Source organism: Pseudomonas sp. NPDC086278 (assembly GCF_050280905.1).
Classification (GTDB): Bacteria; Pseudomonadota; Gammaproteobacteria; order Pseudomonadales; family Pseudomonadaceae; genus Aquipseudomonas.
Window position 1 is genome coordinate 1 of the sequence record NZ_JBNNWE010000009.1, and the last position, 57,671, is coordinate 57,671.

At 60.6% G+C, this 57,671-nt stretch carries 45 protein-coding genes and 1 pseudogene (1 of these 46 running past the window's edge); 22 read left to right on the plus strand and 24 right to left on the minus strand.

The features are described 5' to 3' along the window. From ACQKP4_RS04570 to ACQKP4_RS04585, 4 genes and pseudogenes are all read left to right on the plus strand, one after another. Positions 1 to 100: pseudogene (locus ACQKP4_RS04570) on the plus strand (IS110 family transposase); the annotation flags it as partial. Between the two features lie 356 nt (positions 101 to 456). Next, positions 457 to 3,732 carry a DUF2126 domain-containing protein gene (locus ACQKP4_RS04575; protein ID WP_427630833.1) on the plus strand — a complete coding sequence of 1,092 codons (3,276 nt, stop codon included), beginning with the start codon at positions 457 to 459 and terminating at the stop codon, positions 3,730 to 3,732. An 88-nt stretch (positions 3,733 to 3,820) separates the two neighbouring features. Continuing rightward, the gene (locus ACQKP4_RS04580) at positions 3,821 to 6,307 is read left to right on the plus strand and encodes a circularly permuted type 2 ATP-grasp protein (RefSeq protein ID WP_427630835.1); all 2,487 of its coding nucleotides are present in this window, start codon (positions 3,821 to 3,823) and stop codon (positions 6,305 to 6,307) included. Then, complete coding sequence (locus ACQKP4_RS04585; RefSeq protein WP_427630837.1) at positions 6,307 to 7,197, plus strand: transglutaminase family protein; 891 nt, start codon at positions 6,307 to 6,309, stop codon at positions 7,195 to 7,197. The genes ACQKP4_RS04580 and ACQKP4_RS04585 overlap by 1 nt, the downstream gene beginning before the upstream one ends. A 222-nt stretch (positions 7,198 to 7,419) precedes the next feature. Here ACQKP4_RS04585 and ACQKP4_RS04590 read toward each other — a convergent pair whose 3' ends face one another. Beyond that, positions 7,420 to 7,611: a hypothetical protein gene (locus ACQKP4_RS04590; protein ID WP_017336270.1), complete on the minus strand. Its 192-nt coding sequence runs from the start codon at positions 7,609 to 7,611 to the stop codon at positions 7,420 to 7,422. Between the two features lie 68 nt (positions 7,612 to 7,679). Beyond that, positions 7,680 to 8,267 carry a TIGR00730 family Rossman fold protein gene (locus tag ACQKP4_RS04595; protein WP_427630839.1) on the minus strand — a complete coding sequence of 196 codons (588 nt, stop codon included), beginning with the start codon at positions 8,265 to 8,267 and terminating at the stop codon, positions 7,680 to 7,682. A 343-nt stretch (positions 8,268 to 8,610) separates the two neighbouring features. Here ACQKP4_RS04595 and azu point away from each other — a divergent pair, with 343 nt between their 5' ends. Beyond that, positions 8,611 to 9,057: an azurin gene (gene azu / locus ACQKP4_RS04600; RefSeq protein WP_427630841.1), complete on the plus strand. Its 447-nt coding sequence runs from the start codon at positions 8,611 to 8,613 to the stop codon at positions 9,055 to 9,057. A 177-nt stretch (positions 9,058 to 9,234) separates the two neighbouring features. Here azu and nadE read toward each other — a convergent pair whose 3' ends face one another. The 3 genes from nadE to ACQKP4_RS04615 all read right to left on the minus strand — a co-directional run bounded on the left by nadE (position 9,235) and on the right by ACQKP4_RS04615 (position 12,441). Continuing rightward, positions 9,235 to 10,062 carry an ammonia-dependent NAD(+) synthetase gene (gene nadE, locus ACQKP4_RS04605; RefSeq protein ID WP_427630842.1) on the minus strand — a complete coding sequence of 276 codons (828 nt, stop codon included), beginning with the start codon at positions 10,060 to 10,062 and terminating at the stop codon, positions 9,235 to 9,237. Positions 10,063 to 10,066: 4 nt separating this feature from the next. Continuing rightward, positions 10,067 to 11,302, minus strand: a complete 1,236-nt coding sequence (gene pncB, locus ACQKP4_RS04610) for a nicotinate phosphoribosyltransferase (RefSeq protein WP_427630844.1) — start codon at positions 11,300 to 11,302, stop codon at positions 10,067 to 10,069. A gap of 227 nt (positions 11,303 to 11,529) precedes the next feature. After that, positions 11,530 to 12,441, minus strand: a complete 912-nt coding sequence (locus ACQKP4_RS04615) for a LysR family transcriptional regulator (RefSeq protein ID WP_427630846.1) — start codon at positions 12,439 to 12,441, stop codon at positions 11,530 to 11,532. Positions 12,442 to 12,617: 176 nt separating this feature from the next. Here ACQKP4_RS04615 and amaB point away from each other — a divergent pair, with 176 nt between their 5' ends. The 8 genes from amaB (at position 12,618) to ACQKP4_RS04655 (ending at position 22,576) form a co-directional block, all read left to right on the plus strand. Beyond that, on the plus strand, positions 12,618 to 14,108 hold the full coding sequence (gene amaB, locus ACQKP4_RS04620; RefSeq protein WP_427630848.1) for an L-piperidine-6-carboxylate dehydrogenase: 1,491 nt from the start codon (positions 12,618 to 12,620) through the stop codon (positions 14,106 to 14,108). Positions 14,109 to 14,231: 123 nt separating this feature from the next. Further along, positions 14,232 to 15,515 (plus strand): L-pipecolate oxidase, encoded by a 1,284-nt coding sequence (gene amaA / locus ACQKP4_RS04625; protein WP_427630850.1) that lies wholly within the window; start codon positions 14,232 to 14,234, stop codon positions 15,513 to 15,515. A 363-nt stretch (positions 15,516 to 15,878) separates the two neighbouring features. Then, entirely contained in the window at positions 15,879 to 17,012 is a 1,134-nt protein-coding gene (locus ACQKP4_RS04630) for an ABC transporter substrate-binding protein (RefSeq protein ID WP_427630852.1), read from the plus strand. A gap of 168 nt (positions 17,013 to 17,180) precedes the next feature. Beyond that, positions 17,181 to 18,095 carry an ABC transporter permease subunit gene (locus tag ACQKP4_RS04635; protein WP_427630853.1) on the plus strand — a complete coding sequence of 305 codons (915 nt, stop codon included), beginning with the start codon at positions 17,181 to 17,183 and terminating at the stop codon, positions 18,093 to 18,095. 3 nt (positions 18,096 to 18,098) lie between these two features. Next, entirely contained in the window at positions 18,099 to 19,382 is a 1,284-nt protein-coding gene (gene livM / locus ACQKP4_RS04640; RefSeq protein WP_427630855.1) for a high-affinity branched-chain amino acid ABC transporter permease LivM, read from the plus strand. After that, the gene (locus tag ACQKP4_RS04645; RefSeq protein ID WP_427630857.1) at positions 19,379 to 20,254 is read left to right on the plus strand and encodes an ATP-binding cassette domain-containing protein; all 876 of its coding nucleotides are present in this window, start codon (positions 19,379 to 19,381) and stop codon (positions 20,252 to 20,254) included. Before livM ends, ACQKP4_RS04645 begins: the two co-directional genes overlap by 4 nt. Further along, the gene (locus ACQKP4_RS04650; RefSeq protein WP_427630859.1) at positions 20,251 to 20,967 is read left to right on the plus strand and encodes an ABC transporter ATP-binding protein; all 717 of its coding nucleotides are present in this window, start codon (positions 20,251 to 20,253) and stop codon (positions 20,965 to 20,967) included. The genes ACQKP4_RS04645 and ACQKP4_RS04650 overlap by 4 nt, the downstream gene beginning before the upstream one ends. A gap of 838 nt (positions 20,968 to 21,805) precedes the next feature. Then, entirely contained in the window at positions 21,806 to 22,576 is a 771-nt protein-coding gene (locus ACQKP4_RS04655; protein WP_427630861.1) for an SDR family oxidoreductase, read from the plus strand. A 90-nt stretch (positions 22,577 to 22,666) separates the two neighbouring features. On the opposite strand, the gene ACQKP4_RS04660 is transcribed toward ACQKP4_RS04655, so the two are convergent. The 7 genes from ACQKP4_RS04660 to ACQKP4_RS04690 all read right to left on the minus strand — a co-directional run bounded on the left by ACQKP4_RS04660 (position 22,667) and on the right by ACQKP4_RS04690 (position 27,870). After that, complete coding sequence (locus tag ACQKP4_RS04660) at positions 22,667 to 23,794, minus strand: AGE family epimerase/isomerase (protein ID WP_427630862.1); 1,128 nt, start codon at positions 23,792 to 23,794, stop codon at positions 22,667 to 22,669. A 154-nt stretch (positions 23,795 to 23,948) separates the two neighbouring features. Continuing rightward, entirely contained in the window at positions 23,949 to 24,521 is a 573-nt protein-coding gene (locus tag ACQKP4_RS04665) for a HupE/UreJ family protein (RefSeq protein WP_427630864.1), read from the minus strand. A 29-nt stretch (positions 24,522 to 24,550) separates the two neighbouring features. Then, positions 24,551 to 25,165: an urease accessory protein UreG gene (ureG, locus tag ACQKP4_RS04670; protein ID WP_427630866.1), complete on the minus strand. Its 615-nt coding sequence runs from the start codon at positions 25,163 to 25,165 to the stop codon at positions 24,551 to 24,553. A 24-nt stretch (positions 25,166 to 25,189) separates the two neighbouring features. Further along, entirely contained in the window at positions 25,190 to 25,864 is a 675-nt protein-coding gene (locus tag ACQKP4_RS04675) for an urease accessory protein UreF (protein WP_427630868.1), read from the minus strand. Further along, positions 25,861 to 26,361 carry an urease accessory protein UreE gene (gene ureE / locus ACQKP4_RS04680; protein ID WP_427630870.1) on the minus strand — a complete coding sequence of 167 codons (501 nt, stop codon included), beginning with the start codon at positions 26,359 to 26,361 and terminating at the stop codon, positions 25,861 to 25,863. The genes ACQKP4_RS04675 and ureE overlap by 4 nt, the downstream gene beginning before the upstream one ends. 191 nt (positions 26,362 to 26,552) lie before the next feature. Next, positions 26,553 to 27,185 carry a TetR family transcriptional regulator gene (locus ACQKP4_RS04685; RefSeq protein WP_427630872.1) on the minus strand — a complete coding sequence of 211 codons (633 nt, stop codon included), beginning with the start codon at positions 27,183 to 27,185 and terminating at the stop codon, positions 26,553 to 26,555. Positions 27,186 to 27,357: 172 nt separating this feature from the next. Then, positions 27,358 to 27,870: a hypothetical protein gene (locus ACQKP4_RS04690; RefSeq protein ID WP_427630874.1), complete on the minus strand. Its 513-nt coding sequence runs from the start codon at positions 27,868 to 27,870 to the stop codon at positions 27,358 to 27,360. 387 nt (positions 27,871 to 28,257) lie between these two features. Between ACQKP4_RS04690 and ACQKP4_RS04695 the strand changes: the two genes are divergently transcribed. After that, the gene (locus ACQKP4_RS04695) at positions 28,258 to 30,333 is read left to right on the plus strand and encodes an AsmA family protein (protein ID WP_427630876.1); all 2,076 of its coding nucleotides are present in this window, start codon (positions 28,258 to 28,260) and stop codon (positions 30,331 to 30,333) included. A gap of 118 nt (positions 30,334 to 30,451) precedes the next feature. Here the strand turns inward: ACQKP4_RS04695 and ACQKP4_RS04700 are convergent, their stop codons facing one another. After that, complete coding sequence (locus ACQKP4_RS04700; RefSeq protein WP_427630877.1) at positions 30,452 to 30,982, minus strand: ferritin-like domain-containing protein; 531 nt, start codon at positions 30,980 to 30,982, stop codon at positions 30,452 to 30,454. A gap of 301 nt (positions 30,983 to 31,283) precedes the next feature. On the opposite strand from ACQKP4_RS04700, the gene ACQKP4_RS04705 reads away from it, so the two are divergent. Next, on the plus strand, positions 31,284 to 32,174 hold the full coding sequence (locus ACQKP4_RS04705) for an alpha/beta fold hydrolase (protein WP_427630879.1): 891 nt from the start codon (positions 31,284 to 31,286) through the stop codon (positions 32,172 to 32,174). A gap of 95 nt (positions 32,175 to 32,269) precedes the next feature. On the opposite strand, the gene ACQKP4_RS04710 is transcribed toward ACQKP4_RS04705, so the two are convergent. Beyond that, on the minus strand, positions 32,270 to 33,157 hold the full coding sequence (locus tag ACQKP4_RS04710) for a DMT family transporter (RefSeq protein WP_427630881.1): 888 nt from the start codon (positions 33,155 to 33,157) through the stop codon (positions 32,270 to 32,272). A gap of 97 nt (positions 33,158 to 33,254) precedes the next feature. Here ACQKP4_RS04710 and ACQKP4_RS04715 point away from each other — a divergent pair, with 97 nt between their 5' ends. The 3 genes from ACQKP4_RS04715 (at position 33,255) to ACQKP4_RS04725 (ending at position 35,740) form a co-directional block, all read left to right on the plus strand. Beyond that, positions 33,255 to 34,052 (plus strand): AraC family transcriptional regulator, encoded by a 798-nt coding sequence (locus ACQKP4_RS04715; protein WP_427630883.1) that lies wholly within the window; start codon positions 33,255 to 33,257, stop codon positions 34,050 to 34,052. 64 nt (positions 34,053 to 34,116) lie between these two features. Beyond that, positions 34,117 to 34,422, plus strand: coding sequence for a PsiF family protein (locus tag ACQKP4_RS04720; RefSeq protein WP_427630885.1), 306 nt, complete (start codon positions 34,117 to 34,119; stop codon positions 34,420 to 34,422). A 304-nt stretch (positions 34,423 to 34,726) separates the two neighbouring features. Continuing rightward, on the plus strand, positions 34,727 to 35,740 hold the full coding sequence (locus tag ACQKP4_RS04725) for an AI-2E family transporter (RefSeq protein WP_427630887.1): 1,014 nt from the start codon (positions 34,727 to 34,729) through the stop codon (positions 35,738 to 35,740). Between the two features lie 280 nt (positions 35,741 to 36,020). On the opposite strand, the gene ACQKP4_RS04730 is transcribed toward ACQKP4_RS04725, so the two are convergent. Then, a complete protein-coding gene (locus ACQKP4_RS04730) occupies positions 36,021 to 37,295 on the minus strand; it encodes an Hsp70 family protein (RefSeq protein WP_427630889.1) in 1,275 nt (424 codons plus the stop codon). 298 nt (positions 37,296 to 37,593) lie between these two features. Between ACQKP4_RS04730 and ACQKP4_RS04735 the strand changes: the two genes are divergently transcribed. Together ACQKP4_RS04735 and ACQKP4_RS04740 are read left to right on the plus strand one after the other, a co-directional pair. Then, a complete protein-coding gene (locus ACQKP4_RS04735; protein WP_427630891.1) occupies positions 37,594 to 38,541 on the plus strand; it encodes a DnaJ C-terminal domain-containing protein in 948 nt (315 codons plus the stop codon). Between the two features lie 23 nt (positions 38,542 to 38,564). Further along, on the plus strand, positions 38,565 to 38,873 hold the full coding sequence (locus ACQKP4_RS04740) for a chaperone modulator CbpM (protein ID WP_427630893.1): 309 nt from the start codon (positions 38,565 to 38,567) through the stop codon (positions 38,871 to 38,873). Between the two features lie 30 nt (positions 38,874 to 38,903). On the opposite strand, the gene ACQKP4_RS04745 is transcribed toward ACQKP4_RS04740, so the two are convergent. Continuing rightward, positions 38,904 to 40,031 (minus strand): sensor histidine kinase, encoded by a 1,128-nt coding sequence (locus ACQKP4_RS04745; protein ID WP_427630895.1) that lies wholly within the window; start codon positions 40,029 to 40,031, stop codon positions 38,904 to 38,906. A 378-nt stretch (positions 40,032 to 40,409) separates the two neighbouring features. Between ACQKP4_RS04745 and ACQKP4_RS04750 the strand changes: the two genes are divergently transcribed. Both ACQKP4_RS04750 and ACQKP4_RS04755 read left to right on the plus strand, forming a co-directional pair. Continuing rightward, positions 40,410 to 45,536: an NEL-type E3 ubiquitin ligase domain-containing protein gene (locus ACQKP4_RS04750; RefSeq protein WP_427630897.1), complete on the plus strand. Its 5,127-nt coding sequence runs from the start codon at positions 40,410 to 40,412 to the stop codon at positions 45,534 to 45,536. A gap of 67 nt (positions 45,537 to 45,603) precedes the next feature. After that, complete coding sequence (locus ACQKP4_RS04755; RefSeq protein ID WP_427630898.1) at positions 45,604 to 51,639, plus strand: NEL-type E3 ubiquitin ligase domain-containing protein; 6,036 nt, start codon at positions 45,604 to 45,606, stop codon at positions 51,637 to 51,639. A gap of 65 nt (positions 51,640 to 51,704) precedes the next feature. Here ACQKP4_RS04755 and ureC read toward each other — a convergent pair whose 3' ends face one another. From ureC to urtD, 8 genes are all read right to left on the minus strand, one after another. Next, entirely contained in the window at positions 51,705 to 53,405 is a 1,701-nt protein-coding gene (gene ureC, locus ACQKP4_RS04760; protein WP_427630900.1) for an urease subunit alpha, read from the minus strand. Between the two features lie 142 nt (positions 53,406 to 53,547). Further along, positions 53,548 to 53,853: an urease subunit beta gene (locus ACQKP4_RS04765; RefSeq protein ID WP_427630902.1), complete on the minus strand. Its 306-nt coding sequence runs from the start codon at positions 53,851 to 53,853 to the stop codon at positions 53,548 to 53,550. Then, a complete protein-coding gene (locus tag ACQKP4_RS04770; protein WP_427630904.1) occupies positions 53,850 to 54,386 on the minus strand; it encodes a GNAT family N-acetyltransferase in 537 nt (178 codons plus the stop codon). Before ACQKP4_RS04770 ends, ACQKP4_RS04765 begins: the two co-directional genes overlap by 4 nt. A gap of 6 nt (positions 54,387 to 54,392) precedes the next feature. Continuing rightward, positions 54,393 to 54,926, minus strand: a complete 534-nt coding sequence (locus ACQKP4_RS04775) for an N-acetyltransferase family protein (RefSeq protein ID WP_427630906.1) — start codon at positions 54,924 to 54,926, stop codon at positions 54,393 to 54,395. 9 nt (positions 54,927 to 54,935) lie between these two features. Then, positions 54,936 to 55,238 carry an urease subunit gamma gene (gene ureA, locus ACQKP4_RS04780; protein WP_033055605.1) on the minus strand — a complete coding sequence of 101 codons (303 nt, stop codon included), beginning with the start codon at positions 55,236 to 55,238 and terminating at the stop codon, positions 54,936 to 54,938. A gap of 161 nt (positions 55,239 to 55,399) precedes the next feature. After that, entirely contained in the window at positions 55,400 to 56,239 is an 840-nt protein-coding gene (locus tag ACQKP4_RS04785) for an urease accessory protein UreD (protein WP_427630908.1), read from the minus strand. A gap of 43 nt (positions 56,240 to 56,282) precedes the next feature. Beyond that, positions 56,283 to 56,981 carry an urea ABC transporter ATP-binding subunit UrtE gene (gene urtE / locus ACQKP4_RS04790; RefSeq protein WP_427630910.1) on the minus strand — a complete coding sequence of 233 codons (699 nt, stop codon included), beginning with the start codon at positions 56,979 to 56,981 and terminating at the stop codon, positions 56,283 to 56,285. 61 nt (positions 56,982 to 57,042) lie between these two features. Then, positions 57,043 to 57,671, minus strand: the 3' portion of a protein-coding gene (gene urtD, locus ACQKP4_RS04795; protein WP_427630912.1) for an urea ABC transporter ATP-binding protein UrtD. It continues 241 nt past the right edge of the window; only the last 629 of its 870 coding nucleotides appear in the window; its start codon lies off the right edge, out of view; it ends in the stop codon at positions 57,043 to 57,045.

Here is a 57,671-nt window from a genome sequence, read left to right on the forward strand (position 1 = left end):
GGAGCGAGGCAAGAGCGCGAAAGTCGCGCTGATCGCCTGCATGCGGATACTGTTGATCCGGCTGAATGCCATGCTGCGCGACGGCACCGAATGGCGATGACGAATGGCAGGGTTAAGACAGTTGCTCCCACATTTGATCGCTGTTGTTCACAAATCATGCATCCACCACAGATCCCCTGTGGAAGCGTGCTCGCTCGCGAAGCGGCCCACTCCCACACAGGAATGCGCTTCCTTGTGGGAGCGGGCTTGCTCGCGAAGAGGCCCGTCCAGTCGCAGCAAATTCCGATGACCGCGACCTCGATCGCCACATTTGCGTGCAACTGCCCAAACCAATTTCCCTCGCCGCCCGGTTTTGGTGCTGTACTGCGTCAAGCAACCGAAGAAAGCGCCAGCGCCGTTGGATGGCATAAGTCTTGCGCGCTTTCGAATACGCTCAAGGCTCGCAGGAGGCACGCCGTGTCGATACATGTCGCATTGCACCACGTCACGCATTACCGCTACGACCGCGCTGTCGAGTTGGGGCCACAGATCGTTCGTCTGCGCCCGGCCGCTCACAGTCGCACGCGGATTTTGTCCTATGCGCTGAAAGTCTCGCCCGAGCAGCACTTCATCAACTGGCAGCAGGACCCGCAGGGTAACTACCTGGCGCGGTTGGTGTTCCCGGAAAAAACCGATGAGCTGCGGATCGAAGTCGATCTGCTGGCGGAGATGGCGGTTTTCAATCCGTTCGACTTTTTCCTTGAGCCCTACGCGGAAAAAATCCCGTTCACCTACGCCGCTGACGAGCGCAAGGAACTGGCGCCCTATCTTGAAACCTTGCCCCTGACCCCGAAATTCCAGGCCTATCTGCACGGCATCGACCGCACGCCGTTGCCGAGCGTGGATTTCCTGGTGGCGCTCAACCAGCGCCTGAGCGAGGACATCGGCTACCTGATCCGCATGGAGCCGGGCGTGCAGACGCCCGAACACACCCTCGAACATGCCTCCGGCTCCTGCCGCGACTCGGCGTGGCTGCTGGTGCAATTGCTGCGCAACCTCGGACTGGCGGCGCGGTTTGTCTCCGGCTACCTGATTCAGCTCACCGCCGACGTCAAAAGCCTCGACGGTCCCTCCGGCACTGACATCGACTTCACCGACTTGCACGCCTGGTGCGAGGTCTATTTGCCCGGTGCCGGGTGGATCGGCCTGGACGCGACCTCAGGGCTGTTTGCCGGTGAAGGACACATTCCGTTGGCGTGCAGCCCCGATCCGGGCTCTGCGGCACCGATCAGCGGCCTGGTGGAACCGTGCGAGTGCGAATTCACCCACGAGATGTCGGTGGAGCGGATCTGGGAGGCGCCGCGCGTCACCAAGCCCTACACCGAAGACCAGTGGCTGGCGATTCAGGCGCTGGGTCGGCAGATCGATGCCGATTTGCTGGAAGACGACGTGCGCCTGACCATGGGCGGCGAGCCGACGTTCGTCTCCATCGACGACCCGGACGGTGAAGAATGGAACACCGCCGCGCTCGGTCCGGACAAGCGCCGGCTGTCCGCCGAACTGTTCCAGCGCCTGCGCAAACACTACGCGCCCAAAGGCCTGGTGCATTTTGGCCAGGGCAAGTGGTACCCCGGTGAGCAACTGCCGCGCTGGTCGCTCAATTGCTACTGGCGCCGCGATGGCGTGCCGATCTGGCACAACAGCGCGTTGATCGCCGATGAGCAGGAAGACTACGGTGCCGATGGCGAGCTGGCCGGGCGTTTTCTGGCGAGTGTCGCCGAGCGCCTGAAAATTCCGACACGCTTTGTGTTCCCGGCCTACGAAGACAATTTCTATTACCTCTGGCGCGAAGGCACGTTGCCGCAGAACGTCAGCGCCGAAGATTCACGCCTGGACGAACCGCTGGAGCGTGCGCGCCTGCGTAAAGTCTTCAGCCAAGGGCTGGATAAAGTCATCGGCCAGGTGCTGCCACTGGCGCGCACCGCCAAGGGGGATCAGTGGCAGAGCGGTCGCTGGTATCTGCGTGAAGAGCATTGCCGACTGGTGCCGGGGGATTCGCCGCTCGGCTATCGCCTGCCGCTGGGTTCGCAGCCTTGGGTGAAGGCGGCGGAGTATCCGTTCATTCATCCCAACGATCCGAATCAGGACTTCCCGATACTGCCTGACACCATCGCGTTGAACAGTCCCGGCACGCCGGCCGAGGCGATTGAGCGCGAACCGAAAGTCGACGAATCCGCCGACTGGCTGACGCGCACCGCGTTTTGCGCCGAGGCGCGAGAAGGGCGGTTGTACCTGTTCATGCCACCGCTGGAGCGGGTCGAAGATTATCTGGAACTGGTCACCGCCATCGAGGCCACGGCTCAGGAGCTGCATTGCCCGGTGTTGCTGGAGGGCTACGAACCGCCGAGCGATCCGCGCCTGAACAACTTCCGGATCACCCCGGACCCCGGCGTGATCGAGGTCAACGTGCAACCGTCCGCGACGTGGGACGAGTTGGTCGAACGCACTGAGTTTCTCTACGAAGAGGCACGGCAAACCCGACTGACCACTGAAAAATTCATGATCGACGGCCGCCACACCGGCACCGGCGGCGGTAACCACTTCGTCCTGGGCGGCGCGACACCAGCGGATTCGCCGTTTCTGCGACGCCCCGATCTGCTGCGCAGCCTGATCAGTTATTGGCACAACCACCCGTCGCTGTCGTACCTGTTTTCCGGGTTGTTCATTGGCCCGACGTCCCAGGCGCCGCGTGTCGACGAGGCACGCAACGATGCGTTGTACGAACTGGAAATCGCTTTTGCGCAAATGCCCGAACCGGGCGAGGAGTGCGCGCCGTGGTTGGTGGATCGGCTACTGCGCAACCTGCTGATCGACGTCACCGGCAACACCCACCGCGCTGAATTCTGCATCGACAAACTCTATTCGCCGGACGGCGCGACCGGGCGTCTGGGGTTGCTGGAACTGCGTGCTTTTGAAATGCCACCGCATGCGCGCATGAGCCTGGCCCAGCAGTTGCTGCTGCGAGCACTGGTCGCACGGTTCTGGCGCGAACCTTATGCGCCGCCGAAACTGGCGCGCTGGGGCACCGAACTGCATGACCGGTTCCTGTTGCCGCATTTTATCGAGCAGGATTTCGCCGATGTTATCGTCGACCTCAACGCCGCCGGTTACCCGGTGCGCGCCGAGTGGTTCGCGGCGCACCTGGAGTTTCGTTTCCCCAAGGTGGGGGATTACGCAGTCAGCGGTATTGAGCTGGAAGTGCGTCAGGCGCTGGAGCCTTGGCATGTGCTGGGCGAAGAAGGTGCGGTGGGCGGCACGGTGCGTTACGTGGATTCGTCACTGGAACGTTTGCAGGTCAAGGTCACCGGCCTGCCGCCGCAGCGTTATTTGCTGACGTGCAATGGCGTGCCGGTGCCGTTGCAACCGACCGGCCGGGTCGGCGAGTTTGTCGCCGGCGTGCGTTTCCGCGCCTGGCAACCCGCCAACTGCTTGCAACCGACGATCCCGGTCCATGCGCCGTTGGTGTTCGACCTGCTCGACACCTGGATGCAGCGCTCGCTGGGCGGTTGTCAGTACCACGTCGCCCATCCGGGCGGGCGCAACTACGACAGCTTGCCAGTGAATGCCAATGAGGCCGAGAGCCGGCGTATGGCGCGTTTCTTCCGCATCGGACACAGCCCGGGGAAACTTCCGATACCGATACTGGACATTAACGACGAGCTGCCGATGACACTCGATTTGCGACGTTTCTAAGCCTTACACGACGCTCGGATTTTTCGTATATCCGGGCGTCATGAGCCTGCGTTAGTCTGACCGTTCTTTGCTGTCTGCCGAGCTTTCCATGCCTGACCTGCTTGACCGCTACCCGCTGACGGCGGGCACTTATCACGAACTGCTCGACGACAGCGGCGCCGTGCGCCCGCACTGGCGCCGGTTGTTCGACCAATTGCAACGCAGCACGCCAACGCAATTGGTGCAGCGTCAGGCGCTGCTGTCCCGGCAGATCCAGGAAAACGGCGTGACCTACAACGTCTACGCCGACCCCAAGGGCGCTGATCGGCCGTGGGAGCTGGACCTGCTGCCGCATGTGATTGCCGCCGATGAGTGGGCGCAGTTATCGGCCGGGATTGCCCAGCGCGCACGTTTGCTCAATGCCGTTCTGGCGGACTTGTATGGCCCGCAACGCCTGATTGCCGAAGGGCTGCTGCCGGCGGAACTGGTGTTTGGCCACAACAACTTCCTTTGGCCGTGCCAGGGCATTTCGCCGCCAGACGGTGCCTTTCTGCACCTGTACGCGGTGGACCTGGCGCGCACGCCCGACGGTCGCTGGTGGGTGACGGCGGACCGGACTCAGGCGCCATCCGGTGCCGGTTATGCGCTGGAAAACCGCACCATCGTGTCCCGCGCGTTCCCCGAGTTGTACCGCGATTTGAAAGTGCAACACATGGCCGGGTTTTTCCGCACGCTTCAAGAAACCCTGGCGCGTCAGGCGCCGTGCGATGACGAAGCGCCGCTGATCGTGTTGCTGACGCCGGGGCGATTCAACGAAAGCTATTTCGAGCATCTGTATCTGGCGCGCCAGCTCGGTTATCCGCTGGTGGAGGGCGGCGACCTGACCGTTCGCGATGCCACGGTGTACCTGAAAACCCTCAGCGGCTTGCGCCGGGTGCACGCGATCATGCGTCGGCTCGACGATGACTTCTGCGATCCGCTGGAGCTGCGTACCGACTCTGCGCTGGGGGTGCCGGGCCTGCTCGAAGCCGTGCGTCAGGGCCGGGTGCTGGTGGCCAATGCACTCGGCAGCGGCGTGCTGGAATCGCCGGGGTTGCTCGGCTTTTTGCCGAGGATCAACCAGTTTCTGTTTGGTGAAGAATTGATCCTGCCCTCCATCGCCACCTGGTGGTGCGGCGAGGCGCCGGTGCTGGCGCAGGCGTTGGAGAAATTGCCGGAATTGCTCATCAAACCGGCGTTCCCGTCGCAAAGCTTCGCACCGGTGTTCGGCCGGGACTTGAGTGAACAACAGCGGCAGGCGCTGGCCCGGCGCATGCAGGCGCGGCCTTACGCCTATGTGGCGCAAGAACTGGCGCAGCTGTCCCAGGCGCCGATCTGGCAGGCTGAAGACGGCCAACTCCAGCCGCGCGCCATCGGCATGCGTGTGTACGCGGTGGCCAGTCGCGACGGTTATCGGGTGTTGCCCGGTGCCCTGACCCGGGTCGCCGCCGAAGCTGATGCCGAAGTGGTGTCGATGCAACGTGGTGGCGCGAGCAAGGACACGTGGGTGCTCGGTGAACGCGCGCCCAGCGGCGAGCAATGGAAAACCCAGCGTACGATCGGCGTCCACGATCTGGTCCGGCGCGACCCGTACCTGCCATCGCGGGTGGTGGAGAATCTGTTCTGGTTCGGCCGTTACTGCGAGCGTTGCGACGACAGCGCACGGCTGCTGCGGATCATGCTCGCGCGTTATGTCGATGGCGATGATCCGCAAGCCCTGCAAGCAGCGGTCGACCTTGGCGAGCGGTTGATGTTGCTGCCCGATGAGGGCGAATTGCCGGAACGCCTGTTGGCGGCATTGCTCGGCGACGACTGGTCGTTCAGCCTGCGCTCCAACCTGCAACGTTTGCAGTGGGCGGCCTCGCAGGTGCGCGGCAAGCTGTCGCGAGAAAACTGGCAGGCACTGGTGGAGTTGCAGCGTGAAGCGATTGAGCTGGAGACCGAAGAGCCGGACTTCGGCGAGCTGCTGGATTTCCTCAACCGCCTGGTGATGTCCCTGGCGGCGCTGTCGGGTTTCGCTCTGGACGACATGACCCGGGACGAAGGCTGGCGCTTCTTGATGATCGGTCGGCGGATCGAGCGCCTGCAATTTCTCAGCAGCAGTCTGGCGGCGTTTCTGCGCGGTGCCGGCGCGTTTGATCAGGCCGGGCTGGAATGGCTGCTGGAACTGGGCAACAGCAGCATCACCTACCGTTCGCGCTACCTGGCGGTGGCGCAATTGATTCCGGTGCTGGATTTGCTGTTGCTTGATGAGCAGAACCCGCACGCGGTGCTGTTCCAATTGAAACTGGTGACCCGCACCCTGAAACGCCTCAACGACGACTTCGGCGCGCCGCGCGAAGCCGGACTGCCGCGCTTGGTCGAGCGGCTGGCGCAATTTGATCTGGGCTGCCTGGAGAATTCGTTGTTCGGCGACACCAGCGTGCGTGCCGCCATCGACGGTCTGGCCGATCTGCTGCAAGAGATCGCCGACGCCAGCGGACAAGTGTCGGATCGTCTGGCCCTGCGTCATTTCGCCCATGTGGATGATGTCAGCCAGCGCACGGTGTCCGTCTGATGAACGCCCGTTACCAGATTCTTCACGACACTCACTATCACTACGACAGCCCGGTTTCACTGGCCCAACAGCTTGCACACCTGTGGCCTCGGCCTTGCAGCTGGCAGCGTTGCACCGCTGCGCAATTGCAGATCAGCCCGGACCCGACCGCGCGCCGGGATGAACTGGATGTGTTCGGCAACCCGCTGACGCGGCTGGCTTTCGAGCGTCCGCACGATGAGTTGCTGGTCAACGCCAGCCTCACAATCGAGGTGCTGGCGCGGCCCGCGCTGGATTTCAATCAGTCGCCGGCCTGGGAAGACACCCGCCACGCGCTGACCTACAGCAGTCAGCCGCTGTCCGCCGAGATCCTGGAAGCTTGCCGTTACCGCTTCGAATCGCCTTACGTGCACTTGAAACGCAACTTTGTCGAATTCTCCGAAAGCTGCTTTCCGGCGGGTCGTCCGTTGCTGCTGGGCGTTCAGGCGTTGATGGAAAAGATTTTCAGCGAATTCACCTTCGATGCCGAAGCCACGCAAGTGGCGACGCCGCTGGTGGAAGTGCTGGAGCGGCGGCGCGGCGTGTGTCAGGACTTTGCGCACTTGATGCTGGCGTGTGTGCGCTCTCGTGGATTGGCGGCGCGTTATATCAGCGGCTACTTGCTGACGCAGCCACCACCGGGGCAGCCGCGCCTGATCGGCGCCGACGCCTCCCATGCCTGGGTGTCGGTGTACTGCCCGGCGCTGGGCTGGGTCGATTTCGATCCGACCAACAATGTGCAGCCGGCACTGGAGCACATCACCCTGGCCTGGGGCCGGGACTTTTCCGATGTTTCGCCATTGCGAGGGGTGATTCTGGGGGGCGGTAATCATGACCCTGAAGTCCGCGTCACCGTGATGCCATTGAACTGACAATGATCAAATTGTGGGAGCGGGCTTGCTCGCGAAAGCGGCGGCACATCCAATATCAATGTGACTGACAGACCGCTTTCGCGAGCAAGCCCGCTCCCACAAGGGAATGTGCAGTTGTTTCGGGATGGATTTTTCAGAGGGGACTGTGAGGGTCAGCAGCGTGACTGCTGACCCTGGACACAGATCCGGTGGGCCTGATCAGATCATCGGGCCCTGAGGGTCTCAGGCGTCGGGCGCCTGATCTTTCGGTGCTTCAACATCACTTTCTGCGGCCACTTCACCGTCTGTTTCCGGGTTCAGTGCGGCGGCTTCTTCTTCAGCTGTAGCTTTCTTGCGCTGAAGCTTTTCCTCTTTCTTCTGCTCCTTGGCCAAGTCTCTCTGACGTTTGGCGAAGGAATAATTGGGTTTAGCCATGGGCGATCCTCTGGGGTCGAAGGTGAGGTTGAGCGGCGCATATTCTGCCCTGTATCGGTGCCGAGCCGTTAGCTGGGTTTTTGCTCGGTCCATTTTGGTACGACCGAGGGTTGCCAGGCGTCCAGTGCATCGAGCAGGGTTTGCGGCGAGTCGCTCACTTGCAGCATGTCACGGTGCGGTTCGCGAACGAAGCCTTCGCCGACGATATGATCAAGAAAACCGGTCAATTTGCTGTAGAAACCGTTCACTTCCAGCAACCCGAGCGGTTTACCGTGGTAGCCGAGCTGGCCCCAGGTCCAGACTTCGAACAATTCTTCCAGCGTGCCCAGACCACCGGGCAGCGCGATAAACGCGTCGCTGAGCTCGGCCATTCGGGCCTTTCGCGCGTGCATGCCATCGACCACTTCCAGCCGGGTCAGGCCGTTGTGAGCGATTTCCTTGTCCTTGAGGCTTTGCGGGATGATCCCGATCACTTCACCGCCCGCCGCCAGTGCCGCATCGGCGACGATGCCCATCAGTCCGACGGCACCGCCGCCATACACCAGGGTCAGCTTGCGCATCGCCAAGGCTTGTCCGAGGGCGACTGCCGCTTCGCGATAAGCGGGGTGGGTGCCGGTGCTGGCACCGCAAAATACACAAACGGATGCTAAAGACATGCCTTACTCCACGGTCAGGATGGCCACAGAGTAAAGGCAGGCGCCGTGCGCTCCAAGGGCTAAACTTCGCGTTCGGGTGTTTCACAGCTGCCGCTGGCGCCACAGGCATAAGCGGCGAGCAAACTGCACAAAAGACTGTTCATGAACATGACGGACGCTCCAGATGAGTGAGAACGGCCTGATCATAGGGCCGGGCCAGACGTCTGGCTGGTAGATTGTTTCGATGGGTGTCATAGCGCGAAAGTTGTATACAATTTTTGACTCAGGTCATAGGAACTTGCGAAGTTTTCAGGCAGTCTTCTGTCCATTCGCACTTCTGTTAACCCTGCCTTGGAGATTCACCATGTTTGCCAAACTTGTTGCGGTATCCCTGCTGACACTGGCCAGCAGTCAATTGATGGCCGCGGAATGCAAGACTACTGTCGACTCCACTGACCAGATGTCCTTCAACACCAAGGCCATTGAAATCGACAAGAGCTGCAAGACCTTCACCGTCGAGTTGACCCACTCCGGCAGCCTGCCGAAAAACGTCATGGGCCATAACTGGGTGCTGAGTAAAGAGGCGGACATGCAGCCGATTGCCACTGCTGGCCTGGCCGCAGGCATCGACAAAAACTACCTGCCGGATGGCGACGCACGCATCATCGCCCACACCAAAATCATCGGTGCTGGCGAAAAAGATTCGGTGACCTTCGACGTGTCGAAGCTGGCGGCGGGTGAAAGCTACGGTTTCTTCTGCTCGTTCCCGGGCCACATCTCCATGATGAAAGGCACGGTTACCCTGAAGTAATCGATTCAAGCGCATGAAAAAAGCGTCCACTTGGGACGCTTTTTTTGTGCCTGACATTGACTGAGTCATCGTTCTTCAGCGGAGCGCCATCGCGCTCCCACATTGGTCCTGTGAACGGCACAAAACCCTGTGGGAGCGAGCTTGCTCGCGATGGCGTCAGTACAGGCGCCAACGGCGTCAAGGCGCGAACGGCATCTCGCGCTTGTGATGAGTCTTGTTGTACGTGTCACAGATAATCTTGAACGCTTCCTCGCGCACCGGTTCGCCGTGCAGGAAGGCATCAATCTCGGCATACGTCACGCCGTGGGACGCTTCGTCCGGTTTGCCCGGCGACAGGTCTTCGAGGTCGGCGGTGGGGATTTTTTCCACCAGCGACTCCGGCGCACCGAAGCTGCGAGCAATCGCCCGAACCTGGTTTTTCACCAGGCCGCTCAGCGGAGCCAGGTCGCAGGCGCCGTCACCAAACTTGGTGAAGAAACCCATGACCGCTTCCGCCGCGTGGTCGGTGCCGATCACCAAACCATGCGCGGCGCCGGCGATGGTGTACTGGGCGACCATGCGCATCCGCGCCTTGGTGTTGCCCAACACGAAATCCACCGAGACCGCGTGCTTGCCTTCGAACGCCGCCACTTCATTGGCCAGGGCTTTGACCGCCGGGCCGATGTTCACGGTGTGGCGTTCGTCCGGGGCAATGAAATCCACCGAAGCCTGAGCATCGTGTTCATCGAACTGCGTTTCGTACGGCAGGCGCACGGCGATGAACTTGTAGCCATTGTCGCCGGTGCGGGTCCGCAGTTCGCGCATGGCGCGCTGGGCCAGCAGGCCGGCGGTCAGGGAGTCGACGCCACCGCTGATGCCAAGCACCAGCGTCTTGAGGCCGGCGTTGACCAGGCAATCCTGAATGAAGGTGATGCGCCGGGCGACCTCGGCCGCAAGGGCGGAATGGTCGGCGAACGGCGGCTGGACCTTGAGCTGTTCAGCAATCTCACGCTGTACGGCTTGCATGAATTCACTCCTTGCTAGATGGGCTGGATGCGTCGGATGGGGCGGCAGGTACTTTGAAAACATGTCGCAAATAGGCGACGAAATTCGGATCTTTGCAGTGCGTCTTGCCAGGCTCATCGGAAATCTTTGCCACGGGCTGGCCGTTGCAGGCGGCCATTTTAAGCACGATGCTCATCGGTTCGACACCCGGGATATCGCAGGTCAGGTTAGTCCCGATACCGAAACTGACATTGATCCGACCGCGAAGCGCACGGAATATCTCCAGCGACTTGGGCAGCGTGAGGCTGTCGGAGAACACCAGCGTCTTGCTCATCGGGTCGATGCCGAGCTTGTGGTAATGGGCGATGGCTTTTTCCGCCCACAGCACCGGGTCACCGGAGTCGTGGCGCAAGCCGTCGAAGAGCTTGGCGAAGTACAGGTCGAAATCGTTGAGAAAGGCGTCGGTGGTAATGCAATCGGTAAGGGCGATGCCCAGCAGGCCGCGATACTCGCGAACCCAGCAATCGAGGGCGGCAATCTGGCTGTCGATCAGCCGCGGGCCGAGTTGCTGGTGCGCCATGATCCATTCGTGGGCCATGGTGCCCAAGGGTTTCATGTCCAGCTCCCGTGACAGGTGCACGTTGCTGGTGCCGACGAACCGCCCGGGGAAATCGTGCTTGAGCACGTTCACCACTTCTTCCTGCACCCGGTACGAAAAGCGCCGACGGGTGCCGAAATCGGCGACCTGCAATTCGGACAATTCCTCGCTGCTGGCGTTGGCGGTCAGCCAGTCGAACTTGCGGTAGAGCTGCTCGCGGGCCTGTTCCAGAACGACTTCGCGGTAGCGATAGCGGTTGCGTACTTCGCTGACGATGGACAATAGCGGCACTTCGAACAGGATCACGTGCAGCCACGGTCCGCGCAGCCGGATGTACAGCTCGCCGTTTTCGATGCCGGTGTGAACATAGCGCAGGTTGAAGCGAAACAACCCCAGAAAACGCAGGAAATCCGGCTTCATGAAGCTGATGCGCTCCATGAAATTCAACTGATCGGCGCTCAGGCTCAGCTCGGCAAGACGCTCGATCTGATAACGGATCTCCGCCAGGTAAGGGCGTAAGTCCTCGCTGTTACGGCAACGAAACTCCCATTCCACTTCTACGTTCGGGTAGTTGTGCAGCACCGCCTGCATCATCGTCAGTTTGTAGAAGTCGGTGTCGAGCAGGTTCTGCACGATGCGATCGGCAAACACACTCTCGCTCATAACGGGGTTCTCCAGGCGGTCGCAGCCCGTGGACGCGACGTTGCAGCAGTTTCAATGAATGGGCTAGTGGCGCATATCAGCGGTGGGGATTGCCAGCAATTTTTTAAACCAGGCAAATCCCTGTGGGAGCGGGCTTGCTCGCGAATGCGGTTTACCATTCACCATCAATATTGACTGACCCAGCGCTTTCGCGAGCAAGCCCGCTCCCACAGGTACTGCATGCGACCCTAGATGTGCGGCGCCTCCGGGCTATCAATCTGCTCCAGCATCCACTTCACAAAATCGCGGACCTTGGGCACTTCCGCCGAATGCTCCGGATACGCCAGGTAATAGGCGTCGGAGCTGGGCATCGCGTGCTGCCAGGGTATGACCAGTTTGCCGTCGGCCAATTCCTCTTCCACCAGAAACCGTGGCAACAGCGCGACGCCGCAGCCGACTTGCGCGGCGCGGATGCACATGTAAAAGGTTTCGAAGCGCGGGCCGTGATAACTGTGTTCGGTGTGGTAGCCCTGACTGTCGAACCAGTCATGCCAGGCCTGGGGGCGCGAGGCGTTCTGCAGCAGGACCAGCTCGGCGAGCTGCGTCGGATCGGTGAACGGTGTGTCCGGCAGGCTGCCCGGTGCGCACACAGGCACAAGCTCTTCGCCGAACAATTTCAGGCATTCGGTGCCGGGGCGCGAGCCTTGGCCAAAGTAGAACGCCAGGTCGCTGCGACCTTGCAGCAGATCGTCGGCCTCCTGCTCGCTGCACAGGTCCAGGTGAATCGACGGATGGCGCAGGCGCCAGCCTTTCAGGCGTGGCACCAGCCAGCGGGCTCCGAACGTCGGCGGCGTTGAAACCCGCAGGACTTCGGTCTCGCCGCCGTAGGAGCGCAGGTAATGGGTCGACATCTCGACCTGAGTGAGGATTTTTCTGACTTCCACCAGGTACAAATCACCGGCCGGGGTCATTTGCAGGCGTCGGCGCACGCGGCGGAACAGCAGGTGCTGCAACAACTCTTCGAGTTGCGCGACCTGTTTGCTGACAGCGCTTTGGGTCAGGTTCAGCTCTTCGGCGGCCCGGGTGAAGCTCAAATGCCGGGTCACGGCCTCGAAACACTGCAGCGCGGTGATCGAGGGCAAGTAGCGTTTATTCAGCATGGACGGGTCCTTTTTCTTGTTGCTTTTACTGCCAGCTATTCAAAGCATGAATAAACGGAATGATATCTCTCTTAAAGGTCGTTTGTTGGGTAACCTCGGGCGAGCTAAAACTACAGGTCTGATCAGCCGTGAATTTCCGGCTGCACGTTTTCTGTTTTTTGCTTGAGGAGTGACCCATGGTTGCCGCATTGCTTGATCGTCTTGGTGTGAACCCGGCCCTGTACCAGAACGGCAAAGTGCCGGTGCATTCGCCGATCGATGGCAGCCAGATCGCTGCCGTGAACTGGGAAGGCGCCGCTGAAGTCGAGCAGCACATCAGTCGTGCAGATCATGCGTTCGAACTGTGGCGCAAGGTCCCGGCCCCGCGCCGTGGCGAACTGGTGCGGCAACTGGGCGACATCCTGCGCGAATACAAGGCAGACCTCGGCGAACTGGTTTCGTGGGAAGCCGGCAAGATCACCCAGGAAGGCCTGGGTGAAGTTCAGGAAATGATCGACATCTGCGACTTCGCAGTCGGCCTGTCCCGCCAGTTGTACGGTTTGACCATCGCCTCCGAGCGTCCTGGCCACCACATGCGCGAAACCTGGCACCCGCTGGGCGTTGTCGGCGTGATCAGCGCGTTCAACTTCCCGGTCGCGGTCTGGGCCTGGAACACCACGCTGGCGCTGGTCTGCGGCAACCCGGTGATCTGGAAACCGTCCGAGAAAACCCCGCTGACCGCGCTGGCCTGCCAGGCATTGTTCGATCGCGTACTGAAAAACTTCAGCGACGCGCCTCCACACCTGAGCCAAGTGATCATCGGCGGCCGCGATGCCGGCGAAGCGCTGGTCGATGACCCGCGTGTCGCGCTGATCAGCGCCACCGGCAGCACCCGCATGGGCCGTGAAGTGGCGCCGAAAATCGCTGCACGTTTTGCCCGCAGCATTCTGGAACTGGGCGGCAACAACGCGATGATCCTCGGCCCAAGCGCCGACCTCGACATGGCCGTTCGCGCGATTCTGTTCAGCGCCGTCGGCACCGCCGGTCAGCGTTGCACCACCCTGCGTCGCCTGATCGCTCACGAGTCGGTGAAGGAAGAAATCGTCACCCGCCTCAAAGCCGCGTATTCCAAAGTGCGCATCGGCCATCCGCTGGAAGGCAACCTGATCGGTCCGCTGATCGACAAAAACAGCTTCGAAAACATGCAGGACGCGCTGGAGCAGGCCTTGAGCCAGGGCGGTCGGGTGTTCGGCGGCAAGCGTCAACTGGAAGACAAATTCCCGAATGCCTACTACGTCGCACCGGCCATCGTCGAGATGCCGGAGCAAAGCGAAGTGGTCTGCCACGAAACCTTCGCGCCGATTCTCTACGTGATCGGTTACAAGGACTTCGACGAAGCCCTGCGCCTGAACAACGCCGTGCCACAAGGCTTGTCCTCGTGCATCTTCACCACTGACGTGCGGGAAGCCGAGCAGTTCATGTCGGCGGTCGGCAGCGACTGCGGCATCGCCAACGTCAACATCGGCCCGAGCGGCGCAGAAATCGGCGGCGCGTTTGGCGGTGAGAAGGAAACCGGCGGTGGTCGTGAGTCGGGCTCCGACGCATGGCGCGGCTACATGCGCCGCCAGACCAACACCGTGAACTATTCGCTGGAGTTGCCATTGGCGCAGGGTATTACGTTCGACTGAGTCTCAGTCGAACAGTGATCCCCTTGCAGGAGTGAGCTTATGTGGTGGGGGGGCAAGCCCCTCACCACCTAAGGCCCCCACAATTAAATGGTGTGTTGGTTAGGTTTCAGATGGAGTCTGGCAATGCCGTTACGCGAAGAGTGTCTGTGGGAAAAACTGACGCCACAAAGGCCCGATAACGCGGCGCTGAAGGGCGAAGTAACGGTTGATGTCTGTGTCATCGGCGCTGGTTTCACCGGGCTGTCGGCGGCCGTGCATCTGCTGGAGCAAGGCAAGACGGTTTGTGTGCTGGAAGCCCATCGCGCCGGCCATGGCGGTTCCGGGCGCAACGTCGGGCTGGTCAACGCCGGCATGTGGATTCCCCCGGACGAAATCGAAGCCGGGTTCGGCGAAGCGGTCGGCAGTCAGCTCAACCGCATGCTCGGTGCGGCGCCGGCCCTGGTGTTCAGCCTTGTGGACAAGTACAACATCGATTGCCAACTGCGCCGCGAAGGCACGCTGCACATGGCGCACAACGCCCGTGGCGAAGCGGATTTGCGCAGTCGTGAAGAACAATGGAAACGGCGCGGGGCGCCGGTCGAACTGCTGACCGGGCAAGCCTGCGAGCAAGCCACCGGGACCAAAAAAATCGCTGCCGCGCTGCTCGACAAGCGTGCAGGCACGATCAACCCGATGGCGTACACCACGGGGCTGGCCAAAGCGGCCATCGGCCTCGGCGGTCAGTTGTTCGATCATTCCCCGGTGACAAGACTCGAGCGACAGGGTCAGAAGTGGTCGGTCCAGACCGCTCAGGGTTCGGTCCTGGCCGAGAAAGTCGTCATCGCCTCCAACGCCTACACCGAAGGCGACTGGACCGAATTAAGGCGCAATTTCTTCCCCGGTTATTACTATCAGGTGGCCTCGGTCCCGTTGACCGAAGACGCCGCGCAGCAAATTCTGCCCGGTGGCCAGGGTTCCTGGGATACCCGTCAGGTGCTCAGCAGCATTCGTCGTGATCAGGATGGCCGGTTACTCCTGGGCAGTCTCGGCAATGGCAATCAGAAACCGGCCTGGTTCCTGAAAGCCTGGGCCGACCGGGTTCAGCGGCATTACTTTCCGTACCTCAAATCCGTGGAATGGGAGTGCACCTGGACTGGTTGCATCGCCTTTACCCCGGACCATTTGATGCGTCTGTTCGAGCCGGCGCCCGGTTTAGTGGCAGTCACCGGTTATAACGGTCGGGGGGTGACCACCGGTACGGTCGTCGGTAAAGCCTTTGCCGATTATTTGTGTAACGGAAATCCTCAGGCGCTACCGATTCCGTTCGCGCCGATGCAGCCATTGGCGGGTGTTGGCCTGCGCAGTTGCTTGTATGAGGCCGGGTTTTCGCTGTATCACGCAGGCCAGTGCTTGCGGATCGTGATTTGATTGTTGAATTTTGTTGCTGAAAGCGGCGCTTTTCGGCATTGCGACTAGCCTGTAATGGTGCGGGTTGTAGCAGTTGCGCACCAGCAGTGTGCACTTCGGTGACGCACGTTGTTACAGGGTGGTTGCACGTCGTTTGGTGCTGCGGTTGCAATGATGGCGCGTGCGGGTTGCGCCTTCAGAAATAAAAGGTTTCACCTCCCGCGGTTTAGACGGTTGCACGCCCAATGAAAATGGGAACGAAACAGTCGAAATAACAATAAAGCAGCGACTTTTTTCAGAATAAAAAACCGATGGCACGGCCCTTGCTCTGAGCATTCAAAGAAGTCGCAGTGCCAACTAAAAAAAACCTTGGAGCACCACCTCATGTCCCAGACGTTTTACAAGAAAGGCTTTCTGGCCCTCGCAGTGGCAACTGCGTTGGGTGTTTCTGCGTTTGCACAGGCTGATGTGAAAATCGGTGTGGCGGGTCCGATGACTGGCGCCAACGCGGCATTTGGCGAGCAGTACATGAAGGGTGCACAGGCTGCAGCCGACGCAGTGAACGCGGCCGGCGGCGTCAACGGGGAAAAAATCGTACTGGTGAAGGGCGATGACGCCTGCGAACCGAAACAGGCTGTGACGGTCGCCAAGGACCTGACCAACCAGAAGGTTGCCGGTGTAGTCGGTCACTTCTGCTCCTCCTCGACCATCCCGGCTTCCGAGATCTACGACGAAGCGGGCATCATCGCGATCACTCCAGGTTCCACCAACCCGCAAGTGACCGAACGCGGCCTGAGCGCCATGTTCCGTATGTGCGGTCGTGATGACCAGCAAGGCATTGTGGCCGGCGACTATATCGTCGACGTGCTCAAGGGCAAGAAAGTCGCGGTCATCCACGACAAGGACACCTACGGCCAAGGCCTGGCGGATGCCACCAAGGCACAGCTGATCAAGCGCGGCGTGACCCCGGTGATCTACGAAGGCCTGACCCGTGGCGAGAAAGACTTCAGCGCCCTGGTCACCAAGATCCGCGCCGCTGGCGTCGACGTCGTGTACTTCGGCGGCCTGCACCCGGAAGCCGGTCCACTGGTTAAACAACTGCGTACCGAAGGCCTGAAAGACGTGAAATTCATGTCCGACGACGGCATCGTGACCGACGAACTCGTCACCACCGCTGGCGGCCCGCAATACGTCGACGGCGTGCTGATGACCTTCGGCGCCGACCCACGCCTGCTGCCAGACAGCAAGGCAGTGGTCGAGCAATTCCGCAAGGCGGGCACCGAGCCTGAAGGCTACACCCTGTACGCCTACGCGTCGGTCCAGGCACTGGCTGCAGCCTTCAATGGCTCGAAGTCCAACAGTGGCGAAAAAGCCGCCGAGTGGCTGAAGAAAAACCCGGTCAAGACCGTCATGGGCGAGAAGACCTGGGACAGCAAGGGCGACCTGAAAGTCTCCGACTACGTGGTTTACCAGTGGGACAAGGACGGCAAATACCACCAGCTGGAAAAACAGAAGTGATATGAGCTGATCTGCCCGGCGCCCCGTGCGCCGGGCAATCAAACACCATGTCCGTGCAGTACCTGTCTTTTCTCGTAGAGCTGCACACAACTGTGTTGCGTCGGTGGCTGAACCCCGGTCCGTCGTACCCTGCTTCTGTGCAGTCTCTCAAATGCGTGAGATTGCGTTATGGATGGTATTTTCCTGCAGCAACTGGTCAACGGCCTGACCCTCGGGTCGGTCTATGGCCTGATCGCCATCGGCTACACAATGGTCTACGGCATCATCGGCATGATCAACTTCGCCCATGGCGAGGTTTACATGATCTCTGCGTACCTCGCGGCGATCAGTCTGGCTCTGCTGGCATACTTCGGTATCGAATCCTTCCCTCTGCTGATGCTCGGCACACTGGTCTTCACCATCGTCGTCACGGCGGTGTATGGCTGGGTCATCGAGCGTGTGGCGTACAAACCCCTGCGAAACTCCACCCGACTGGCACCGCTGATCAGCGCCATCGGTATTTCGCTGATCCTGCAAAACTATGCACAAATTGCACAAGGCGCCCGTCAACAAGGCGTGCCGACACTGCTGACCGGTGCGTGGCGCGTTGAAGTCGGCACCGGCTTCGTCCAGCTCACCTACACCAAGATCTTCATTCTGGTCGCCGCGTTTGCCGGCATGGGCCTGCTGACCTACGTCATCAAGTACACCAAGCTCGGCCGCATGTGCCGCGCGACCCAGCAAGACCGCAAGATGGCCTCGATCCTGGGGATCAACACCGACCGCGTGATTTCCTACGTGTTCATCATCGGTGCAGCGATGGCGGCCCTGGCCGGCGTGCTGATCACCATGAACTACGGCACGTTCGACTTCTACGCAGGCTTCGTCATCGGTATCAAGGCGTTCACCGCAGCGGTACTCGGCGGGATCGGCTCGCTGCCTGGCGCGATGCTCGGCGGGATCATTCTCGGGATCTCCGAGTCACTGTTCTCGGGTCTGGTCAACTCGGACTACAAAGACGTCTTCAGCTTCTCGCTGCTCGTTCTCGTTCTGGTCTTTCGGCCTCAAGGCCTGCTCGGCCGTCCTCTTGTGTCGAAGGTGTAAGCGATGTCTTCAACCACTAAAAAAACCATTGATCTCAAAAGAAGCCTGGTTGACGCGATTCTTGCCGGCCTTGTTGCGCTGATTGTGTTCGGTCCGATTGTCGGCGTAGTCCTCGACGGCTACGGTTTCAACCTGGAGCCGAAGCGAGTGGCGTGGATTGTCGCCATTGTCATGGCGGGCCGCTTTGCCTTGAGCCTGTTCCTGCAAACCTCCAAGGGCCTGAAGATTCTTGAAGGTTTTGAAACCACTGGCTCCGGGGTTCACGTACTGCCGCCCAATTACAAATCCCGGTTGCGCTGGATCATCCCGCTGATGATCGTCATTGCCGTGGTGTTCCCGTTCTTCTCCAACTCCTACCTGCTGGGCGTGGTCATCCTCGGGTTGATCTACGTGCTGCTGGGCCTGGGCCTGAACATCGTGGTCGGTCTGGCCGGTCTGCTCGATTTGGGCTACGTGGCGTTCTACGCCATCGGTGCTTACGGCTTGGCGCTCGGTTACCAATACCTCGGTTTGGGCTTCTGGACCGTGCTGCCGCTGGCGGCGATCACGGCGGGGCTGGCCGGTTGCATCCTCGGCTTCCCGGTGCTGCGATTGCACGGCGATTACCTGGCCATCGTGACCCTGGGCTTCGGTGAAATCATCCGCCTGGTCCTCAATAACTGGCTGAGCCTGACCGGCGGCCCGAACGGCATGCCGGCACCGTTGCCGACGTTTTTTGGCCTGGAGTTCGGCAAACGCGCGAAGGACGGTGGCATACCGTTTCATGAGTTCTTCGGCATCGCCTACAACCCGGACGTGAAGTATTACTTCATCTACGCGGTGTTGTTCCTGGTGGTACTGGCCGTGCTGTACATCAAGCATCGCCTTGTCAAAATGCCGGTCGGTCGTGCCTGGGAAGCGCTGCGCGAAGATGAAATCGCTTGCCGCTCCATGGGCCTGAACCACGTACTGGTCAAGCTCTCGGCGTTCACCATCGGTGCTTCGACGGCCGGCCTGGCGGGCGTGTTCTTCGCCACCTACCAAGGCTTCGTCAACCCGACCTCGTTCACCTTCTTTGAATCGGCCCTGATCCTCGCCATCGTCGTTCTCGGTGGCATGGGCTCTACCATCGGCGTGGTGATTGCAGCGTTCGTGCTGACGGTCGCTCCGGAACTGCTGCGGGGTTTCGCGGAATATCGCGTGCTGCTGTTCGGCATCCTGATGGTGTTGATGATGATCTGGCGACCGCGCGGCCTTATTCGGATCAGCCGCACCGGTGTGACCCCGCGTAAAGGAGTAGCGCCATGAGCGAAGTCGTACTCTCGGTCGAGAAGCTGATGATGCACTTCGGCGGCATCAAGGCGTTGAGCGACGTCAGCCTCAACGTCCACCGCAACTCGATCTTCGCCCTGATCGGCCCCAACGGCGCGGGCAAGACCACCGTGTTCAACTGCCTGACCGGTTTCTACAAGGCGTCGGGCGGCAAGATCGAGCTCAGCGTGCGCGGCGAAAAGACCAACGTGATCCAACTGCTGGGCGAATCGTTCAAACCGACTGATTTCGTCTCGCCGAAATCCTTCTTCAGCCGTCTGTATTACAAGATGTTCGGCGGCACCCATCTGGTGAACCGGGCTGGCCTGGCGCGGACCTTCCAGAACATTCGCCTGTTCAAGGAAATGTCGGTGCTGGAAAACCTGCTGGTGGCCCAACACATGTGGGTCAACCGCAACATGCTGGCCGGCATCCTGAACACCAAGGGTTACCGCAAGGCTGAAAGCGATGCGCTGGACCACGCCTTCTACTGGCTGGAAGTGGTCGATCTGGTGGATTGCGCCAACCGTCTTGCCGGTGAATTGTCCTACGGTCAGCAACGCCGCCTGGAAATCGCCCGAGCCATGTGCACCCGGCCGCAGATCATCTGCCTCGACGAACCGGCGGCCGGCCTCAACCCTCAGGAAACCGAAGCGCTGAGCGCGATGATCCGGCTGCTGCGCGACGAGCACGATCTGACCGTGGTGCTTATCGAACACGACATGGGCATGGTAATGAGCATTTCCGACCACATCGTGGTGCTGGACCACGGCATTGTCATCGCAGAGGGCGGACCTGATGCGATTCGCAACGACCCGAAAGTGATTGCGGCCTACCTGGGCGCGGATGAAGAGGAAGTGGTGCTATGAGCCAACCCATCCTCGAACTCAAGGAGCTGGACGTGTTCTACGGGCCGATCCAGGCCCTGAAAAAAGTCTCGCTGCACATCAACGAAGGTGAAACCGTCAGCCTGATCGGCTCCAACGGTGCCGGCAAGTCGACGTTGCTGATGTCGATCTTCGGCCAGCCGCGCGCTGCGAACGGGCAGATCATCTATCAGGGCGTGGACATCACTCACAAGTCGTCGCACTACATTGCGTCCAACGGCATTGCGCAATCGCCGGAAGGCCGGCGGGTATTCCCCGACATGACTGTCGAGGAAAACCTGCTGATGGGCACCATTCCCATCGGGGACAAGTACGCCACCGAGGACATGCAGCGCATGTTCGAGCTGTTTCCACGGCTCAAGGAACGGCGTACCCAGCGGGCGATGACCATGTCCGGTGGTGAGCAGCAAATGCTTGCCATTGCCCGTGCGCTGATGAGCCGGCCGAAACTGCTGTTGCTCGACGAACCAAGCCTGGGCCTGGCGCCGATTGTGGTGAAACAGATTTTCGCGACATTGCGGGAATTGGCGAGCACCGGCATGACCATCTTCCTGGTCGAGCAGAACGCCAACCACGCGCTCAAGTTGTCGGACCGGGCGTACGTGATGGTTAACGGCGAGATCCGCCTCACCGGCACTGGCAAGGAGTTGCTGGTGAACGAAGAGGTGCGCAACGCTTACCTCGGCGGTCACTGATTCCACCGCAGTAGCCACAGCCCCGGCGAGCGATCGCCGGGGCTTTTTTACACCTGCGATTCACCTTGAATCCCTGTGGGAGCGGGCTTGCTCGCGAAAGCGGTTTGTCAGTCACAGTGATGCCGGACGTGCCACCGCTTTCGCGAGCAAGCCCGCTCCCACAGGTGTCGGCGGTGTGCTTTCTGGAAATTGTGGAAAACAATATTCACAAGCTCTCAAAGCGCGACACAAAGCCGCTGCAAACAGTTGTTTTGTCACGGTTTTGACTTGTCCCCGTTTGCTGTGGAGCTGGCTGTGAATAACGTGGGAGTAGCTGGCTGCAAGCCTTTTAAACCGTGGCCTGCAGAGAGGTGGTCATTTATTGATCAGCGGTTTTTTCGAGGCCGGAGGTACGCGTTGTCAACCTTTTTCTCAGAGTCGGAAGACGTCGGAATTCGCTCCGCTCGGCCTGTGGATAAGTCTGTGGTTAAACTCTGGAAAGACTCGGCTGAGGGCCGTAATTACTGGCTTGGCGCCATCGTCGGGTTGTAGGAATCATCGTGCAAAATGCCTTGGGCTACACCGCGAGCCTGCGAGGGTCAAGCGAAAAACTTTGTAGTTTGCCCGCAAAGCCTTGTGGGCAGCGGCTTCCAGCTTTTCCAGTTGCCCCCGGAAACTGTGGACCTGCCTGTGGATAACATGCGCGCAAGTGGCTACAAGCCACGGCACGCATGGCGCTGCTGGTGCTGATCGTTTTTTGTACAGTTTCTGGTGGTTGCCGCTGTGGGCAAGGCCGGGCATGCTGCCCGCTGATTTTCTATTTCAATAGCTGCGTGTCAGCCGAAGCAAGGAGAACACGATGTCCAACACCCTGTTTATTACCGGCGCAACCTCCGGTTTTGGTGAAGCCTGTGCCCGCCGTTTTGCCGAGGCTGGCTGGAAACTGGTGCTGACAGGCCGTCGTGAAGAGCGCCTCAATGCACTGTGCGCCGAGTTGTCGAAGCAGACCGAGGTCCATGGCCTGGTGCTCGACGTACGTGATCGCAAGGCCATGGAGGAAGCGATTGCCAACCTGCCGCCGTCCTTCGCCAAACTGCGCGGGCTGATCAACAACGCGGGCCTGGCGCTGGGCGTTGACCCGGCCCCCAAGTGCGATCTGGACGATTGGGACACCATGGTCGACACCAACGTCAAAGGCCTGCTGTACAGCACTCGCTTGTTGTTGCCGCGCCTGATCGCTCACGGTCGCGGTGCGAGCATCGTCAACCTCGGCTCCATCGCGGGTAACTATCCGTATCCGGGCAGCCATGTGTATGGCGCGAGCAAGGCGTTTGTTAAACAGTTTTCGCTGAACCTGCGTTGCGACCTGCAAGGCACGGGCGTGCGCGTCAGCAATATCGAGCCGGGGTTGTGTGAGAGTGAGTTCTCGCTGGTGCGTTTCGCCGGTGATCAGGAGCGTTACAACGCGACCTACGCCGGAGCCGAGCCGATCCAGCCGCAAGACATCGCCGACACGATTTTCTGGGTGTTGAATGCGCCGGCGCACATCAACATCAACAGTCTGGAATTGATGCCGGTAAGCCAGACCTGGGCCGGGTTTTCCATTGAGCGAAATGGTGGCAAGGCGTAAGACCGCGTAACGGCCATTCGCGAGCAAGCCCGCTCCCACGGGGGCGGTGTGATCTTTGTGGGAGCGGGCTTGCTCGCGAAGGTCGTTCAGTCAATCGAGATAGTCGACCAGCCCGCGATAGCAGGTTGCCAAGTGATAAGGCGTGGTCGAGGGCATGTCCTTGCGGCTCACGTCGCCGTTCTCGTCACGGCATTCATACCAGCCCCCCGCGTGCAAAAAGCGCTGGTGCAGCGCCTGCAACTGGCGCTGCACCGCGCGTTCGCTGCCGGGACGCAACGTCAGGGCGCGCAGGTATTCGGCCTGGGCCCAGATGCGCTGGGTGGCATCCGTGGCGGAACCCTCCAGATCAAGCATCGCCGCCACTGCTCCTGACTGCGGATCGACGCCCAATTGCTCGGTCCGCGCAAACGCACGGTCCAGCGAAGCATGCAGTGGCGAACCGCGTAGCAGCGGCGAAGACTCCAGCAGGAAATACCACTCGAACTGATGCCCCGGCTCGAACCAGTTATCCACAGCCTCCAGCGGCTTCTCCATCAACACGTTCTGCTGCGGGTCGATGAAGCGCTGTTGCATGGCTGTGCATAAGTCGAGCAATGCGCGTTGCGCAGCGATGTCCTCGCGCACCGAAAGCGTGGCAAGAAAGGCTTCAGCCAAGTGCATCAGGGGGTTTTGCAGCGGTCCGGTATCAAGCGAAGTCCAGTCGCGCGCCAAGCTGGCGTCGTACAGGCCGTCGCCTGTCGCGAAACGCTGGGCGATGACGTCCAGCGCTGCGTCGAGGGCCGATTCGACCGATGGCTCACGCACCTTGTCCCAATAATGAGCACAGGCGAACAGGATGAAGGCGTGGGTGTAGAGGTCTTTGCGCTGATCGAGCGGCGCACCTTGCGGGTCGATGCTGTAAAACCAGCCGCCGTGTTCGGCATCGTGGAAATGCTGTTGCAAGGAATGGAATAGTGCGGCGGCTCGCGCTTCCGCGGCCGGCACCTGGCCGATCAGGCTGGAAAACAGATACAGCTGTCGTGCGCAGGCCATGGCCCGGTAGCGTTGAGGCGGCAGCGGTTGATGCCGGGCGTCCAGCGCTTCATAGGGCAACGCCATGTCGGCATTCCAGCCAGGGCCTAGCCAGAGCGGCACGATCACGTCCTGGAAATGCTGTTGCACAGACGCAAACAGGGCGGTCAATTCAGGCTGGGAAGCGGAGCGGGAAACAAGTGGCATCGGCTGGCGTCGTCACGGCAGGGTTAATTGCGCGACATGTTAGCAGGCCTGAGAGACGCGGTGTCTGTCAGGCCGCCTTCGCGAGCAAGCTCGCTCCCACAGGGACTGCGCTGAACCTGTGGGAGATTCTATGTTGCAGGGCACCCATACAACGTCAGCCCGCCAGCAACCACGCGCCGGTCATCGCCGACGCCGCGCCAGCCAGACGAACCAGCGGCGCTGCCGCTTGCGGCAACGCACGAACCACGCCATAACCCGCCGCATGCAACGCCGCCGTCGCCGCGACAAATCCTGCGGCATACGCCCAAGGGCTGGACATGTCGGGCAATTCCAGCCCGTGCGCCACCCCGTGGAACAGCGCAAACAACGCCGTCGCACCGACCGCCATGCCCAAGGGTGGACGCACCGCCAGTGCCACTGCCAGGCCCAAAGCCAGCACCGATGCCGCAATCCCGCTTTCCAGCGCTGGCAGGTTCAACCCTTCAAAACCCAGCAGGCCGCCAATCAGCATGGTGCCGACAAACGTGCACGGCAGCGCCCAGCGCGCGGCGCCTTTTTGCTGCGCGGCCCACAAACCCACCGCCACCATCGCCAGCAAGTGGTCGAGGCCACCGATCGGGTGGCTGATGCCGGCGATCAAGCCGTTGTCGCCATGGCCCGGGTGGGCGAAGGCGACGGCCGGGGTCAGCAGCAGGGCCATGGCGCCCAGAATGCGTTTCAGTGTCATGGATAAGCTTCCTTGTTGATCAATTGTTATCAGGCGGCGGTCAGCAGGCCCTGGCGTTCGATGAAGGCGATGATCGCTTCCAGCCCCAACCCGGTTTTCTGGTTGCTGAAGACAAACGGTTTGCCGTTGCGCATGCGCCGGGTATCGCTGTCCATCATTTCCAGCGATGCGCCCACCAGCGGCGCGAGGTCGACCTTGTTGATCACCAGCAAATCGGATTTGCAGATCCCGGGACCGCCCTTGCGCGGCAGCTTGTCGCCGGCCGACACGTCGATCACGTAGATGGTCAGGTCGGAGAGTTCCGGGCTGAAGGTCGCCGAAAGATTGTCGCCCCCGGACTCGACAAGAATCAGGTCGAGGCCCGGAAAGCGCCGGTTCAATTGATCCACCGCTTCGAGGTTGATCGAGGCGTCTTCGCGGATCGCCGTGTGCGGGCAACCCCCGGTTTCCACGCCGATGATCCGCTCCGGCGCCAGCGCTTCGTTGCGCACCAGGAAGTCGGCGTCTTCGCGGGTATAGATGTCGTTGGTGACGACGGCCAGGTTGTAGCGGTCGCGCAGGGCCAGGCAAAGCGCCAGGGTCAAAGCGGTTTTACCGGAACCGACCGGGCCGCCGATGCCGACGCGCAAAGGTTGTGTGTTCATCTGATTCTCCAAAAATAACGGGCCCTAGGAACGGAACAGTCGGCTGTATTGACGCTCGTGGGCCATGCTCGCCAGGGACAGGCCAAACGCGGCGCTCCCACAGAGTTCGGGGTTGATGCGGCTGGCGTCCTGCTGCGCTTGTTGCAGCAGCGGCAGCAGTTCGCTGGTCAGGCGTTGCGCGGCTTGCTGGCCTAGCGGCAGGGTTTTCATCAGCACGGCCAGTTGGTTTTCCAGCCAGCTCCAAAGCCAGGCGGCCAACGCATCTTGCGGGCTGATGTGCCACGCGCGAGCGGCCAGGGCCCAGCCGAGGGCCAGATGCGGTTCGGGACGCTGGTCGAGAAACCTGCGCGCAGGCGCATCCAGTTCCGGCAAGCCGTTGAGCAATTGTTGCAAGGAATAGCCCATCTGCCGGCTCTCCTGATGCAGCTCGCGGGTTTCGCGGCTGGCGCGATGTTCTTCGCAGCGTTGCAATAATTGCGGCCAGTTTTTTTCGGTGGCCGCCGTGCAATGGGCAAGCAGCAATGGCGCTTCGAAACGCGCCAGGTTCAACAGCAACTGATCGCTGATCCAGCGTCGCGCGCTCTCGGCATTGTTCACTCTGCCGTTATCCACCGCCATTTCCAGGCCTTGGGAATAGCTGTAACCGCCAATCGGCAGCTGCGGGCTGGCCAGGCGCAGCAGCGCCCAGGCCGGGTTCATAAGCGCACGCCGAACTGGTGCAGTTTTGGCGGGTAGTTGAAGTCTTCGTCGCCATGGCGCGAATGGTGATGGCCGCCGCCATAGGCGCCGTGTTCCGGCTGGAACGGGGCGTCGATGTTTTCGACCTTGGCGTCCAGCTGTTCGAGCATGGCTTTGAGCACGTAGTCGTCGAGCAGGCGGAGCCAGCCATCACCGACTTGCAAGGCGACGTGGCGGTTGCCCAAGTGATAAGCGGCGCGGGTCAATTCGAACGCATTGGCGCAGGTAACGTGCAGCAATTGTTCGGCGCGCGCGCAGACACGGACGATGCGCCCGTCTTCGGCTTGCAGGCATTCGCCGTCGTACAGCGGCGGCTGACCGCGCTCCAAAAACAACCCGACGTCTTCGCCTTCGGCACTGAAACAGCGCAAACGACTTTTGCTCCGGGCTTCGAAGGTCAGGTGCAACTCGGCGGCCCAGACGGGTTGAGGGTCGATTCTGCGATGAATCACCAGCATCGGAAGGCTTCCAGCAAAGGGCAATGCTCAGGCTAGAGCAAGGGGCTTGCCAATCGTGCGATACGTAGGAAATACCTGTCGGAGCTTAGTGTCTGTTTCAGGATGTTGCGGGAAGTTGAATGAAATTGGTGCGAGGCGCGGTTCATTGCACCAATTTGCGGCGCACTGAAACGTGTGGGGCGAGCATGGGGTTATTCAGTGCTGCCCAGGCCTTGCCAGTGTTTGAGGCCGATGAAGATGAAGCGCAGTTGCTGCGTGATCTTTGCCTGCGGCGTCAGGTGCTCAGGCAATGCATCGACCGGCGGATCGATAATGTCCGGCAAGGTTGCAAACACGCTTTTGACGATCAGGTCCGCCATGACGCTCAATCCGTCGAAATCCAGATGCTGCAGTTTCGGCATCGAGGACAGGTCCGCCGCGAGGTCCGAGCTGATGTCTTCGCGCAAGCGGCCAATCGCCTGGCGCACCGGAAGGGAGCCACCGTATTGCTCGCGGGCGAGAAACAGAAACTGCGAGCGATTGGCTGACACTACGTCGAGAAAGATTCGCACCGAAGCGTCGATGATGCCGCCCATGACGAACTCGTTATGGCGCACCAGGCGAATGGTTTCACGGAAGGTCTGGCCGACTTCGCTGACCAGCACCAGGCCCAGTTCGTCCATATCGGCGAAATGCCGGTAGAAACCGGTGGGCACGATCCCGGCGGTCTTCGCCACTTCGCGCAGGCTCAGGCTGCCGAAACCGCGGCCGCACTCCATCAAATGGCGGGCAGCGTCCATCAGTGCGTTTCGGGTCTGTTGTTTCTGTTCGGCGCGGGGCAGCATCGCTAGGGTGTTTTCTGAAAAGGACAGCGACGCACTCTAGCAAATCGGCTTTGCCGGCGTCGAACGACTATCGGGAGGCAACTGTAAGAGGATCACGCGGGGGAGACGCTGCTTCTATATAAGTCAAAAGCCCAATCCGGGGATTGGGCTTTTTTTCAGGGCCGCCATGGGCTCAGCTCAAAGCGCTGTTGCGTTCGATTACACGGTCACCACCACCTTCTGCAAGGGTTTGGCCTTGTGGAGTGCGGTCACCACCACCTTCTGCAAGGGTTTGGCCTTGTGGGGTGCGGTCGGAACCGTCAGCAGCAAGGGTCTGGCCTTGTGGAGTACGGTCGGAACCGTCAGCAGCGAGGGTCTGGCCTTGTGGAGTGCGGTCGGAACCGTCAGCGGCGAGGGTCTGGCCTTGTGGAGTGCGGTCGGAACCGTCAGCGGCGAGGGATTGACCTTGTGGGGTGCGATCCGAACCGTCCTGAGTGATCAAGCCTTTTTCTTTCAGGCGATCGTTACCGCCTTCTGCCAGGGTTTGACCTTGTGGAGTGCGGTCGGAACCATCAGCAGCGACGGTTTGGCTGAACACGGAATGGTTGGTTTTGACTTGCGGGGTGGCCTGGTCGGCGGCTGGCAGAGCGAAGGCAGTGCTGGCAAGCATCGAAAGGGTCAGGCTAAGCAGTAATTGGCGTTTCATGATGGGTTGCTCCTTGGGAGGGCGATAAAGTGGGTACGAGGGCAATGCTACTCTCGATAAGTCGATATAAAAGTTCATAAACGCAATGGTAATAATCAACAGAATTGATTGTTCCGCTGAAGGGCTCTAGACCGGGCGTTTCCGGGGAGTGTTTTTGCACCGAGGTGGGTATTTTCGACTCACTGGCGCTGCACAAAAGTGCGGGGCCGGTAACGCTGGATCTGGCGGCAGTCTCGCCGTGGTGGATTATTTGAACGTTAAACGCCATTTCGGTTAAACCTGCGTGCCGTTTCTCAGTCCTAGATGTCATGGCGGGCCGGTTCTGGCCCAACGTTTCACACGTGCGTCGCAGTCAGGGCGCTCAGTCGTATTCAGGAGCCCTGTGCAATGACGCGCACCCCGAAAGTTTTTGCCTGGATTTTTGCCAGCCTGATTGTTTTGCTGGCGATCCTCGTGCTGATCATCGTGTTCTTCGATTGGAACCGGATCAAACCGACCATCAACAACAAAGTGTCCGAAGAGCTGCATCGTCCGTTTGCCATCAATGGCAACCTCGCGGTGATCTGGCAGCGCGAGCCCGACGAAGGTGGCTGGCGGTCGTGGGTGCCGTGGCCGCATGTGGTGGCCGAGGACCTGAGCCTCGGCAATCCGGACTGGTCGAAGCAGCCGCAAATGGTCACGCTCAAACGCGTCGAACTGCGCATTTCGCCGCTGGCCTTATTGGCCCAGCGCGTGACGATCCCGCGCATCGACCTGACCGAACCGAACGCCGACTTGCAACGCCTGGCCGATGGCCGCGCCAACTGGACATTCAAATTCGACCCCAAAGACCCCAACGCCAAGCCGTCGAGCTGGGTGGTCGACATCGGCGCCATCGGCTTCGACAAGGGCCACGTCACCCTCGACGACCAGACGCTGAAAACCCAGCTCGATGTGTTGATCGACCCGCTGGGCAAGCCGATTCCGTTCAACGAAATCGTCGGTGACAAAGCGGCAAAAACCGCGCTCGAGAAGGGCGGCGCACCGCAGGATTACGCGTTCGCGCTCAAGGTCAAAGGCCAATACCACGCGCAAAAGCTTGAAGGCTCCGGCAAGATCGGCGGTCTGCTGGCCCTACAGGACGCGGCGAAGCCGTTCCCGTTGCAGGCACAGGTGAAAATCGCCGACACCAGCGTTGAACTGGCAGGCACCTTGACCGACCCGATGAACCTCGGCGCCCTGGACTTGCGCCTCAAACTGGCGGGCGCCAGCCTCGGCAATCTCTATCCACTGACCGGCGTGACGCTGCCGGACACGCCGCCGTACGCCACCGACGGGCACTTGATTGCCAAACTGCACGACGCTGCTGGCGCGCAGTTCCGCTATGAAGAGTTCAACGGCAAGATCGGCGAGAGCGACATCCATGGCAGCCTGGCCTACGTCGCCAGTCAGCCGCGACCGAAGCTCAGCGGTTCACTGGTTTCCAATCAGCTGTTGTTTGCCGACCTTGCGCCATTGATCGGCGCCGACTCCAACGCCAAGCAAAAGGCCCGGGGCGGCGAAAGCAAGCAGCCAACCGACAAGGTGCTGCCGGTCGAGGAGTTCAAGACCGAGCGTTGGCGCGACATGGATGCCGATGTCGAATTCACCGGCAAACGCATCGTTCATAGCGAAAAACTGCCATTCAACGACCTTTATACCCACGTGGTGCTCACTGACGGCGTGCTCAGTCTCGAACCGCTGCGCTTTGGCGTGGCCGGCGGCAATCTGGATGCGCAGATCCGCTTGAATGGCCATACCGAGCCACTGGAAGGCCGGGCCAGACTCACCGCGCGCAAGTTCAAGCTCAAAGAGTTGTTCCCGACCTTCGAGCCGATGAAAACCAGTTTCGGCGAGCTCAACGGCGATGCCGATATCACCGGGCGCGGCAACTCGGTGGCGACTTTGCTGGGCAGTGCCAACGGCAATCTGAAAATGCTGATCAACGACGGCGCGGTCAGCCGCGAGTTGATGGAGCTGGCGGGGCTTAACGTCGGCAACTACGTGGTGGGCAAGATCTTTGGCGACAAGGAAGTGAAGATCAATTGCGCGGCCGCCGACTTCGACATCAAGTCGGGATTGGCAACCACACAACTGTTTGTGTTCGATACCGAGAACGCGATCATTTATATCGATGGCACGGCGAACATGGCGACCGAGCAACTGGACCTCACAGTAACGCCGGAGTCGAAAGGCTGGCGTTTGATTTCCCTGCGCTCGCCGTTGTACGTGCGCGGCAAGTTCATCAAGCCGGATGCCGGTGTAAAAGCGGTGCCGTTGCTACTGCGCGGCGCGGGGATGGTGGCGTTGGGCGTGATTGCGGCGCCGGCGGCCGGGTTGCTGGCATTGGTGGCACCGAGCGGCGGTGAGCCGAATCAGTGCGCGCCGTTGCTGGAACAGATGAAGGCGGGCAAGGCGCCTGTGACCGTTAAACCGACCAGGTAATCGTGCGGTGTATTTAAAGGCGCCTTCGTCGGAACGCCGCCCGGAGCAAGCCCGCTCCCACAGTAAAACGCATTCCAATGTGGGAGCGGGCTTGCTCGCGAACGCGGTCTGGCAAGCGCTACAAATCTTTCAGAATGTCCGCCATGTCATCCGCATGCTCTTCTTCCTGAGCCAGGATGTCTTCGAAGATCCTCCGCGTCGTCGGGTCTTTCTCGCCGATGTACTGAATGATCTCGCGGTAGCTGTCGATCGCAATGCGCTCGGCGACCAGGTCTTCGTACACCATCTCTTTGAGTGAATGACCCGCCACGTATTGAGCGTGGGAGTTTTTCGACAGCAGGTCGGGATTGAATTCGGGTTCACCACCCAGTTGCACAATGCGCTCGGCCAGTCGGTCGGCGTGTTGCGCTTCCTGGGCTGCGTGTTCCTGAAACTCCTCGGCCGCCACGTGGGCCTTCAGGCCGTTGGCCATGAAGAAGTGCCGTTTGTAGCGCAACACGCAGACCAGTTCGGTGGCCAGCGATTCGTTGAGCAGGCGCAACACCTCTTCGCGGTCGGCGCTGTAGCTTTCGGTCACCGCACCGTTTTCGACGTTCTTGCGAGCGCGTTCGCGAAGGGTGGTTACATCGGACAAATGCATGTCGCTCATCACAATCTCCTGGAGGCTAATCCGGTTGACGTCACGCCTCTGGGGACGTGATCGCTACGTAAGGTGTGAGTCATGAGCGTTGCGAAAAGTTTTATGTAATTGAGCCGACGGTCATGGTTTGTTGGAGTGGATCGCGCAAGGCATGCCCGCAAAGACCGGCCGCTTCGCGCAACCCTTCAAAAACGCCCGCACCGGCGGATGTCATAGACTGGTCGTCGAGTTGTCATCTTCGGTGGCGATGCTTGGCTGACGTCTTGCATTGCGCCTTGCTTCATTTCATCGATCACAAGGACGTTCGCCCATGTCGCAAGATTTCGCTGCGCGCTATCCGCTGGTGCTGGTCCCGGGAATGCTCGGGTTTGTCCGTCTGGTGCTCTACCCGTACTGGTACGGGATCATTTCGGCGTTGCGCCGTGGGGGTGCAACGGTGTTCGCGGTTCAGGTCTCGCCGCTCAATTCCAGCGAAGTGCGCGGCGAGCAGTTACTGGCGCGGATCGAGGAGATCCTGCGGGAAACCGGGGCCGGGAAGGTCAACCTGATCGGCCACAGCCAGGGCTCGCTGACCGCGCGTTACGCAGCGGCCAAACGCCCGGACCGCGTGGCGTCGGTGACTTCGGTCGCGGGGCCGAATCATGGCTCGGAACTGGCGGATTACCTGGAAAAACACTACCCGGCGGACAGCGCGAAGGGTCGATTGCTTGCGGTGTTGCTGCGGATGATCGGCGCCTTGATGAGCCTGCTGGAAACCGGTTATCGCGGGCCGAAACTGCCGGTGGATATCCACGCCTCCCATGAATCCCTCACCACTGAAGGCGTGGCGCTGTTCAATCAGCGTTATCCACAGGGATTGCCCGAGGTTTGGGGCGGGCATGGGCCGGAGGAGGTTAATGGCGTGCGTTATTACTCGTGGTCCGGGACCTTGCAGCCGGGTAAGACCGATCGCGGCGGCAATCTGTTCGATGGGACGAATCGCAGCTGCCGCTTGTTTGCCAGGACGTTTGTGCGCGAAACCGGGCATTGCGACGGGATGGTCGGGCGCTACAGCTCGCACCTGGGGACGGTGATTGGCGATGAATACCCGATGGATCACTTCGACATCGTCAACCAGTCGCTGGGGCTGGTGGGCAAGGGCGCGGATCCGGTGCGGCTGTTTGTCGAGCATGCGGCGCGGCTCAAAGCGGCGGGGGTTTAACCTTTAAACTGCGTCATCGCTCTTCGCGAGCAAGCCCGCTCCCACAATGGAACTCGGTCAAACGTGGGAGCGGGCTTGCTCGCGAAGGCGTCCGATCAGGCGAGGCGAACCTTGCGGCCCAACACCGTGGTCCAGCGCTCCGAAAGAATCACGCCACCCAACGTCAACACCCCGCCCACCAAGTGGTACAGCGCCAACTGCTCATGCAGCACCGCCGCCGCAATCAGCGCGGTAATCAACGGCAGCAAATTGAAGAACAGCGTGGTCCGGCTCGGACCCAGACGCACCACGGCTTGCATCCACGCCAGCGGCGCAATCATCGACGCCAGCAGGCAGGCATATAGCACCAGTGGAATGTTCTGCAGCGTCAGGCCGATTTTCGGTGAGACCACGAACAGCGGAAACAGCACCACCACCGCCACCCACACCTGCATATACAACAACACCAGCGGCGGCAGCCGCAGCTGCCATTTTTTCAGCAGCGTGCTGTAGATCGCGTAGGCCAGCGTGGCGATCAGCATCATCACGTCGCCCAGGTTCACGCCATGTTCCAGCAGCGCACCGAGGCTGCCGGACGACACCACCACCAACACACCGGTAAAAGACAGCAGCGCACCGGCCAAGGCACCGGCGGTCAGGCGCTGGCCAAGGCTGATAATCGCCATCGCCAGGGACATCAACGGCATCAGCGACAGGATGATGCCCATGTTGGTCGCGGTGGTCAGGCTCGCGGCGAAGTAGGCCAGGCTCTGATAGACCGCCATGCCGAGCACGCCGAGGATGAAGATCTTGCCCAGGTTCGGGCGGATCAGCGGCCAATGGGCAATCACCGGTTTGAGCATGAACGGCGTGAACAGCATTCCCGCGAGCAGCCAGCGGTAGAAGCCGATCTCGGCGGGGAAAATCGCGCCGGCCGACATTTTGGTGATCACCGTATTGCCGGCCCAAATGAAAATGGCCAGCAGGGGATAAGCGTATTGCATCAGAAAAAACCAGAACGTTAATGAGGGGCAATTATCCGCTTGTCTGGATACAAGCCTATACTTCGATCCAGACAACCTTCGGCGGATGACGGACAGCATGAGCAGTAAACATCACATCGACCTGCTGGACTTCGCCGAGCTGCCGGCGCCGGTGTATTTCCGTTATGCCGACTTCGACACCCACGAATACGCGTCAGCCCACCGTCATCCGTGGGGCACGCTCGAGTATTCGGCCAACGGTGTATTGCACATGGAAATTGGCAGCAGCCGATTCATGTCGCCGCCGCAATACGCGGTGTGGGTGCCGCCCGAAATCGAGCACAGCTTCTATAGCAATCAGCCGATCAACTATCGCGCGGTCTGCCTGGCGCCGGCGTTGTGCCACGAATTGCCCCGGCAAGCCTGCACGCTGGCGATCAGCGACATTCTCAAGGCGATTCTCAAAGACTTCGCCGCTCGCGACGTGAAGATTCCCCGGCAGGAGGCGGACCGGCGTCTGGCCCAGGTACTGGTGGACCAATTGCAACAGGCCCCCGTGCACGACTGTTATTTGCCCTACGCCAACAGCCCCGGCCTGCTTGGCATTCTTGAAGCGCTGCAAGCCGAGCCGGGTGACAACCGGCCCTTGGCAGACTGGGCGGCGCAGATTCATGTCAGCGAACGGACCCTGGCGCGGCAATTTGTTCGTGAGCTGGGCATGAGTTTCGGCGAGTGGCGCCAGCGGTTGCGGTTCCTGGCGGCGATTGAAGCGCTGGACACCCAGCGCAGCATTCAGGACATCGCCTTCGATGCGGGATACAGCACCGGCTCGGCGTTTATCGCGATGTTTCAGCGTCAGGCCGGGTGCACGCCGGAGCAATATCGACGCAGCCACCTTCAGAACAGGAAGGTGTAACGGCGGTTGTCTACACTCCAGAACGAGGCCGTGCCCCTCGGTGCGGCGACAAGGAGAAAACTCCATGAAGATGTTGCGTGTCCCTTTGTTGATGATCGGTTTGCTGCTCTGCTCCCAGGGCTTCGCCGCCACTGCCCAACAGAACAAGATGACCACCTGCAATGCCGACGCTACCGCGAAAAGCCTCAAGGGCGATGAGCGCAAAACATTCATGAGCACCTGCCTCAAGGCTGCGCCGGCCGCCAACGACGCCAAAGTCCTGACCCCTCAACAAGAGAAAATGAAAACCTGCAACGCCACCGCCGCCACTCAGGCGTTGAAGGGCGATGCACGCAAAACCTTCATGAGCGACTGCCTGAAGAAAAAATAGGCCATCGGGATAAACACGGTCTGAGCGTGGGAGCGGGCTTGCTCGCGAATGAGGTTGCCAATTCGGCACCTTGGTCGACTGACACAGCGCCTTCGCGAGCAAGCCCGATCCCACATTGGATCTATGGTTCGCGGGACTATTGTGTGTGAGCTGGCTGCGGGCGGTGTTCCGTCGATGGGGGCAATAAGCCCACTGATAAAAACCGTCAGTCCCCCGACTAAGGTCGACCTGCACAATGCCTAGTGCTGGCATCGGAACGCTGGCAGACTGCCAATCCTTTTTACGCTGTCCGTTTTGAGGCTGTATGCCAACGTTTTCTCAACGCCACGTTTTGCTGTTGATCAGTTGGATCATCATTTTTGGTGGCTTGCTGCTGGTGCTCCCCCTGCGTCTGTTGCCCAGCCTGCTTGCCGGGTTGCTGGTGTTCGAACTGGTCAACATGCTCACGCCGCAATTGCAGCGATTGATCGAAGGTCGGCGGGCCCGCTGGCTGGCGGTGGCGCTGCTCGGCACGCTGGTGGTGAGCGTCCTGGCACTGATCTTTGCCGGCGCCATCAGCTTCCTGCTGCATGAAGCGGAGAACCCCGGGGCTTCACTCGATAAATTCATGCACGTGGTGGACCGTGCGCGCGGGCAATTGCCGCCGTTCATCGACGCCTACCTGCCCGCCAGTGCCGCTGAATTCCGCGTGGCCATTGGCGAGTGGATGAGCAAGCACCTCAGCGACTTGCAACTGGTCGGCAAAGACGCGGCGCACATGTTTGTGACGCTGCTGATCGGTATGGTGCTGGGGGCGATCATTGCCCTGCAGCGGGTGCCGGACGTGACCAAGCGCAAGCCGCTCGCCGCCGCGCTGTTTGATCGCCTGCACCTGCTGGTGCAAGCGTTTCGCAACATCGTCTTCGCCCAGATCAAGATTTCCCTGCTCAACACCTTCTTCACCGGGATCTTCCTGGCGGTCATTCTGCCGATGTTCGGCATCAAGCTGCCGCTGACCAAAACCCTGATCGTCTTGACCTTCCTGCTCGGCCTGCTGCCGGTGATCGGCAACCTGATGTCGAACACGCTGATCACCATCGTCGGTTTGTCACTGTCGATCTGGGTGGCCATCGCGGCATTGGGTTATCTGATTTTCATCCACAAGCTCGAATACTTTCTCAACGCGCGCATTGTCGGCGGGCAGATCAGTGCCAAGTCGTGGGAGTTGCTCCTGGCAATGCTGGTGTTCGAGGCCGCGTTCGGCCTGCCGGGGGTGGTGGCGGGGCCGATTTATTACGCCTATCTCAAGAGTGAGTTGAAGCAGATCGGGATGGTGTAACGCTGGGTCAGCACCTGTTATTTCTGACCGTAGATGTTTTTTCCAAGGACTGATTAGCTTGCGAGACGGGGAATTGTCCTCGCCGCCCTATCGATTCCAGGGAGAGACGTCATGAGCGCGAAAGTCGCACTGATCGCCTTCATGCGGATACTGTTAATCCGGCTGAATGCCATGCTGCGCGACGGCACCGAATGGCAGGGTTAAGGCAGTTGCTCCCACAGTAAAACGCATGCCAATGTGGGAGCGGGCTTGCTCGCGAAGGGCGCGACTCGGCTCCGGATCAGTCCATCGCGCCATAACGCTTCATGGCTTCAATCGCCAAACCGCTGCCGATGCTGCCAAAGATGTTCCCTTCCACATGCCGCGCCTTCGGCAACATCGCCGAAACCCCATTGCGCAATGCCGGAATCCCGCTCGAACCACCCGTGAAGAACACGGTGTCGACCTGATCAACTCGAACATTGGCGTCGTTCAGCATCTTGGCCACGCTAGTGCGCACGCGCTCCAGCAACGCTTCGATGGCCGATTCGAACAACGCGCGGGTCAGTTCCACGCTCAGGCCTGGCTCGATCCGGTCCAGCGGCACATGGCGGGTGTCGGCGTGCGTCAGCTGGATCTTGGTTTCTTCCACTTCCATGGCCAGCCAGTGGCCGGCGCGCTGGTCGATCAGCTTGAACAGGCGATCGATGCCGCCGGTGTCTTCGATGTCGTAACGCATGCTACCCAGCGCCAGCGTCGACTTCTGCGAGTACACCGAGTTGATGGTGTGCCAGGTCGCCAGGTTCATGTGGTGGCTGGTCGGCATGTAGGCGCCGCTTTTCATGCGACTGCCGTAGCCGAACAGCGGCATCAAGCCTTGCAGGCTCAATTGCTTGTCGAAATCGGTCCCGCCGATGTGCACGCCGCCGGTGGCGAGGATGTCAGCGTGGCGGTTGTCGTGCATGCGACGTTCAGGCGACAGGCGCACCAGCGAGAAGTCGGACGTACCACCGCCGATGTCGACGATCAGGACCAGTTCTTCCTTTTCGATGGTCGACTCATAGTCGAACGCCGCTGCAATCGGCTCGTACTGGAACGAGACGTCCTTGAAGCCGATGGCGCGGGCCACGTCGACCAGGGTGTTCTCGGCTTCCTGGTCGGCCATCTCATCGTCATCGACGAAAAACACCGGACGCCCGAGCACCACTTCGTCGAACTCGCGACCGGCGGTCGTTTCGGCACGTTTCTTCAACTGACCGATAAACAGCCCGAGCAGGTCCTTGAACGGCATCGCCGTGCCGAGGACGCTGGTGTCGTGCTTGATCAGCTTGGAACCCAGCAGGCTCTTGAGCGAGCGCATCAGCCGGCCTTCGTAGCCTTCCAGGTACTCGTGCAGCGCCAGGCGGCCGTAGACCGGGCGGCGTTCTTCGATGTTGAAGAACACCACTGACGGCAGGGTGATCTTGTCGTCCTCCAGCGCGATCAGCGTTTCCATGCCGGGGCGCAGCCAGCCGACGGTGGAGTTGGACGTGCCGAAGTCGATGCCACAGGCACGGGCTGGAGATGCGTTTTTCATGTCTTTCGAGTTCCGGTTAAAAAACGGCCGCGCAGTGTATGTCAGTGCGACGCAGATTCGAAGGCCGACTATCCGCTAAATCGCAGCCAATAGCGCCTTGATAAGCTGGCCAGATGCCCCAAACTTGTCTGCATTGACCCTGGCAGCCACCGGGCGGTCGCAAGAACCGTCCACTGCTGCCGATAAACTTCTGATGCGCTACCCGGTCACAACCTTGAGATCGGTCAACCTGGCGGCTGCAAATGCGCGCATGCTGCCGGTGGTGGCGCGATTTTGATAACGGATGGTGATTCCCGCGATGGACTTCAAAGACTATTACAAGATTCTCGGCGTAGAGCCGACCGCTGACGATAAGACGATCAAGGCCGCCTATCGCAAGCTGGCGCGCAAATACCACCCCGACGTCAGCAAGGAAAAGGACGCCGAGGAAAAGTTCAAGGACGCGTCGGAAGCCTATGAAGCGTTGAAAAGCGCTGACAAACGCGCCGAATACGACGACTTGCGCAAATACGGCCAGCACGGCCAGCCGTTCCAGGGCCCGCCAGGTTGGCAGGGACGTGGCGGCGGTGGTTTTGGCGGCGGTCAGGACTCGGGCGATTTTTCGGACTTCTTCAGTTCGATCTTCGGCAACCGTGGCCCTGGTTTTGGTGGTGGGCAGTCGGGCCGCAGCGCCGGACGTCGAGGGCAAGACGTGGAAATGGAACTACCGATATTCCTGGAAGAAACCCTCTCGAACGAATCGAAGAAGGTCACGTTCCAGGTGCCGCAGTACAACGCTGCCGGCCAGCACGTCAGCAACACCAGCAAAAGCCTGAACGTGAAAATCCCCGCCGGCGTCGCCGACGGAGAGCGCATTCGCCTCAAGGGCCAGGGTGCTCCGGGTGTCGGTGGTGGCGCCAATGGCGACCTGTTCCTGATTATTCGCTTTGCGCCGCATCCTAAATTCGACGTCGAAGGCGAGAACCTGATCATCACGTTGCCCCTGGCGCCGTGGGAATTGGCGTTGGGCACCGAGGTGGCCGTGCCGACCCTGACTGGCAAGATCAATCTCAAAGTGCCGGCCGGCAGCCAGAATGGCCAGCGCATGCGCGCCAAGGGCCACGGCCTGCTGAACAAGGCTGGCGAGCGCGGCTACCTGTTCGTGCAATTGAAGGCGGTCATGCCCAAGGCTTCCAGCGATGAGGTCAATGCGTTGTGGCAGGAACTGGCTGACAAGGCCGCGTTCAATCCGAGAGAAAATTTCTGATCCAAGAGAAGGTGTAGCCCATCATGAGCAGCCCCCTGATCGTTCATCTGGACATGGCAGAATTCTGTGAGGCGACCGATCTGTCGGACGTTTACGTGATCGAAATCGTCGAACACGGCATCCTCGAACCTCAGGGCTCCGCGCCCAAGGATTGGCTTTTCACCGATTTCGAACTGGCGCTGGCCAAGCGTGCCGCCAAGCTGCGGCGCGATCTTGAGCTGGAATGGGAAGGCGTCGCCCTGGCGCTGGACCTGCTCGAAGAGGTCCAGCAACTACGGGCCGAAAACCGCATGTTGAAGCAGCGGCTGGGACGGTTGGTGGTAGACCTGTAGGAACGATGCGGCAGATGCGGGGCGCATTGATCAGGTCTTGCGTGGCAACACCACGGTAAACAGCGTTCCTTCTGCTTCGTTGGAACTGACCTCGATCGTCCCCGCGTGTGCGTCGACCACTTCCTTGACGATAAACAACCCCAGGCCAAGGCTGGTGGAGGGCGCGCCTAGCTCTTCGTCGGCTCGGCGCACCAAGGGATCGAAAATCGTACCGATGGCGTCCCCGGGAATCGGAACCCCGAAGTTGTGCACCATCAGGCGCACCGCATCGGTTTCACCGATGAGCGTGACCGTCACGTCGCGTTTGTTGGAACCATGTTGCAGCGCATTGCCAATCAGGTTTTGCAGCAGTTGCGCCACTCGTCCGGCATCCCAGACTCCCTGCGTATCACCCTCGATTCTCACCGTCGGATCACACTCCGGATTGCCGGCACAGGCTTCGGCAATGGCGGCATGCACCACATCGGCGAGGTCCATGGGCCCGGCTTCGATCGGCAGGCGCTTGCCCAGGCGGCTGCGCACCAGTTCCAGCAACTCGCTAACCATCACCGCCATGTGGCGGGCACCGCGCTTGATGTTGACCGCGCAGGCAAGCGCATCCCCTTCCAGTGTGGTTTTGCGCATCAGCATTTCAGTCGACATGCTCACCGCTTGCAGCGGCACACGCAGGTCATGGCCGAGAATCGCCAGGAAAATATCCCGCGAATGGTTCATCTGTTCGGCATAGGCCGCCGTGGACTCGGCGAGCGCTTCATCGATGGCTTCATTGAAACGGATCATGTCCTGGAAGTAGGCCAGGTCGGGGGAGGTCAGGCTGGCGACCCACAGGCGGATGACACAGGCGCGCAAATGGCGGAATTCGCTGCTCATCTGCACCAGGTCGAACCCTACGGTATGGCGCAATTCACCATGGCTGGCGCCCGCTTGATCCAGGCTCGGGGTTTTCTCCGGGCCTTCGCCCTTGGCCTTGGCCAGTTGTTCGCTGGCGGTCTGGGGTTTGGTCATGTCCCGGGCGGCTGCCAGCAGAATCGCTCTGGCATGGTCGCGCAGGGCCATTCGATCCATGTTTTCGGCTGCCGGGGTGATGGTTCTGGCGAACTGTTCCCATTCATCGACGATACGGTCTACCTGCTGCGTGATGAAATCGGGGAGGCGCATGTCCGGTTTCCTGCTGGGAATGTCAGGGAATACTAGCCCCTTTGGCGACGGGGTAATAACTGCCGCTTGGAAAGCGGATCACATGGCGGACGGGCTGGGTGGTATTTATTTGTTTTTCAGGTTCGTAAGTTAAATGTCGTTTCGACTTTTCCGGGTTTTTTCAGCAGTTTTTTAAGCTTTTGTTTTGGCTGCGGGTGCATAAGCTGGGCACTCTGTTAATCGCATAGGGATTTGCGAAAAATGACTGCCGTACCAAAAAAAGCCATGTCGCAAACTTCGCCGACAGTGGTGGGTTTAGTCGACAACGTTCATTCGGACTATTTCGCGGAAAAAATACCGGCCCTGATTAAAACGGCTCCCGCTTCAAGGCTGGAATCGATGACCGACTTCAAAGCTGATTTCCCGGATTGGTATATCCAGGCTCAGCCAATGGATCGTCAATATCTGCAAGAACTCATACAGGAGCGTTGGCATTTACAGGAAGTTGTCGCTGGCAGGATTAATAACCTGCAAACGGACATCAAGGCCTTTGCGAAACCGTTACTTGCCCAGGCCATCAAGGATGAGCTGAACGTCGAACTGGACGTCGATACGACTGCATTGCGTCTGTATGAGCGCGCTACGTTAGGTTTTGGCATCGACACCCAGGCCAGTCGGGTCAGGCAATCATCGCTGCTGGAGGCCGCGCTACATAACTTCGAGGCGTCCGAAGCGCTGGAAGGCGCTTTTCGCGACGAGTCAGGCATTTTTGTCAAAGACGCTGAAGGCGAACTTCGGCGTCATCAATTAACGGTCGGACAGTTTGTCGCGTTGTGTCGCAAGCTCGATATCGGCGCGCAGTATCAACAACACATCAAGCCCTTGCTGGAACCCTCTGATGTCACTGAGCGAGACACCTTTGAACAACAGTTCATCGCTCAGGAAAGGGCTGCTTTCAATGAGTCCATGACCATTGCGTTATTGAAAAACGATATAGATGCCTATACCTGCGGCACGCTGAGAAAAGTCTGGGACAACCAGAAAAACATCCTGTATCGGAACCGCCCATTACAGGCACATCGGCTCTCACTGTTAGGCACCCGATTGACCGGCATTGTGCTGTTCAGCGCGGTGGCCGATCCCTCGAAAATAAAAACCGCTATCGATCAATTGGTGCCGGAACAGCTGCAAACCTTGCTGGACTGGTCGCGCCGCCTGTCGGTGTTGCCTGGGCAGGAATTTGACCAGTTCAAGGTATTGCAGGCCTTTTTTGCCAACGGCCCGACGGGCGTGGTCGAGGAAATGCTGCGCCGAAACGACGTTCATGAACACAGCCGACTGGACGGGACATTGATCGCCTACATCCCTGACGATCCGGATCACCCTCTCAAACAATACGATTCATTCACCGACTTCATGACGGCGCTGACCGCTCAGCTGCGCGGGGCGGAGTATCAGGCGTTTTTCAGCCGGTTCGTACCTCACAAGGACAAGGGCCGCTTCTTCGCCCGCGTCAACGAGCGCTTCAGCACCTTCACGTGGCATCAGCGCGAGCCGCTGAACATGGGGCCGTGGTGGCGGGAGACTGCCGTCGAGAACCCCGATGCCGAGCCGATCACCCGCGTTATTGACGGTGATTTCTGGCAACAATTCTGTCGCTGGCGCAAGGACAAGGCGCTCGCCGATGCGCGACAGATTGCCGTGCCCACGGGCGATGAAGATGCCGCTGCGCGCTGGAAACGACTGAGCAGCTACCTGGACATCGGCTGGAACCTCTTCAATTTTGGCGCCATGTTGGTCCCCGGTTTGGGCGAAGCTGTGCTGGCCGCCATGGTCGGGCAGATGATGCTCGAAACCCTGGAGGGAATAGAGGACTGGAGCACGGGCGACAAGGAAGAGGCCTCGGCCCATCTGACCGGCGTGCTGATCAATTTTGCCCAACTGACAATCATGGGCGCCGGGCACGTGCTGCCGGGTGGCGCGCCTGCGCCGGTCAAAGCCTCGCCCTTTATCGACGGATTGAAAACCGTCGAACTGGCCGACGGCACAACCCGTCTCTGGAACCCCGACCTGAGCCCTTACGAGCACAACGTGTCGCTGCCCAAAGACTCGCGACCGGACGAGCGCGGGCTTCATCGGCATAACGACCAGGACATCCTGCCGATGGACGGCAAATATTTTGAAGTAAAAGCACATCCCCATACCGGGCAGCCGCGCCTGCGGCATCCGAGCAGGCCGACGGCCTATCAGCCGAGGCTGGAGCACAACGGCGCCGGTGCCTGGCAAACCGAACTCGACCGACCTCGCGAGTGGGACAAAACGGTGTTGATGCGGCGTCTCGGTCCCTCTGTCGACGGATTTTCCGACGTGACACTGGAGCACATTCGCATCGCCAGCGGTGTTGACGAGCACGTGCTGCGCAAGCTGCAAGTGGAAACCGAGTCGCCGCCAGCCTTGTTGGCCGACACCCTCACGCGTTTCCAGGCCTATGCCGATGTGGCGACGCTGGTGGAGCAGATCCGGGCCAATCAGGTCGCGCCAGAATGGGTGGATCACCTGCCACCGCTGATGACAGAGCTGCCCTATTGGCCCGAGTACAAAGGCATCGAGCTTTTCCGCGGGCCGGAGTTATGGGGTGACTCCATCCTGCACGGCAATCCGCATGCCGCGCCTGCACACCGTGTGAAATTGACGTTTGCCGAACTGATCGCCGGGAAATTGTTCGACCGCGTGGTAGACGCCTTTGATGAGAACGAGCTGCAGCGACTACTCGGCCGCACGAGCCGCAGCGACAGGCCTGCAAGTATTGACGCGTTGCGCGAACGTCTGGCGTTGCGTGCACAGCAGCAGAACAATCGCCTGTTCCAGGCGTTCTACAAACGCGCAACGCTGACGTCCGACGCTAACGTCGCCTTGCTTCAGGACGCCTTTGCGCAGCTGCCCACTGATGTTGCCAAGGAGCTGCTGGCAGGGGCATCGCCGCAAGAGTTGGCGGTGATGGTCGAGCGCAAGCGCGTGCCGTTGCAGCTCAAGGAACGCGCTCGTGCGGCGTTGCTGGAGGTGCGGCTGAACCGCTCTTATGAAGGATTGTTTCTCGACGCACTGGAGAATGCGGACACCGAACGGCTGGTACTGCATTCGCTCGAATCACTGGCCGGCTGGTCGGATAACCTGCGCCTTGAAATCCGCAACGGTGCAATGACCGGAGTGCTGGAGGACAGCATCGGCCCGGTGGACGCCGCCGTGCGCAAGGTGCTGATCAGGAACGAAAACGGTTTGTATGAGGCGCGCAACGACAACGATCATGAGCTTCATGGCCCCGACAGCCTTTTCGCCGCGGTGCTGCATGCCTTGCCCGATGCCGAACGTGAAGCGCTGGGTTACCGGATCAACCAATCGGAGGCCTTGAAACAGGCGGTTCTACGCTCGCCTTTGAGCCACGAAACATTCAGGGCCATCCTTGCCGAGCATCCGCTGCGAAGGCTGAAGTTCGATCCCGAAACCATGAAGCTGCGCGGTGGCATGCGAGGCTTTCGTCGCGCCACCGGTCAATTGACCGAGCAGGAACGGCTGCAATCGTTGCGCCCTGGCTGGAGCGAAACCGACATTGAAACCTACCTGGCGCACAGCGACAGCGGGGCGACTGCGCAGGAACGGGTCAGCGCCCTTGAAGCCGAGTTCAATCAACTCAACAAGAGCTTTCGGCGCTGGCTCGATTCGCCCACCGATGCCTACCGGCTATCCCCGGATGGCATGTCCCAATGGCAGTCGCGCAACAGCGTCTACAAGTCCGTCAGGCAATGCTGGCAACGCAGCGGCCCCCGGGATGTCGATGCCCAGGGCAACCCGACGGGGTGGGTCCTTGACCTCAGTGATATCCCCCTCGGTCAGCACCTGGAAACGATGCCGAAGCTGGAAGCAAATTTTGACCATGTCACCCGACTGAAATTGTTCAACACCGGCATGACCGATGCCCACGTTTCGTTTCTCGAGCCGTTCCCCAGGTTGCGCTCGCTGAACATGAACGCAAATCAGTTGACCCGCTTGCCAGCGGCTGTGGGCCGAATGCGCCATCTGACCGATTTGCGCCTGGGCAACAACCGGATTGAACTGACCGGCCAGACAAGGGACGCCTTGCGCGATTTGTTCAACCTCGAAATCATCGACCTGCAACGCAACCCGCTGCGGCGTGTTCCGGACATCAGCCGCATGCCCCGACTGCACACGTTGATCCTGGCGGACACAGGGATCAGCACATGGCCTGACGGTCTGTTTTCCTTGGCCCGTATGCGGCATTTCCATCTGAGCCTGCAAGCCAATGTCATCACCTTGGTGCCGCAGGTGGTCCCCGGTTCGGTGGAAGCGGAACTGTTGGCCAGAACGCTGCTCAATCGCGAGCCGCGATGGATATCGCAGGCGAACCTTGATCAGTTGCGAGCGTACATCCGCTCTGTGGGCCTGGACCCTGAGCGTCCGTATCCGTCTCGTGGCGTGCGCGACAGCCTTGACTGGGAGACGGGGTTGACCCGAGAGCAATGGGTCGACCGCCAGCCAGTCTGGAACGAGGTGGAGGATGAATTCGGCTCGGTACCGTTCTTCGATCACATCCGCCTGCTCACCAGGTCCACCAGCTTCGAAAAGGACCGCGCGTTCCGGCTCGACATGACGGCCAAGCTCTGGCGAATGCTGGAGGCCATGCACAAGGACAGTGAACTGCGCCGCAATATCTTCACGCTGGCCCGAGAGCCGATCAACTGTGTCGATGCCGGTGCCTCGCTGTTCAATGCCATGGGCCTCGAGGTGCTCATCCACGAAGCCTACGAGTTGGCCAACCCGGGTCTGGTCGAAGCCGAATTGGTATCGCTGGCCAAGGGTAAATCCCGCCTGGATGAGTTGAGCCGGATCGCGCATAAGGAAATTGCCGGGCGTCTGGCGAAGGGCGAACGGTTCAGGCAGGTGAATGCACAAGGGGATGTCACCGGGACCATCGATGAAGTCGAGACTCACCTGGCCTACATGACGGACCTCGCCAGTCGGTTGGACTTGCCGTGGCAATCCCGGGACTTGCAGTTCCGAACGCATTCCGGCGTTACCCCGCAGATGATCGACGATGCCTGCACGCGTGTGCTGGCGCTGGAGGAGGGCGATCTGCTGCGTGATTCGATCGTCGAGCAGCCCTTCTGGGCGACCTACCTCCAGGGCTCCAACCGCGCAGCGTTCAAGGCTATCCGGCGCCGCCTCGATGCGACGACCGAGTTTTACATGGCCCTGGAAAAGCGGGCGACCGAATCGCTTTCCGCACAGGAAAAAGCGCAGTTGAAGGAAGAGATCAGGGTGCTCGCCGCAGAGCTCGGCAAACCGGAAAGCGAGTTCGCCCCCGGATGCGTCATGACCGCCGACGACTATGAAACAGAGATGAACCTGCTCAATGCGCAGAAGCTGGGATTGCTCAAGACGCTCACCCAACAAGCGATGGACCGGGCAAAACTGCAGAGGGGCGACATTCCCTTCACCGTAAAACCCTGAACCGCTACCCCGGCACGAAGACTGATTTTCGTGCCGGCCCCATGAGTCGTACATAAGGATATGTACCGTGCGAAACAAACACCAAAGCCCTGAAGAAACGGCGCTGCAATCAGCTGCTGCCGAGCAACAAAGTACCCACGTCGAGTTCATTGCCCAGTCCATTCCGGCCTGGTTGGTGAACGCCTCGCCCGAACGGCGAGCGATGGTGAAAAACGCCCCGATCACGCTCCCCGACTGGTATCTGATGGCCTCGCAGGCACAGCGCCAGGCCTTGAACGCAAGTCTCATGACGAGCATGGCGTCGCAAAACCTGCTGGATAAAACCATGGCGAGGATGCAAGACATCAACGCCTTCGCCCAGCCCTTGTTGGTCAAGGCGCTCAAGGATCAGTTCGCGGTGGAACTGGATGTCGGGAAAACCTTCCTCCAACTGAAAAAGCCGCTTGAAGTGGGCGTTTTCGCCACCGAGATCGATACGTTCGAGGTATTGAAACTGCCCCTGTTGCAAGCGGCGCTGCACAACTTTGAAGAAGGTGAGTGTGCGGCCGGCCACTATCACGCCTCATCAGGTTTTGTTGTCGAAACCGCGACCCCCGGCCAGTTCGACAAAGTGAGCACGTCGCTGACGGTGCTGAAGTTTTTGAAACTGTGCCGGGAGCTGGATATCGGGGCGAAGTATCAGGTTTACCTGAAGGACTTTTTGCAGCCCGCGAACCCGGTTGCAGTTGCGTTTCTGCGTCAACGGTTCGTGACCTGCCAAAAAGACGCGATGCGGGCGGCGGCCGAGACGGCCTTGTTGAAAAAGGACATTGAGCCGAAGCACTACTCGATGATCCAGTCGGTCATCGATGGAGAACTGAATCCCAGGGTGGATGGCAAACCGGTGTGGTTTCGTGACCTGGGATTGATGAAAAAAAAGATGACGGGGTGTGTGCTGTTTCTGATCGGTGAAAAGTATAAATACGCCGATGAAATGCTTCTTTACGTGCCCCATGACCCAGAACATCCGCTGAAACGATACAAGGGCCGGGCGCTGGACGCGGAGCTCAAACGCCAGTTCATGGCCCGGGACGCTTCGCAGCCCACCGACGGCAAACCCACCGCGTACCAGCAGTTTTTCAGCCAGTTCGTGGCCTATGCCGACCGGCCGTACTACTTCAGCCAGTTCACGCGCAAAGCGGCGGACGCGCTGGCGGACCCGCTGGGCGCTTTGCGATCGCCCTGGTTCAAAGGCGTTGAGGTGCTCATTCCGTTGACGGTGTTCGTCACGCCCAAAGAACTGCCACCTGAACCGACACCCAGGCAGGAGCCGGAAACCGACCCGTACATCCGTACATCCAGTTTTAGCGAGAACGGATTGTGGGGGCCGAACGTCGATCCCTGGGACCATCTCTATCGTCAGAGCATCGACAAAATCATCGCCGACGCCCGCCATTACGCGGTGCCCACGGCCGAGGTGGATGCCACGGTCCGGGCGCGGAAAATCGCCGTATTGCTGGAAATCGGCATGCTGGCATTGAACGGTGTCTCGATGTTCGTTCCGGTGCTGGGCGAGGTCATGATCGGCATCATGGCCGCGCAGATCATGAGCGAGACGTTTGAAGGGGCCATTGAATGGAGTGAGGGCGATCACCGGGCAGCCCGGGCGCACCTGACCGATGTCGCGGAAAACCTTGCAATGATTGCGGCCCTGCATGGCGCGGGCAAAGGCTTCGGCAAATTGGCCGCGGTCAAGCCCGAACCCGTTATCGAGCAGTTGCAACCGGTCACGCTGACCACGGGCGAGCAGCGACTCTGGAAACCGGATCTGGGCCCCTACAAGGTTCCCATCAGGTTGCCGACGGATTCGAAGCCAAACGAGCTGGGCCTGCACCGCTACAACGGCCAGGACATCCTGCCGCTGGACAATGATCGTTTTGTGGTCCGGCAGAACCCGGACGACGGGCAATACCGCATCCAGCACGCGAGCCGGGCGGATGCCTATGCACCGCGACTGCAACACAACGGTGCCGGCGCCTGGACCCACGAGGCCGAAGAGCCTTTGAGCTGGGACGGACCGATCCTGATGCGACGCCTGGGCTATCGCGCGCAAGCGTTCACCGATGCGCAACTGGAACAGGTGCGCATCACCAGTGGCGTGGCGCCCGATCAACTGCGGCGCCTGCATGTCGAACAACAGCCACCAGCGGCGCAGTTGAGCGACTCCCTGACGCGTTTTCGAATCGACCGCGACATTGAAACCTTCCGCGAACACATCGGCAGCGATGACCCGGCGATCTACGCCAAGGCTGATCTGCGTACGCAGTTCAGGCTCATCCGCCGTCAGGCATTGTTACCCAGCTCCCCCCCGATCAAGGTTCTGGACAGCAAGGCGAGGCTTATCTGGGAAGACCCTGTGACAGCGACAACCGCTTCGAGCAGGCTGACGTTCGTCGTGAGTGATCGGCAAGCGGCGAAGGGCTCCGTGCTCACCGACCTGCTGGACATGTTCAAGGCGCGAAACGTCGACATCGAAAGCGTGCCGGGGGCGGCGGATTTGCCGTTGGAGCAACGCGCCGTGGCGTTGCGTAAGGAAATTGCTCGGGCTGCGCAGAGCAAAAAGCGCTCATTGTTCGAGTCGCTGTACCAGGAGCAGGATGTCAGCGTCGACCCCCGCGTGGAGCGGATTAAAGGGTTTTTCCCGCAATTGCCGGGCATCGTTGCGCAGCAGATCCTCGAGGGCGCAACCCGTGAAGAGTGGGTAACCCTGGGCGAATCCGGGCCTTTGCCGCACGGCATTTACGAACAGGCCGAACGGGCCCGGCAGGAACTGCGTGTGGCCCATGCCTACGAAGGGCTTTATCTGGAGAACTCCTCCAGCGTCGACAGTGAACGCCTGGCCCTGCGCAGTCTCGAGGCGCTGCCAGGCTGGCCGGGTAATGTGCGCTTCGAGCTGCGTGAATACGGGCCGCAAGGGAAGTTGCTGGACACCATTGGTGCGCCGCAGGACCCGACACGCGCAGTGCTGGTGGTCGATGAAGACACACGGTTCGCTCAATCGTCTTCGGCCAACCTCTATGCGACTGTCTTGCAGGCGTTGACCGAACAAGAGCGGCAGGTAATGGGCTTCACGCTTGAAGATGCCGAACGCTTGAAGCAGACCGTGCAGCAGCAACCGTTGCCGCGAGACCGGTTCAGTGCGGTGCTTCAACAATATCGGTTGCTCAAGCCAGTCTTCGAGCCCGGCATGAAGTTGCTCGGCGGCGTGGGGGCAGCGCAGGTGGCCAACTTCTTTCGAACGCCACGCATGCGGGTGCTCAAGCTTTTCCCCGACTTCAGCGAGGCCGAGGTCGATAGCTTCCTGCACTCATTGGCTGAGGATGTTCGGGGCGGATTGACTCGGTATGAAGCCGAATACATGACCCTGAAAAATGAGCTGGAAACCTGGGCGCACGCCGGCATGACGGCAGATATTCGCAGCCGCGTAACGGGGCGCGTCGCGGGCTGGCGCCAGCGTCAGATAGCCAACGACCTCAAACGCTGCTGGCGGCGGCAGAGCGGTTCCACACTGACGATCGGCTCGACGATCGAACTGCCGGTGTTGAGTGGTCGATTCAGCCAGGTGGAAGCACTGACGATGACCGGTGCTGGCGTGCGCAACCTCGACGCCTTCCTCAAATGCTTCCCCGGTCTGAAAAAGCTGCGCCTGGAGGGCATGTCCCGGCTCAGTGAATTGCCTGAGGTGTTGGCTGAAATGCGCGATCTGACCCACTTGAGCTTCAGGCGCAGCGGGGTTCGCTTCAGCGCGCACAACGAGGCCGTGCTGGGTAGATTGAGCGCGCTTGAAGAACTCGATCTGACGAGGAACCCGTTAGGGGTCGCTCCGGATTTCGGCCCGATGACGCATCTGAAGAAAATCAATCTCAGTGGGACCGGCATCGACGAATGGCCCACGGGCACGACACAGCTGCCTGACCTGCAAGTACTGGACTTGCGCGAAAACGAGCTGACCGAAGTGCCGTCGGCGATGCTGGTCACGGCGGGTGATCAGGTCGAGGCGAATGCCAGGGTTCTGCGCGTCACTCTGCTTGAAGATAATCCCTTGAGTCGCCAGGGTTGGCAGCAGCTCAAGGACTATCGCGATCACTTGCAAGCGCTCAGGCCGCAGTTGTTGGAAGGCAGTCTTCCCGGTGCGTTCAAGGTCCAGGACTCGATGACCGGCAGAATTCGTCGACTGTACCCCGGCTACGATGAGTTCGATGTGGTGGAGTTTCTGCAAACCCACGGGGTTGCCTCGGAGGCCGAACTGACTCGGCTCGAGGGGGAATATGAAACATTGAATCGACAATTGTCCGCCTGGTCGTTTTCGGGCGGCGGCGCGCGCCAACGCTACGTGCGGGCCGGTCAGCGGCAAGACTTCGCCCATCTGACCGACCGGTACGAAGCCGCCGAGCGCATTCGCCGCTGTTGGCGACGGCAGGCGCCGCAACGCAATGCCGCGGATGGCAGCCCGATCGGTTTTGAACTCGACTTGAGTCGCCAGACGCTGGACAGCGTGCCGGACCTTGAGGCCGATTTCAGCCATGTAGGCTCGCTCAAACTCAGTGGCATGGGGCTGAGCGTTTCGCCCGAGGGATTCCTTTGGCGTTTCAGAGGCGTGCGCTGGCTGGATCTGTCAAACAACCAACTGACGGCGATACCCCCGGCCCTGGGTGAAATGAATGGCCTGACCCGCTTGTTTCTGCAGCGCAACCGCATTCGCCTGACTCCCGAGACGGCTGAGCTGCTGGCCGGGCGGACAACCCTCAGGGCGTTGAGCCTGTCTTCCAACCCGTTGGGCATGCTGCCGGATTTCAGCCGGATAACCGATATGCGCTCGCTGTCCCTGAACAACGTCGGGGTCGATACCTGGCCGGTCGGGCTGGGTGCGCAGCCGTTGCTGGATAGCATCGATTTGAGAAACAACCGGATCACCACGTTTCCGGAATCGGTCATCAACCCGTCTGCCGAGCAACTGGCCAACACGGCACGCCTCAACAACTTTTCGCACATCGGTGGCAACCCGTTGACCGAGGCGGCTCAGCAACAGCTGCGCGATTATTGGGCGCGACTCGAACGTGAGCGTCCGGATCTGTGGGGGCTGAGGCGACCGGGAGTCTTCGAGTATCTGCCACCGGGGGCGGCCGCGAACCCCGTGAGCGTGGGAGGACAGGGCCCCGGGGAGCTTGGGCGCTGGAGCAAAGACCTGCCCGCTGACCGGCTCACCGCGAGGGCTGCCCAGTGGCAGTCTTTGTCCGAACACGACGGCTCGCAGGGATTCTTCCGGGTGCTCTCTGATCTGGAAGACGCTGGCGCCGGCCATGAAGACCTGCAACAGCGCGTGTGGGAGGTCATCGATACCATCACCGAAACCAGCCCCGAATCCGCAGCCTTGCGCGCCGAGATGTTCGAGTGGGCGGGACGGCCAGCGTGCTGTGACCGTGCCGCGTTGTCGTTCAGCAATCTGGAGATCATGGCCATGGTCTACAGGGCCCGGACGCTGGCACTGGACGGGGAGCAGAGCGCGGCCCTGTTGAAACTGTCCAGAGGTTTGTTCCGGCTGGACGAGGTCGAGAAAATCGCGCTGGCCGATATTGGCAAGCGTACGGCCGCGATCAACGCCAACGCAGATTTGTCAGCCGTGCAGAAAGCCGAACTGATCCACCGACTGGAGGAGGTCGAAATAAAACTGGCCTACCGCTTCGGCCTCAAGGACCGCCTCGAACTGCCAGGACAGCCGAAGAAAGTCAGGTTCATCAGCATGGGCGGGGTCACGCCAGCCATGCTGGACGAGGCCTGTGCCAACGTCGTCAAGCTCGATGATTCGGCGGAGGAATTCCAGGCGCTGGTGTCGAGAGACTTCTGGAAAGACGCTGTGACCAACAAATACCGTGCGCAATTCGAAACCCAGCGCGAACCCTATCAGGATCGACTGGCCAGTCTGCGGGATAAACAGCAGGCAGGAGAACTGACCGAAGCGCAATACAAGACACAGTCTGAAGAGCTGGATGCCCAGCTCCAGATCGAAGAGTCGGCGCTGATCGAGAAACTTACCCGCGACGAGCTGGGCCAACACCCGCTCTGATCGGTAGCCCATGAGCAAAGGCCTGGAACTGCGCAAGCATCCAGGCCTTTTTTGTGCCGCTCAACTCAAAACAGGAAGTAACGCTGGGCCATCGGCAGCACATCCGCCGGCTCACACCACAGCAAAACGCCGTCAGCCTTGACCTGATACGTCTGCGGATCGACATCAATGCTCGGCAAGTAATCGTTATGGATCAAATCGGTTTTCTGCACCGCGCGACAGCCTTTGACCACGGCGATTTTTTTCTTCAGGCCCAAGGCTTCGGGAAGCCCGGCTTCCTGCGCTGCCTGGCTGATAAAGGTCAGGCTGGTGGCGTGCAGCGAGCCGCCGTAGCTGGCGAACATCGGGCGGTAATGCACCGGTTGCGGCGTCGGGATCGAGGCGTTGGCATCGCCCATCAGGCTGGCGGCGATGGCGCCGCCCTTGAGAATCAGCGTCGGCTTGACCCCGAAGAATGCCGGGCGCCACAGCACCAGGTCGGCCCATTTGCCCACTTCCACCGAACCGACTTCATGGCTGATGCCGTGGGTGATCGCCGGGTTGATGGTGTACTTGGCGATGTAGCGTTTGGCGCGGAAGTTGTCGTTGCCTGCGCCATCGCCGGGTAGCGGGCCGCGCTGTTTTTTCATCTTGTCGGCGGTCTGCCAGGTGCGCGTGATGACCTCGCCGACACGGCCCATGGCCTGGCTGTCGGAGCTGATCATCGAGAACGCGCCAAGGTCGTGGAGGATGTCTTCGGCGGCGATGGTTTCGCGACGGATGCGGCTTTCGGCGAAGGCCACGTCTTCGGCAATGCTCGGGTCGAGGTGGTGGCAGACCATCAGCATGTCGAGGTGTTCGTCGATGGTGTTGCGGGTGAACGGCCGGGTCGGGTTGGTCGAGCTCGGCAGCACGTTGGCGAAGCCGCAGGCCTTGATGATGTCCGGCGCATGCCCGCCGCCCGCACCTTCGGTGTGATAGGTGTGGATGGTGCGGCCCTTGAAGGCGGCGAGGGTGGTTTCGACGAAACCGGATTCGTTGAGGGTGTCGGTGTGGATCGCCACCTGCACGTCGTACTGGTCGGCGACGTTCAGGCAATTGTCGATGCTCGCCGGGGTGGTGCCCCAGTCCTCGTGCAGCTTGAGGCCGATGGCGCCGGCCTTGACCTGTTCGATCAACGGCTCCGGCAGGCTGGCGTTGCCCTTGCCGGTGAGGCCGATGTTCATCGGGAACGCATCGGCGGCCTGCAGCATGCGCGCCAGGTGCCACGGCCCGGAGGTGCAGGTGGTCGCATTGGTGCCGGTGGCCGGGCCGGTGCCGCCACCGATCATAGTGGTGACGCCGCTCATCAGCGCTTCTTCGATCTGTTGCGGGCAGATGAAGTGAATGTGCGTATCGATGCCGCCGGCGGTGAGGATCATGCCTTCGCCGGCGATGACTTCGGTGCTGGCGCCGATGGCAATGCTCACGTTCGGCTGCACGTCCGGGTTGCCGGCCTTGCCGATGCCGGCGACGCGCCCGTCCTTGAGGCCGACGTCGGCTTTGACGATGCCCCAGTGGTCGATGATCAAAGCGTTGGTGATGACCGTGTCGACGACTTCAGCGGCGAGCAATTGGCTTTGGCCCTGGCCATCGCGGATGACTTTGCCGCCGCCGAATTTCACTTCTTCGCCGTAGGTGGTGAAGTCTTTTTCGACCTCGATCCACAGCTCGGTGTCGGCCAGGCGCACCTTGTCGCCGACGGTAGGGCCGAACATGTCGGCATAGGCTTGACGGGAAATCTTCATGTGTTCGCCTTGGAATTCAATTGAGTTTGAGACTGTTCGCTGCGCTCACAGATTCGCGAGCAAGCCCGCTCCCACAGTTGACCGAGTTCCCCCTGTGGGAGCGGGCTTGCTCGCGAAGAGGCCAGTACAGGCCGCATGAAACCTAAAGATCCCCCATGATCCGCCCGGCAAACCCGAACACCCGGCGATGTCCGGCAAGGTCTACCAACTCGACCTCACGGCTTTGCCCCGGCTCGAAGCGTACGGCGGTGCCGGCGGGGATGTTCAGGCGCATGCCACGGCTGGCCGCGCGGTCGAAGGTCAGGGCGTCGTTGGTTTCAAAAAAATGATAATGCGAGCCGACCTGGATCGGTCGGTCGCCGCTGTTGGCCACTTTCAGGCGGACGGTGCGACGGCCGACGTTAAGCTCGATGTCGCCGGGCTGGATCTGGTATTCACCGGGAATCATCCATGCGCTCCTTGCAGAATCTTGTAGTAGAGGGCCGTCGGACGGTACGTCCCGCTTGGGTCGCAGGCGTAGTCGGGGATCTGTCCCGCGCGGGTGTAACCCTGCGCCTTGTAGAAATCTTCTGCCGGGGAGCCGGCTTCGGTGTCGAGGTAAAGCATGCCGCGCTTGTATTGGCGGGCGGCGAGTTCCAGGGCATTCATCAACTGTTGGCCCAGGCCGCGACGGCGCGCGTGCTCGCGTACCAGCAGCTTTTGCACTTCGGCGCGGTTCAAGCCATTGGCTTTCTGGCACAACGTCAGTTGCACGCTGGCTTCCACTTGTTCGTCGCGAACCACCACCCACAGCAGCACGTTGCCCTTGTTCAGGTTTTCCTGAACCTCATCGAAATAGGCGCGGGCCTGCGCGGCGTCGAGGTCTGCCATAAAGCCGACACTGGCGCCATACCCGACGGCATCCAGCAACAGATCGATCAAACCCTGGCGATAGTGCGCAAAGCTTTCAATATTCACACGACGCAGTTGGGCGGCGTTCATCAGCGATTACTCCTTGTGGGCAGTCGGCGGCTCCGCGCCTGGATTGAGGGTCAGTTGCATGAAGGTCAGGTCCAGCCAGCGGCCGAACTTGGTGCCCACCTGGGGCATTTGTCCGGTGGTGATGAACCCGGCGCGTTCATGCAGACGAATAGAGGCGGCGTTGCCGCTTTCGATGGCGGCGACCATCACATGCTTGTCGCAGCCCCTGGCGCGGTCGATCAGCACCGTCATCAGTTGCGGGCCGAGGCCGTTGCCGCGCTGGTCACTGCGCACGTACACCGAGTGCTCGACGGTGTGGCGAAAACCGTCGAACGGGCGCCAGTCACCAAATGAAGCGTAGCCCAGCACGCTGTTGTCACCGTCGACGATCACCAGAATCGGATAACCCTGGGATTGCCGGGCGCTGAACCAGGCCTGGCGGTTGCCCAGGTCCACCGCCTGTTCATTCCAGATCGCGGTGGTGTTGAGCACGGCGTCGTTGTAGATGTCGCGGATCGCCGGCAGGTCGGCGTGCAGCGCATCGCGGATGTGGTAAGTCATGACGCGTCCTCAGGCGATGGGTTGGTGGACGGTGACCAGTTTGGTGCCGTCGGGGAATGTCGCTTCCACCTGGATCTCCGGGATCATTTCCGGGATGCCTTCCATCACTTGTTCGCGGCTGAGCAGGGTGGTGCCGAAGTGCATCAGTTCGGCCACCGTTCGGCCGTCACGCGCGCCTTCGAGCAGGGCGGCGGAGATGTAGGCCATGGCTTCCGGGTAATTGAGTTTCACGCCGCGCGCCAAACGCCGCTCGGCGACGAGGCCGGCGGTGAAGATCAGCAGCTTGTCTTTTTCGCGTGGGGTCAGGTCCATCGTCAGAAATCCATAATCGGCAGATTAAAAAAGTATTCAGGTCTGTAAACACAACCCCCCTGTGGGAGCGGGCTTGCTCGCGAAGACGGCGGCACATCCAATATCAACCTGACTGACCACCGCGTTCGCGAGCAAGCCCGCTCCCACAATTGGAGCGCATTTCAGGTGCTCCATATTCGTGGGGGGACGGCTTCGCGGCCAAGCAACTCCGGCCGGAGCAAGCGCCACAGTTCGATCAGCCAGGCCCGCGCGAGCAACGCCTCACTGGCCAGGCACCGCGCCACCAACAACCCCGGCAACTGGGTCAAGTCCCCGCGCACGTCATGGGGCAGCGAGCGACAGGTTTCCAGCAGTTCGTTGTCGATCTCCCCGGTCACCAGCAACGTCGCAAACACCGGTTGCCCGTCCAGCCCGATGGGCGAGTCGAGCAAGCCGTCATTGCCGACAATGCGCTGGCGTTCGTGCCAGAGCAACTGTCCGTCGCGGCGGATATCCAGCTTGGCCTGGAAATGCCCGAGGTCGAAACGCTCGCCACTGGCCGGGCGGCCCAGCGCAACCACATCCCAGTAAAACAACCGCGCATCGCCTTCAAGGTCGATCGAGGTGCTGAGCTCGGCCTGGGCATCGCTGAAAATAATCGTCTCTTGCGGCAGCCATTCCAGGGTCGCACCGGCGGCTACGTGTAAATCCAGCTGCTGATAAGCGGGGCCCGCCGCGCGATACCACTTGGCCGCGCCCGGGCTGGTGATTTGCGCCCAGGCGCCTGTGCCGACGCTGGCCGAGATGTCCAGCCGATCACCGCCGGCAATTCCGCCCGGCGGGTGAACGATGATGTGCTGGCACACCTCGGGGCCTTCGGCATACAGGTGCTTTTGCACTCGCAGCGGGCCTTTGTGGCGGCGTTGGACCGGCCGCGTGCTGTCGCCGAAGCGGGCGTAGCCCAACTCCAGCTCGGCATGCCAGCTCGGGGTAAACAGCGTGATGGGGGCAGGTAAATTCATGTTTTCCAATGGTCGTCAGGACGCTACAGACTGGATCGTAGCCTCAGATAGTAACTAACCCGCGGACACCTTCGGTTTCCATATTTTCACCGCGTCCTTGCTGCACGATCTCGCCCCGGGACATCACCAGGTAGTGATCGGCCAGTTCGGCGGCGAAATCGTAGAACTGCTCCACCAGCAAGATCGCCATGTCGCCTCGGGCCGCGAGCTTCTTGATCACCGCGCCAATCTCCTTGATCACCGACGGCTGGATGCCTTCGGTGGGTTCGTCGAGGATCAGTAACCGTGGACGGCTGGCCAGCGCGCGGCCAATCGCCAATTGCTGCTGTTGACCGCCGGACAAGTCCCCGCCACGCCGTTGCTTCATTTGCAGCAGCACCGGGAACAGCTCGTAGATGAACGCAGGGACTTCCTTCGCTTCGCTGCCGGGGAACCGCGACAGGCCCATCAGCAGGTTTTCTTCGACGGTCAGCCGCCCGAAAATCTCCCGGCCTTGCGGCACGTAGGCGATCCCGGCATGCACCCGTTGATGGGGCTTGAACGTGGTGATCGATTTGCCTTCCCAGTTCACCGCGCCTTCCTTGGCCGGCAGCAAACCCATCAGGCATTTGAGCAGCGTGGTCTTGCCGACACCGTTGCGCCCGAGCAGGCAGGTGACTTCACCGACCTTCACCTCAAACGTCAGGCCGCGCAGGATGTGGCTACCGCCGTAATACTGGTGCAGCTTGTCGACTTGCAGCATGGTCAAATTCCTTCTGTTTCACCCAGAACCAGCTCCCACCTTTGGATAGGTGTTTGCAGGTTTAGCGCCCGAGATAAACCTCGATCACCCGCTCGTTTTCCTGCACCTGTTCCAGCGACCCCTCGGCCAACACGCTGCCCTGGTGCAACACGGTGACGTGGTCGGCAATCGAGCCGACGAAGCCCATGTCGTGTTCCACCACCATCAGCGAATGCTTGCCGGCCAGGCTTTTGAACAGCTCGGCGGTGAACTCGGTTTCGGCGTCGGTCATGCCCGCCACCGGCTCGTCGAGCAGCAGCAGTTGCGGGTCTTGCATCAGCAGCATGCCGATTTCCAGAAACTGCTTCTGCCCGTGGGATAACAACCCCGCCGGGCGATTGACCGACGCCGTCAGGCGAATGGTTTCCAGCACTTCGGTGATGCGCTCGCGTTGTTCGCCACTGAGCCGCGCGCGCAAACTGGCCCACACCGACTTGTCGGTTTTCTGCGCCAGCTCGAGGTTTTCAAAAACGCTCAGCGCTTCGAACACCGTCGGCTTCTGAAACTTGCGACCGATGCCGACCTGGGCGATTTGCACTTCGCTCATCGAGGTCAGGTCCAGGGTTTCACCGAACCAGGCCTTGCCGTGACTCGGGCGCGTCTTGCCGGTGATCACGTCCATCAGCGTGGTCTTGCCCGCACCGTTGGGGC

Excerpts from the sequence above, each read along its gene's own strand:
- ACQKP4_RS04580 (WP_427630835.1), top strand. The coding sequence starts at position 3,821 with ATGCCTGACCTGCTTGACCGCTACCCGCTGACGGCGGGCACTTATCAC.
- ACQKP4_RS04585 (WP_427630837.1), top strand. The coding sequence starts at position 6,307 with ATGAACGCCCGTTACCAGATTCTTCACGACACTCACTATCACTACGAC.
- ACQKP4_RS04590 (WP_017336270.1), bottom strand. The coding sequence starts at position 7,611 with ATGGCTAAACCCAATTATTCCTTCGCCAAACGTCAGAGAGACTTGGCC.
- ACQKP4_RS04595 (WP_427630839.1), bottom strand. The coding sequence starts at position 8,267 with ATGTCTTTAGCATCCGTTTGTGTATTTTGCGGTGCCAGCACCGGCACC.
- azu (WP_427630841.1), top strand. The coding sequence starts at position 8,611 with ATGTTTGCCAAACTTGTTGCGGTATCCCTGCTGACACTGGCCAGCAGT.
- nadE (WP_427630842.1), bottom strand. The coding sequence starts at position 10,062 with ATGCAAGCCGTACAGCGTGAGATTGCTGAACAGCTCAAGGTCCAGCCG.
- pncB (WP_427630844.1), bottom strand. The coding sequence starts at position 11,302 with ATGAGCGAGAGTGTGTTTGCCGATCGCATCGTGCAGAACCTGCTCGAC.
- ACQKP4_RS04615 (WP_427630846.1), bottom strand. The coding sequence starts at position 12,441 with ATGCTGAATAAACGCTACTTGCCCTCGATCACCGCGCTGCAGTGTTTC.
- amaB (WP_427630848.1), top strand. The coding sequence starts at position 12,618 with ATGGTTGCCGCATTGCTTGATCGTCTTGGTGTGAACCCGGCCCTGTAC.
- amaA (WP_427630850.1), top strand. The coding sequence starts at position 14,232 with ATGCCGTTACGCGAAGAGTGTCTGTGGGAAAAACTGACGCCACAAAGG.
- ACQKP4_RS04630 (WP_427630852.1), top strand. The coding sequence starts at position 15,879 with ATGTCCCAGACGTTTTACAAGAAAGGCTTTCTGGCCCTCGCAGTGGCA.
- ACQKP4_RS04635 (WP_427630853.1), top strand. The coding sequence starts at position 17,181 with ATGGATGGTATTTTCCTGCAGCAACTGGTCAACGGCCTGACCCTCGGG.
- livM (WP_427630855.1), top strand. The coding sequence starts at position 18,099 with ATGTCTTCAACCACTAAAAAAACCATTGATCTCAAAAGAAGCCTGGTT.
- ACQKP4_RS04645 (WP_427630857.1), top strand. The coding sequence starts at position 19,379 with ATGAGCGAAGTCGTACTCTCGGTCGAGAAGCTGATGATGCACTTCGGC.
- ACQKP4_RS04650 (WP_427630859.1), top strand. The coding sequence starts at position 20,251 with ATGAGCCAACCCATCCTCGAACTCAAGGAGCTGGACGTGTTCTACGGG.
- ACQKP4_RS04655 (WP_427630861.1), top strand. The coding sequence starts at position 21,806 with ATGTCCAACACCCTGTTTATTACCGGCGCAACCTCCGGTTTTGGTGAA.
- ACQKP4_RS04660 (WP_427630862.1), bottom strand. The coding sequence starts at position 23,794 with ATGCCACTTGTTTCCCGCTCCGCTTCCCAGCCTGAATTGACCGCCCTG.
- ACQKP4_RS04665 (WP_427630864.1), bottom strand. The coding sequence starts at position 24,521 with ATGACACTGAAACGCATTCTGGGCGCCATGGCCCTGCTGCTGACCCCG.
- ureG (WP_427630866.1), bottom strand. The coding sequence starts at position 25,165 with ATGAACACACAACCTTTGCGCGTCGGCATCGGCGGCCCGGTCGGTTCC.
- ACQKP4_RS04675 (WP_427630868.1), bottom strand. The coding sequence starts at position 25,864 with ATGAACCCGGCCTGGGCGCTGCTGCGCCTGGCCAGCCCGCAGCTGCCG.
- ureE (WP_427630870.1), bottom strand. The coding sequence starts at position 26,361 with ATGCTGGTGATTCATCGCAGAATCGACCCTCAACCCGTCTGGGCCGCC.
- ACQKP4_RS04685 (WP_427630872.1), bottom strand. The coding sequence starts at position 27,185 with ATGCTGCCCCGCGCCGAACAGAAACAACAGACCCGAAACGCACTGATG.
- ACQKP4_RS04690 (WP_427630874.1), bottom strand. The coding sequence starts at position 27,870 with ATGAAACGCCAATTACTGCTTAGCCTGACCCTTTCGATGCTTGCCAGC.
- ACQKP4_RS04695 (WP_427630876.1), top strand. The coding sequence starts at position 28,258 with ATGACGCGCACCCCGAAAGTTTTTGCCTGGATTTTTGCCAGCCTGATT.
- ACQKP4_RS04700 (WP_427630877.1), bottom strand. The coding sequence starts at position 30,982 with ATGAGCGACATGCATTTGTCCGATGTAACCACCCTTCGCGAACGCGCT.
- ACQKP4_RS04705 (WP_427630879.1), top strand. The coding sequence starts at position 31,284 with ATGTCGCAAGATTTCGCTGCGCGCTATCCGCTGGTGCTGGTCCCGGGA.
- ACQKP4_RS04710 (WP_427630881.1), bottom strand. The coding sequence starts at position 33,157 with ATGCAATACGCTTATCCCCTGCTGGCCATTTTCATTTGGGCCGGCAAT.
- ACQKP4_RS04715 (WP_427630883.1), top strand. The coding sequence starts at position 33,255 with ATGAGCAGTAAACATCACATCGACCTGCTGGACTTCGCCGAGCTGCCG.
- ACQKP4_RS04720 (WP_427630885.1), top strand. The coding sequence starts at position 34,117 with ATGAAGATGTTGCGTGTCCCTTTGTTGATGATCGGTTTGCTGCTCTGC.
- ACQKP4_RS04725 (WP_427630887.1), top strand. The coding sequence starts at position 34,727 with ATGCCAACGTTTTCTCAACGCCACGTTTTGCTGTTGATCAGTTGGATC.
- ACQKP4_RS04730 (WP_427630889.1), bottom strand. The coding sequence starts at position 37,295 with ATGAAAAACGCATCTCCAGCCCGTGCCTGTGGCATCGACTTCGGCACG.
- ACQKP4_RS04735 (WP_427630891.1), top strand. The coding sequence starts at position 37,594 with ATGGACTTCAAAGACTATTACAAGATTCTCGGCGTAGAGCCGACCGCT.
- ACQKP4_RS04740 (WP_427630893.1), top strand. The coding sequence starts at position 38,565 with ATGAGCAGCCCCCTGATCGTTCATCTGGACATGGCAGAATTCTGTGAG.
- ACQKP4_RS04745 (WP_427630895.1), bottom strand. The coding sequence starts at position 40,031 with ATGCGCCTCCCCGATTTCATCACGCAGCAGGTAGACCGTATCGTCGAT.
- ACQKP4_RS04750 (WP_427630897.1), top strand. The coding sequence starts at position 40,410 with ATGACCGACTTCAAAGCTGATTTCCCGGATTGGTATATCCAGGCTCAG.
- ureC (WP_427630900.1), bottom strand. The coding sequence starts at position 53,405 with ATGAAGATTTCCCGTCAAGCCTATGCCGACATGTTCGGCCCTACCGTC.
- ACQKP4_RS04765 (WP_427630902.1), bottom strand. The coding sequence starts at position 53,853 with ATGATTCCCGGTGAATACCAGATCCAGCCCGGCGACATCGAGCTTAAC.
- ACQKP4_RS04770 (WP_427630904.1), bottom strand. The coding sequence starts at position 54,386 with ATGAACGCCGCCCAACTGCGTCGTGTGAATATTGAAAGCTTTGCGCAC.
- ACQKP4_RS04775 (WP_427630906.1), bottom strand. The coding sequence starts at position 54,926 with ATGACTTACCACATCCGCGATGCGCTGCACGCCGACCTGCCGGCGATC.
- ureA (WP_033055605.1), bottom strand. The coding sequence starts at position 55,238 with ATGGACCTGACCCCACGCGAAAAAGACAAGCTGCTGATCTTCACCGCC.
- ACQKP4_RS04785 (WP_427630908.1), bottom strand. The coding sequence starts at position 56,239 with ATGAATTTACCTGCCCCCATCACGCTGTTTACCCCGAGCTGGCATGCC.
- urtE (WP_427630910.1), bottom strand. The coding sequence starts at position 56,981 with ATGCTGCAAGTCGACAAGCTGCACCAGTATTACGGCGGTAGCCACATC.